The sequence below is a fragment of the Desulfosporosinus sp. Sb-LF genome, from assembly GCF_004766055.1.
Lineage (GTDB): Bacteria > Bacillota > Desulfitobacteriia > Desulfitobacteriales > Desulfitobacteriaceae > Desulfosporosinus.
This window is the reverse complement of record NZ_SPQR01000017.1, coordinates 1-57,671: the sequence shown is the minus strand read 5'-3', so window position 1 is coordinate 57,671 and position 57,671 is coordinate 1. Positions and strand designations below refer to the sequence as shown.

The 57,671-nt window shown below is 40.7% G+C and carries 53 protein-coding genes, 1 tRNA gene and 2 pseudogenes (1 of these 56 running past the window's edge); 41 read left to right on the top strand and 15 right to left on the bottom strand.

Annotation, left to right across the window (positions count from 1 at the left end; translation table 11 throughout):
* From E4K68_RS18300 to E4K68_RS18280, 5 genes are all read left to right on the top strand, one after another.
* Window positions 1-1,097, top strand: partial view of a penicillin-binding transpeptidase domain-containing protein gene (locus tag E4K68_RS18300; RefSeq protein WP_135380352.1) — the 3' portion only. The gene continues 925 nt to the left of window position 1, outside the view; the window shows 1,097 of its 2,022 coding nt (coding positions 926-2,022); its start codon lies beyond the left edge, outside the window; the stop codon is at window positions 1,095-1,097.
* Between the two features lie 102 nt (window positions 1,098-1,199).
* On the top strand, window positions 1,200-2,603 hold the full coding sequence (pepV, locus tag E4K68_RS18295) for a dipeptidase PepV (protein WP_135380351.1): 1,404 nt from the start codon (window positions 1,200-1,202) through the stop codon (window positions 2,601-2,603).
* 53 nt (window positions 2,604-2,656) lie between these two features.
* Window positions 2,657-2,732: transfer RNA gene (locus tag E4K68_RS18290), tRNA-Lys, on the top strand.
* A gap of 84 nt (window positions 2,733-2,816) precedes the next feature.
* Window positions 2,817-3,251, top strand: a complete 435-nt coding sequence (locus tag E4K68_RS18285; protein WP_135380350.1) for a CBS domain-containing protein — start codon at window positions 2,817-2,819, stop codon at window positions 3,249-3,251.
* Window positions 3,252-3,342: 91 nt separating this feature from the next.
* Complete coding sequence (locus E4K68_RS18280; protein ID WP_135380349.1) at window positions 3,343-3,927, top strand: 4Fe-4S dicluster domain-containing protein; 585 nt, start codon at window positions 3,343-3,345, stop codon at window positions 3,925-3,927.
* A 6-nt stretch (window positions 3,928-3,933) separates the two neighbouring features.
* Here E4K68_RS18280 and E4K68_RS18275 read toward each other — a convergent pair whose 3' ends face one another.
* Complete coding sequence (locus E4K68_RS18275; RefSeq protein WP_243450444.1) at window positions 3,934-4,653, bottom strand: Crp/Fnr family transcriptional regulator; 720 nt, start codon at window positions 4,651-4,653, stop codon at window positions 3,934-3,936.
* Window positions 4,654-5,372: 719 nt separating this feature from the next.
* Between E4K68_RS18275 and E4K68_RS18270 the strand changes: the two genes are divergently transcribed.
* From E4K68_RS18270 to pyk, 10 genes are all read left to right on the top strand, one after another.
* Window positions 5,373-7,100: a sigma 54-interacting transcriptional regulator gene (locus tag E4K68_RS18270; RefSeq protein ID WP_135380348.1), complete on the top strand. Its 1,728-nt coding sequence runs from the start codon at window positions 5,373-5,375 to the stop codon at window positions 7,098-7,100.
* Between the two features lie 359 nt (window positions 7,101-7,459).
* Window positions 7,460-8,305, top strand: coding sequence for a 3-hydroxybutyryl-CoA dehydrogenase (locus E4K68_RS18265; protein ID WP_135380347.1), 846 nt, complete (start codon window positions 7,460-7,462; stop codon window positions 8,303-8,305).
* A gap of 103 nt (window positions 8,306-8,408) precedes the next feature.
* Window positions 8,409-9,191 (top strand): short-chain-enoyl-CoA hydratase, encoded by a 783-nt coding sequence (locus E4K68_RS18260; RefSeq protein ID WP_135380346.1) that lies wholly within the window; start codon window positions 8,409-8,411, stop codon window positions 9,189-9,191.
* Between the two features lie 110 nt (window positions 9,192-9,301).
* Window positions 9,302-10,444 (top strand): acyl-CoA dehydrogenase, encoded by a 1,143-nt coding sequence (locus E4K68_RS18255; protein WP_135380345.1) that lies wholly within the window; start codon window positions 9,302-9,304, stop codon window positions 10,442-10,444.
* 565 nt (window positions 10,445-11,009) lie between these two features.
* Entirely contained in the window at window positions 11,010-11,783 is a 774-nt protein-coding gene (locus E4K68_RS18250) for an electron transfer flavoprotein subunit beta/FixA family protein (RefSeq protein WP_135380344.1), read from the top strand.
* Between the two features lie 14 nt (window positions 11,784-11,797).
* Window positions 11,798-12,787 (top strand): electron transfer flavoprotein subunit alpha/FixB family protein, encoded by a 990-nt coding sequence (locus E4K68_RS18245; RefSeq protein WP_135380343.1) that lies wholly within the window; start codon window positions 11,798-11,800, stop codon window positions 12,785-12,787.
* A gap of 348 nt (window positions 12,788-13,135) precedes the next feature.
* Window positions 13,136-14,314, top strand: coding sequence for an acetyl-CoA C-acetyltransferase (locus tag E4K68_RS18240; protein WP_135380342.1), 1,179 nt, complete (start codon window positions 13,136-13,138; stop codon window positions 14,312-14,314).
* Window positions 14,315-14,499: 185 nt separating this feature from the next.
* Window positions 14,500-15,645, top strand: coding sequence for a PRK06851 family protein (locus E4K68_RS18235; RefSeq protein ID WP_135380341.1), 1,146 nt, complete (start codon window positions 14,500-14,502; stop codon window positions 15,643-15,645).
* Between the two features lie 217 nt (window positions 15,646-15,862).
* Window positions 15,863-16,873 carry a type I glyceraldehyde-3-phosphate dehydrogenase gene (gene gap / locus E4K68_RS18230; protein WP_135380340.1) on the top strand — a complete coding sequence of 337 codons (1,011 nt, stop codon included), beginning with the start codon at window positions 15,863-15,865 and terminating at the stop codon, window positions 16,871-16,873.
* Window positions 16,874-16,890: 17 nt separating this feature from the next.
* Window positions 16,891-18,624: a pyruvate kinase gene (pyk, locus tag E4K68_RS18225; protein WP_135380339.1), complete on the top strand. Its 1,734-nt coding sequence runs from the start codon at window positions 16,891-16,893 to the stop codon at window positions 18,622-18,624.
* 227 nt (window positions 18,625-18,851) lie between these two features.
* On the opposite strand, the gene E4K68_RS18220 is transcribed toward pyk, so the two are convergent.
* Window positions 18,852-19,139, bottom strand: a complete 288-nt coding sequence (locus E4K68_RS18220; RefSeq protein WP_135380338.1) for a hypothetical protein — start codon at window positions 19,137-19,139, stop codon at window positions 18,852-18,854.
* Between the two features lie 201 nt (window positions 19,140-19,340).
* On the opposite strand from E4K68_RS18220, the gene E4K68_RS18215 reads away from it, so the two are divergent.
* On the top strand, window positions 19,341-19,994 hold the full coding sequence (locus tag E4K68_RS18215) for an MBL fold metallo-hydrolase (RefSeq protein ID WP_135380337.1): 654 nt from the start codon (window positions 19,341-19,343) through the stop codon (window positions 19,992-19,994).
* Window positions 19,995-20,002: 8 nt separating this feature from the next.
* Here E4K68_RS18215 and E4K68_RS18210 read toward each other — a convergent pair whose 3' ends face one another.
* Entirely contained in the window at window positions 20,003-20,197 is a 195-nt protein-coding gene (locus E4K68_RS18210) for a DUF896 domain-containing protein (protein WP_135380336.1), read from the bottom strand.
* A 151-nt stretch (window positions 20,198-20,348) separates the two neighbouring features.
* On the opposite strand from E4K68_RS18210, the gene E4K68_RS18205 reads away from it, so the two are divergent.
* The 21 genes from E4K68_RS18205 to E4K68_RS18110 all read left to right on the top strand — a co-directional run bounded on the left by E4K68_RS18205 (window position 20,349) and on the right by E4K68_RS18110 (window position 45,583).
* A complete protein-coding gene (locus E4K68_RS18205; protein WP_135380335.1) occupies window positions 20,349-21,803 on the top strand; it encodes a peptidoglycan DD-metalloendopeptidase family protein in 1,455 nt (484 codons plus the stop codon).
* A 164-nt stretch (window positions 21,804-21,967) separates the two neighbouring features.
* A complete protein-coding gene (locus E4K68_RS18200; RefSeq protein WP_135380334.1) occupies window positions 21,968-22,387 on the top strand; it encodes a thioesterase family protein in 420 nt (139 codons plus the stop codon).
* Window positions 22,388-22,469: 82 nt separating this feature from the next.
* Entirely contained in the window at window positions 22,470-22,592 is a 123-nt protein-coding gene (locus E4K68_RS21530) for a hypothetical protein (RefSeq protein ID WP_282433011.1), read from the top strand.
* 157 nt (window positions 22,593-22,749) lie between these two features.
* The gene (locus tag E4K68_RS18195) at window positions 22,750-23,595 is read left to right on the top strand and encodes a DegV family protein (protein WP_135380333.1); all 846 of its coding nucleotides are present in this window, start codon (window positions 22,750-22,752) and stop codon (window positions 23,593-23,595) included.
* A gap of 27 nt (window positions 23,596-23,622) precedes the next feature.
* Window positions 23,623-24,879 (top strand): D-alanyl-D-alanine carboxypeptidase family protein, encoded by a 1,257-nt coding sequence (locus tag E4K68_RS18190; protein ID WP_243450443.1) that lies wholly within the window; start codon window positions 23,623-23,625, stop codon window positions 24,877-24,879.
* The gene (ytvI, locus tag E4K68_RS18185; RefSeq protein ID WP_135380332.1) at window positions 24,879-25,928 is read left to right on the top strand and encodes a sporulation integral membrane protein YtvI; all 1,050 of its coding nucleotides are present in this window, start codon (window positions 24,879-24,881) and stop codon (window positions 25,926-25,928) included. The genes E4K68_RS18190 and ytvI overlap by 1 nt, the downstream gene beginning before the upstream one ends.
* Before the next feature lie 127 nt (window positions 25,929-26,055).
* Window positions 26,056-27,384, top strand: a complete 1,329-nt coding sequence (gene miaB, locus E4K68_RS18180; protein WP_135380331.1) for a tRNA (N6-isopentenyl adenosine(37)-C2)-methylthiotransferase MiaB — start codon at window positions 26,056-26,058, stop codon at window positions 27,382-27,384.
* Window positions 27,385-27,464: 80 nt separating this feature from the next.
* Window positions 27,465-27,881: a YlbF family regulator gene (locus E4K68_RS18175; protein ID WP_135380330.1), complete on the top strand. Its 417-nt coding sequence runs from the start codon at window positions 27,465-27,467 to the stop codon at window positions 27,879-27,881.
* A 130-nt stretch (window positions 27,882-28,011) separates the two neighbouring features.
* Window positions 28,012-30,561, top strand: coding sequence for a DNA mismatch repair protein MutS (gene mutS, locus E4K68_RS18170; protein WP_135380329.1), 2,550 nt, complete (start codon window positions 28,012-28,014; stop codon window positions 30,559-30,561).
* A 38-nt stretch (window positions 30,562-30,599) separates the two neighbouring features.
* Window positions 30,600-32,267 (top strand): hydantoinase/oxoprolinase family protein, encoded by a 1,668-nt coding sequence (locus E4K68_RS18165; RefSeq protein WP_135380328.1) that lies wholly within the window; start codon window positions 30,600-30,602, stop codon window positions 32,265-32,267.
* Window positions 32,264-33,598, top strand: coding sequence for a histone deacetylase (locus E4K68_RS18160; protein ID WP_135380327.1), 1,335 nt, complete (start codon window positions 32,264-32,266; stop codon window positions 33,596-33,598). Before E4K68_RS18165 ends, E4K68_RS18160 begins: the two co-directional genes overlap by 4 nt.
* Entirely contained in the window at window positions 33,571-35,499 is a 1,929-nt protein-coding gene (gene mutL / locus E4K68_RS18155) for a DNA mismatch repair endonuclease MutL (RefSeq protein WP_135380326.1), read from the top strand. Before E4K68_RS18160 ends, mutL begins: the two co-directional genes overlap by 28 nt.
* An 88-nt stretch (window positions 35,500-35,587) precedes the next feature.
* A complete protein-coding gene (locus E4K68_RS18150; protein WP_135380325.1) occupies window positions 35,588-36,388 on the top strand; it encodes a class I SAM-dependent methyltransferase in 801 nt (266 codons plus the stop codon).
* A gap of 14 nt (window positions 36,389-36,402) precedes the next feature.
* Window positions 36,403-37,344 (top strand): tRNA (adenosine(37)-N6)-dimethylallyltransferase MiaA, encoded by a 942-nt coding sequence (gene miaA / locus E4K68_RS18145; protein WP_135380324.1) that lies wholly within the window; start codon window positions 36,403-36,405, stop codon window positions 37,342-37,344.
* 34 nt (window positions 37,345-37,378) lie between these two features.
* Entirely contained in the window at window positions 37,379-37,624 is a 246-nt protein-coding gene (hfq, locus tag E4K68_RS18140) for an RNA chaperone Hfq (RefSeq protein ID WP_135380323.1), read from the top strand.
* A gap of 222 nt (window positions 37,625-37,846) precedes the next feature.
* On the top strand, window positions 37,847-39,670 hold the full coding sequence (gene typA / locus E4K68_RS18135) for a translational GTPase TypA (protein ID WP_135380322.1): 1,824 nt from the start codon (window positions 37,847-37,849) through the stop codon (window positions 39,668-39,670).
* 72 nt (window positions 39,671-39,742) lie between these two features.
* A complete protein-coding gene (locus E4K68_RS18130) occupies window positions 39,743-40,711 on the top strand; it encodes an AAA family ATPase (RefSeq protein ID WP_135380321.1) in 969 nt (322 codons plus the stop codon).
* Window positions 40,712-40,765: 54 nt separating this feature from the next.
* Window positions 40,766-42,379, top strand: coding sequence for a GTPase HflX (gene hflX / locus E4K68_RS18125; RefSeq protein WP_199241826.1), 1,614 nt, complete (start codon window positions 40,766-40,768; stop codon window positions 42,377-42,379).
* Between the two features lie 39 nt (window positions 42,380-42,418).
* A complete protein-coding gene (locus E4K68_RS18120) occupies window positions 42,419-43,684 on the top strand; it encodes a methionine gamma-lyase family protein (protein WP_135380320.1) in 1,266 nt (421 codons plus the stop codon).
* Window positions 43,685-43,794: 110 nt separating this feature from the next.
* The gene (gene lepB, locus E4K68_RS18115; RefSeq protein WP_135380319.1) at window positions 43,795-44,340 is read left to right on the top strand and encodes a signal peptidase I; all 546 of its coding nucleotides are present in this window, start codon (window positions 43,795-43,797) and stop codon (window positions 44,338-44,340) included.
* Window positions 44,341-44,479: 139 nt separating this feature from the next.
* On the top strand, window positions 44,480-45,583 hold the full coding sequence (locus tag E4K68_RS18110) for a D-alanine--D-alanine ligase (protein ID WP_243450442.1): 1,104 nt from the start codon (window positions 44,480-44,482) through the stop codon (window positions 45,581-45,583).
* Between the two features lie 129 nt (window positions 45,584-45,712).
* Here E4K68_RS18110 and lexA read toward each other — a convergent pair whose 3' ends face one another.
* Window positions 45,713-46,327 (bottom strand): transcriptional repressor LexA, encoded by a 615-nt coding sequence (lexA, locus tag E4K68_RS18105; RefSeq protein WP_135380317.1) that lies wholly within the window; start codon window positions 46,325-46,327, stop codon window positions 45,713-45,715.
* A gap of 108 nt (window positions 46,328-46,435) precedes the next feature.
* Here lexA and E4K68_RS18100 point away from each other — a divergent pair, with 108 nt between their 5' ends.
* The 3 genes from E4K68_RS18100 to E4K68_RS18090 all read left to right on the top strand — a co-directional run bounded on the left by E4K68_RS18100 (window position 46,436) and on the right by E4K68_RS18090 (window position 48,561).
* Window positions 46,436-47,239 carry a M23 family metallopeptidase gene (locus E4K68_RS18100; RefSeq protein WP_135380316.1) on the top strand — a complete coding sequence of 268 codons (804 nt, stop codon included), beginning with the start codon at window positions 46,436-46,438 and terminating at the stop codon, window positions 47,237-47,239.
* Between the two features lie 116 nt (window positions 47,240-47,355).
* Window positions 47,356-48,336 (top strand): serine hydrolase, encoded by a 981-nt coding sequence (locus E4K68_RS18095; protein WP_135380315.1) that lies wholly within the window; start codon window positions 47,356-47,358, stop codon window positions 48,334-48,336.
* 30 nt (window positions 48,337-48,366) lie between these two features.
* Window positions 48,367-48,561 carry a hypothetical protein gene (locus E4K68_RS18090; protein ID WP_135380314.1) on the top strand — a complete coding sequence of 65 codons (195 nt, stop codon included), beginning with the start codon at window positions 48,367-48,369 and terminating at the stop codon, window positions 48,559-48,561.
* A gap of 758 nt (window positions 48,562-49,319) precedes the next feature.
* Here the strand turns inward: E4K68_RS18090 and E4K68_RS18085 are convergent.
* The 6 genes from E4K68_RS18085 to E4K68_RS20750 all read right to left on the bottom strand — a co-directional run bounded on the left by E4K68_RS18085 (window position 49,320) and on the right by E4K68_RS20750 (window position 55,213).
* On the bottom strand, window positions 49,320-51,893 hold the full coding sequence (locus E4K68_RS18085; protein WP_135380313.1) for a Spaf_1101 family AAA-like ATPase: 2,574 nt from the start codon (window positions 51,891-51,893) through the stop codon (window positions 49,320-49,322).
* A 299-nt stretch (window positions 51,894-52,192) separates the two neighbouring features.
* Window positions 52,193-52,513 (bottom strand): ATP-binding protein, encoded by a 321-nt coding sequence (locus tag E4K68_RS21235; RefSeq protein ID WP_282433010.1) that lies wholly within the window; start codon window positions 52,511-52,513, stop codon window positions 52,193-52,195.
* Window positions 52,470-52,616, bottom strand: coding sequence for an ATP-binding protein (locus tag E4K68_RS21525; protein ID WP_282433009.1), 147 nt, complete (start codon window positions 52,614-52,616; stop codon window positions 52,470-52,472). Before E4K68_RS21525 ends, E4K68_RS21235 begins: the two co-directional genes overlap by 44 nt.
* Window positions 52,617-53,031: 415 nt before the next feature.
* Window positions 53,032-53,775 (bottom strand): transposase, encoded by a 744-nt coding sequence (locus E4K68_RS18075; protein ID WP_243450441.1) that lies wholly within the window; start codon window positions 53,773-53,775, stop codon window positions 53,032-53,034.
* Window positions 53,776-53,806: 31 nt separating this feature from the next.
* Window positions 53,807-54,223: a hypothetical protein gene (locus tag E4K68_RS18070; protein ID WP_135380312.1), complete on the bottom strand. Its 417-nt coding sequence runs from the start codon at window positions 54,221-54,223 to the stop codon at window positions 53,807-53,809.
* A gap of 168 nt (window positions 54,224-54,391) precedes the next feature.
* The gene (locus E4K68_RS20750; protein ID WP_199241825.1) at window positions 54,392-55,213 is read right to left on the bottom strand and encodes a DUF6508 domain-containing protein; all 822 of its coding nucleotides are present in this window, start codon (window positions 55,211-55,213) and stop codon (window positions 54,392-54,394) included.
* Window positions 55,214-55,465: 252 nt separating this feature from the next.
* Between E4K68_RS20750 and E4K68_RS18060 the strand changes: the two genes are divergently transcribed.
* Window positions 55,466-55,714 (top strand): hypothetical protein, encoded by a 249-nt coding sequence (locus E4K68_RS18060; protein ID WP_135380311.1) that lies wholly within the window; start codon window positions 55,466-55,468, stop codon window positions 55,712-55,714.
* Here the strand turns inward: E4K68_RS18060 and E4K68_RS18055 are convergent.
* From E4K68_RS18055 to E4K68_RS20845, 5 genes and pseudogenes are all read right to left on the bottom strand, one after another.
* A complete protein-coding gene (locus E4K68_RS18055; protein ID WP_135380310.1) occupies window positions 55,709-56,176 on the bottom strand; it encodes a DinB family protein in 468 nt (155 codons plus the stop codon). The two genes, E4K68_RS18060 and E4K68_RS18055, sit on opposite strands and share 6 nt — an antisense overlap.
* A gap of 72 nt (window positions 56,177-56,248) precedes the next feature.
* Window positions 56,249-56,425, bottom strand: a pseudogene (locus tag E4K68_RS18050) (PC4/YdbC family ssDNA-binding protein); the annotation flags it as partial.
* Window positions 56,426-56,576: 151 nt separating this feature from the next.
* On the bottom strand, window positions 56,577-56,963 hold the full coding sequence (locus E4K68_RS21230; protein ID WP_243450440.1) for a transposase: 387 nt from the start codon (window positions 56,961-56,963) through the stop codon (window positions 56,577-56,579).
* Window positions 56,964-57,022: 59 nt separating this feature from the next.
* Complete coding sequence (locus tag E4K68_RS21225; RefSeq protein WP_243450439.1) at window positions 57,023-57,229, bottom strand: hypothetical protein; 207 nt, start codon at window positions 57,227-57,229, stop codon at window positions 57,023-57,025.
* 193 nt (window positions 57,230-57,422) lie between these two features.
* Window positions 57,423-57,671: pseudogene (locus tag E4K68_RS20845) on the bottom strand (spermidine/putrescine ABC transporter substrate-binding protein); the annotation flags it as partial.

Here is a 57,671-nt window from a genome sequence, read left to right as displayed (position 1 = left end):
TTACTGGTTCAGCCGCTTTGGAAGAAGGGGTAATTCGCCCAGATGATACGTTCCCCGATCCTGGCTACCTACGAATTCCGCCACGAATAATTACAAACTGGGATTCCGATCAAAAGCCTCACGGTAACCCTACATTTACTCAAGGTATGCAGTTGTCTTCCAATGTCGTATTGGCCCAAGTTGGAATGAAGTTAGGTAAAAATTCTTTCTATTCTTATTTAAAAGCTTTTGGTTTCGGCTCTAAAACAGGAATTGATATTTCCGGTGAAGAAAGTGGATTGCTCATTCCACAAGACAAAGTGCGAGATATTGATTTGGCAACTATGTCTTTTGGTCAAGCTAATTCGGTCACACCGATCCAATTAATATCTGCCATTTCTGCGGTTGCCAATGGAGGGACACTTTATCGCCCTTATATTGTCGATAAAATTACGACGCCAGATGGCCAACTCATTCAACAACAAAAACCGACTCCTATACGTCAAGTAGTCTCAAAAGCAACCGCTTCGCAAATGACTAAAGTCCTCGAACAAGTTGTTTCTGATGGAACGGGACATCTTGCCGCAATTCCTGGTATAAATGTGGCAGGTAAAACCGGAACTGCTCAAAAAGTAGATCCTAAAACTGGGCAATATTCTACAACAGACTTTATTGCTTCATTTGCAGCTTTTGCCCCCGCAGAAGATCCTAAAATTGCTGTGCTGATAATTATCGATTCGCCTAAAACACCGGAAGGGCATCAAGGTGGGTCGTTGGGGGGACCAAGGGCTAAAGCCATAATTGAAGGAGCTTTGCAATACTACGGCCTTCCTGTGGCTAAGGATACCCAAAGCACAGTTTCCATTGCTCCTAGCGATTCTGCTGTAAGACCATCACCAAAATCGGTAGTCCCAGAACGTACACCAGTGGGGGGGGAAGTTGTTATTCCGGACTTGACGGGCATGACTATGCGCCAGGTTGGTGACACGCTGACGAAATCGGAATTACACTTTAACTTTACGGGTAGTGGATTGGTGAATCAACAATTACCACAGGCTGGAAAAGTTGTGACAAAGGGAACAAGTATCGATGTTAAGTTTTCTCCATTAACTCCGTAACAGCTCACGTATAATTTTATTTTATCTCTAATGCAACTTCATTTCTTAATATGGGTATGCTTGGATGAGTTGTAAATATTAAATCACGAAGGAATGATAAAAATGCGTCTTGACCAACAGATTGATTTGATGAAAGAAGACATAATTGCTGCCACCCAAGCATGTATTCAGATTAAGAGTGTCAAGGATATTAAAGATGTCGCCGCGGGTGCTCCTTTTGGACATGGAATCAGTGAGGCCTTAGAGTGGACTTTAGGTTTGGGAGAGAAATTTGGATTTACCGTTAAAAATGTTGATGGGTATGCTGGTCATATTGAAATGGGCACGGGGGATCTTCTGGGAATTCTGGGCCATATTGATGTTGTACCGGAAGGAGATGGATGGTCGGTGCCCCCTTATAGTGCGACCATTAAAGACGGCAAAATCTTCGGTCGGGGTGCATTAGATGACAAAGGGCCATCGTTAGCGGCTCTTTTTGCTATGAAAGCAATTAAGGATGCCAATATCACCTTAAACATGCGAGTGCGTCTGATTATAGGTACGGATGAAGAATCAGGGTGGGCAGATATGGATTACTATTTCAATAAGGAAGAAGTTCCTCAAATAGGGTTTGCCCCAGATGCCGAGTTTCCGGTGATTCATGCAGAAAAGGGAATTCTTCACCTTGAATTAAGTCAAGCCCAGGCGACCCCTTTTCCTCATATTGTCCGAGTTCAGGGCGGAGAACGGGCCAATATCGTCCCAGATGTTTGTGAAGTTACTCTAAAGGGGATAGCTTATGATGTTGTTAACCAAAAATTGAGTGACTTCTCTTTTCCAGAAGGGGTTAGCGGCCTTCTCAATTGGCAAGATAATGAACAGGAATCGAAGCTTATCTTTAGGGGAGTGGGGGCACATGGTAGTCTCCCTCAAGACGGAAAAAACGCAATTATTTATGCTTTGCAGTTTCTGCGAACTTTACCTCTTAATGCGGAAGAACAAAACACTCTCGAATTTATTTTGACACACCCTGGCAATGGATTTCATGGCGAAGGTTTTGGCATCGCTCTAAGCGATGAACCCTCTGGTAAGCTTTCGCTCAACCTGGGTATTTTAGAGTTGTCATCAGATACGGTCCGCTTAGTCATTGATATTCGTTACCCAGTTACGTATCAACGGGATGACGTTTTTCAACCAATCGAAGAAATAGCACAATGTAAACACTTTAGGCTTAATGTATTAAACCATCAGGGAGCACATCACGTTCCAAAAGAAAGTGCGTTAGTTCAATCGCTGCTCAAAGCCTATACAGATGTAACTGGTCTTGAGCCATTTGCTTTTGCTATAGGCGGTGGAACTTATGCTAAAGCTCTCCCCCAAGGCGTTGCCTTTGGACCTACTTTTCCAGGTGAACCTGAAGTGATTCACTGTGCTGATGAATACATTCCAATCGACAACCTACTCTTAACAACTAAAATATATGCCCAAGCTATTCTTAATTTGGCAGCTGACCTAGAAAGTAGATAATGAAGAGCTTGACCATTCTATCATTTAGGAGTATAATACGTTTTGTTGTTATTGCGCCACTAGCTCAGCTGGTAGAGCATCCGACTCTTAATCGGCAGGTCCCTGGTTCGATCCCTGGGTGGCGCACCAATCGAAACTTTTCCCGCAATTTATTGCGGGATTTTGTTTTTGTTTTGAAACGGTGTAGAAATATGCAAATGGAGCGTAATCATAATGAATGTAGCCTTTTTTCTCATACCAAAAAAAGACATTGTATACTTGAAGGAAACAGCAACAATGCGCCAGGCCCTAGAGAGGATGGAGTATCACAGTTACTCTGCAGTCCCCCTTATTAATGGCGAGGGAAAATATGTTGGAACGATCACTGAAGGAGATTTACTTTGGAAACTTAAAAATACACCTGGATTGACGTTCTTTAATACCCAGGACATTTTTCTTAACGAGGTGGAACAGCATGTTCAGAATTTGCCAGTCACGATCGATGCTCAAATGGAGGACTTAATTTCAAGAGCAGTGGAACAAAATTTTGTCCCAGTGGTTGATGATCAACAGATTTTTATAGGAATTGTTCGCCGGAGAGAAATGATCGAATACTACTCTAAACAATCTGAAAACAATCTTGCGCGCATTAATAGCACAACCAAATAAAACTGTGATTCAATCCACACTATAAAACTGAAACTTTTGCTATACTACCCCAGATGATCAAAAAACAATTAATCTTTGGGGGGAATCAATTATGCAACAAAAAGGATTTGAGATTGAGCATTGCCGCCCAAATTGTCCGAAAGCAGCCCGTCACTGGCACGATTTATCTGAAGAACTGACTTTGAATTTAAATGAGTTAAATTTACGTCAAACGCTTGAAAAAAAGTTTACTCCTGTTCACCATCACCATCTGCCTAAGGTATGTTTGGCTGGATGTCCCAACGGATGTTCACATCCTAATATTAAGGATTTCGGTATTTCCGGATATGTGTTCCCTCGAATTACTGATTCTCCGTGTTCAGGGTGCGGAGCCTGTGTCCGATCTTGTTTAGAAAGGGCCATAACTATGAAACCAAATGGGATAATTATCGACAATACACGGTGCCTGTCTTGTGGAGATTGTCAAAGCATCTGTCCTTCTGGGACACTGACCTCTGGAGAAAGCGGTTGGACATTGCGCTATGGCGGTCGAGTAGGTCGACACCCTAAATTTGGCAAGTCCGCAGGTCAAGTTTCAACAGATCAGCAAGTTGTAGCGTGGATTATAGATACTATGCTACGCTTTATTAAAGAAGGGCATCCACAAGAAAGGTTAACTCACTTCCTTGAACGATAAATAATTCTAGTCTATAGTAGAGCGCGAACGAGCTGCACGATCGTGAATCCAACGACTCAGATTTTCAAGACTGATAATCGTAATATTCTTCTTATCTATTGCAATAATTTTTACTCCTTTTAACTCGCTCAAAATACGGCTTACTGATTCGCGAGCAAGACTGCACATTCCTGCAAGTTCTGTTGCGGATAGGGGAATAGTAATAATAATTCCGTCAGGTGATGGCTGTCCATGCACATGGGCTAATGCAAAAAGTTTAGCACCTAAGCGCAAACGCGCATCGCCAATCGAAAGGTTCCTGATTTGACGGTAAGAACGGCGCAAGTCCAAAGCGAGTTCCTGATAAAAGACCCACAGCACGGTAGGATTATTTTCTATAAAACGCATAAAGATCTGCCGATCAAGTGCCAAAACTCCTGTCTCTTCGATGCATAACGCCGCATGCGGATAGGGTTTACCGTCTAAAACTACTTCTGGAAAAAAAACTGGCGGATTAAGTACGCGAATAATCTTTTCTGAAAACTCACCCATTAGATACAACCTAATTCTTCCAGCGATGAGGAAATAGACCGTACTCGCTTCGTCACCTGAGAAATACAGGTATTGCTTGGGAGCATAGTGGCGAATTCGGCCATGCGCTAGGCAGAAATCAACGAATTCAGGTGGCATTCTTCCAGAAAATAGTTTATGTGCTAAAATCTCACGAATTTGTTGCTCTTTTGACACGTTAATCCTCCTGCTTTTAAATGGTTGTTAGATAATTGTCTGCACAACATGTATTTCTAATTCGTTGCCTAGTCGTGAATATCCTTCAATGCTCATTATCTGACCTAGAAATCCAAAAAATTAACCTTTCTTTTAAGAAACTGAACACCATTATCGAAATATAGCATATTGAATTTCTTTATGGAGAAACTATTCTCGGGTTCGCTTGGACATTCTGACTTGAAAGGAAGGTTAGATATGGGCGCTCATAAGAAAGTTTCGAGACCTAAATCCCCTGTTACTGTTCGAGATCCGCACTACACTGAGTTTGACACGCAAAAAGAGCGAAATATTCAGAGACCGTAACCGTTACCTCGTAAAAACTTTAAAAGAAAGAGTGTGCAATAGCACACTCTTTCTTTTATGAGGAAAGTAATATTCGTATTATTCAAGTTCTTGAGTGCGCAGGTTCCTTTGGCTACATTTGAATAACATTGTACGTGAGAGAAGAGGAAGTTCTTAAAGTAATCTGTGGAACTAAGCGGTAGCTAGCCTTTACTCCTTCATGAAGCACCTTAACTTGTCCTTGCGGTTTATATAAATATAGTTTCCAAGCACGCGTTGAGAAAAGAATTCTTACTAGTCGAATAAGAAGCCGTGAAGTCGTAAGTTCAAGAAGGAATTTTTCCTTTTTAGTCGAACAGTTTAGGATAATGTAAAAATAGCTGGGGGTCTAGCAAATGTTACTGGATGGACAAACCATTTCGATCACCCTTGATGAGATTCTAGACAATGCTAATAACGCTATTATTGCAGTTGATCCTAAAGGTCGTATTATTTACGCTAATCGTGCCGTTTATAATATATTGAAAATTCCTGTTAAGGATCTTATAGGAGAATCTGCAATGACCCATTTTCCAGAAACTGAATTACTCGGAATTTTTGAAAATGGAATTGCAGAATTGAGTAAACAGATGACGCTTAATAATTGCGTTTTATTAAGTAGTCAAACACCAATCTATGTAAATGGTAAATTAGTTGGAGCCGTGTCCGTATTTCAGGACATTACCATCCTTCAAAATTTCTTTGACAGCATTGTTTTAGAGCATGAGAAAACGAAGCAACTGAAATGTATCCTCGAAATTGTCCTCAATACAGCCTATGATGGGTTAATTGTGGTTAATAAAAAAGGAATTGTTACTATGACCAATCAATCCTTTGCAAATTTCTTTCACAAATCCCCGGGGGATTTGATCGGTAAACCTATAACTGAAATCTATGAAAACCCAAAATTTACAGATGTTCTTGAAACGGGCCTTTCAGTTCACGGGTATCTTCATGACTTAAATGGACATGAAATTATCGCAAGCAGAATCCCGATTATTCAAGATGGACAAATTGTGGGTGCCTTAGGGAAAGTCGTTTTCAAGGATCCTAATGAACTTTATGCATTAGCTAAAAAAGTAGATTCGTTGCGCTCGGAACTTGACTACTACAAAAAAAACATGTTACAGAAGAATATATCGGCATCAGAACTCTTAAGGGGAAAAAACCCTTTAATGAACTCATTAGTTCAAACAACGCTACGTGTTGCTAAGTCAGGATCTACTGTTCTCATTAGGGGAGAAAGTGGGACTGGAAAGGAATTATTTGCTCAACTTCTTCATACAGAAAGTACTCGTTGGCAAGGTCCCTTTATTAAAGTGAACTGTGCTGCGGTACCTGAAAACTTACTTGAGTCCGAATTGTTCGGGTATGAAGACGGGGCATTTACTGGTGCCCGCAAAGGAGGGCAAATTGGCAAATTCGAGTTGGCGGATGGAGGAACCCTGTTTCTTGATGAAATCGGGGATATGGAAATGGCCATGCAAGTAAAATTACTGCGTGTCATCCAAGAATGGGAAATAGAACGTTTAGGAAGCAGCAAGCCTCGTAAAGTGGATGTACGACTCGTTGCTGCTACCAATCGTGATCTTGAAGCTATGATTCGCGATAAACAATTTCGTGAGGACCTTTATTATCGCTTAAACGTAGTGACCTTGAATATCCCGCCTTTAAGAGAAAGGCGGGATGACATTGAAGCTTTAATTGGAACATTCTTGAAGAAATTTAATCTTCAGTTTGCACAATATGTGACAGGAGTATCCGTAGAGACGAAAAACGTCCTTATGAAACATTGTTGGCCTGGTAACATCCGTGAGCTTGAAAATATTATTGAAAGGGCCTTCAACATGGTAGATGGCTCAGAAATTCAGCTAAAACACTTACCAAACTATTTACAAATATTGTCTGGGAGCGAAACGCGTACTTTTGCCACAGGGTCATTGGAACATATTCTTAATGAAGTAGAAAAAGAGGCTCTTATATATGCCCTTGATATATCAAAAGGGAATAAAGTGGAGGCGGCTAAAACCCTTGGTTTATCTAGGGCAGGTTTATATAAGAAACTTAAAAAGCATCATTTATAACAATCTATATACAAAGCTATTGTATAATACAAATTAAGGAAAGATTGGTATTTTATAAAATTAATTTGTGTGTCAACAAACGTATACATGCGTCCATTTGTTGACACACAAATTAATTCGGGATGTAAGACAAATAGAGGTCCGTATCTAAAAATTGTGTCTACTTTCGTGGACATCCTATAGATCTATGTTTTTCAGGATCAATCATGGAAAAAGCTTGTACCGACTGGTATTGACGATAAACGGAAGATTCCGAATCTACTGAATTATCACTGGCACAGGAATTGCAAGATAATAGTCAATAGATTACAAATTCCGAAAACGGGGTTGTAATTCCATAAAAATAAGGAGGAGTAAGCGTGAAGACAATCATGGTCATTGGAGCTGGACAGATGGGTGGCGGAATCGCCCAGGTTGCTGCCCAAGCGGGCTACTCTGTCATTTTAAATGACATAAAAGAGGAATTTGTATCTCGTGGCCTCGGAATTATTGAAAAGAATCTCAGTCGTAGTGTCGAAAAAGGGAAGCTTGAAGCAAGTGAAAAAGGGGCTATCTTAGGGCGAATTACTAAATCAACTTCTCTTCAAGATGCTGTATCTGCTGATTTGGTTATTGAAGCGGCAGTAGAAAATATGGCTATTAAAGCCCAAGTTTTCTCACAATTAGACGTCATATGTCCACAACATACGATTCTGTCGACAAATACTTCTTCGTTACCAATTACTGAGATCGGTGCTTTTACAAAACGACCGGATAGAGTGATCGGGATGCACTTTATGAATCCCGTTCCTGTAATGAAGCTCGTTGAGGTTATTCGTGGTCTGGCCACTAGTGATGAAGTGTATAAGACTATCGAAACTCTCAGTCAAAAAATGGGCAAAACACCTGTCGAAGTTAATGATGCCCCTGGATTTGTTGCTAATCGGGTTTTAATTCCTATGCTCAACGAGGCAGTTTATACGCTCAACGAGGGGATTGCAACAGTTGAGGCGATTGATAATGTTATGAAATTGGGTATGAATCATCCAATGGGTCCTTTAGCATTAGCTGATTTAATCGGTCTAGACACCGTTTTATCTATCATGGAGGTTCTTCATGAGGGACTCGGCGATAAGTATCGCCCATGTCCGTTGCTCCGCAAATATGTAAAAGCGGGTTGGCTTGGACGAAAATCCGGTCGTGGTTTTTATAAATACGAAGCATAAATCTAGTCACACGAAATAAGTATGATACAAGCTTAAATAGGCGCCCCCTCCCCAAGAAGTATCACACTCATTGAAGAGATTCGTTAAACGAGGAGGACCAATCGTGGAGTATACAAACCTTCTACTTGAAAAGAGCGGCGCTATCGCTGTACTGACTATCAATCGTCCTAAAGCATTAAATGCATTGAATAGTGATACTTTGGCTGAACTGTCCATAGTGCTCGATGAGCTAGGCAGGGATTCCAATGTTAAAGTAGTTATTATCACAGGAAGTGGTGAGAAGGCTTTTATAGCTGGTGCAGATATTTCTCAGATGAAAGATTTCAACTCTTTGGAAGGGCGACGTTTTGGGCAATTAGGGCAAGCAACCTTCCGGAAGCTTGAGCTTTTGCCTCAACCAGTGATCGCAGCAATCAACGGATTTGCCTTGGGCGGTGGATGTGAGTTAGCCATGTCATGTGATATACGTTTAGCAAGTGAAAATGCAAAGTTTGGCCAACCTGAAGTAACTCTTGGGCTAACGGCTGGATTTGGAGGAACTCAACGTTTACCTCGTATAGTAGGTACAGGTCTTGCTAGCGAGTTGCTTTTTACTGGAGACATAATTGATGCCCAGGAAGCTTATCGTATTGGATTAGTGAATCGTGTCTATGCAATAGACAACCTTATGGAAGAAGCTCACAAGCTTGCAAAAAAAATCGCAGGACGGGCACCAGCTGCAGTCCAACTAAGTAAGAGCGCTATCCAGCGTGGTATTAATATGGACCTTGACAGCGCGCAGGCCTACGAATCTGAGGTTTTCGGACTAACTTTTAGTACGCAAGATCAAACAGAGGGCTGTACTGCTTTCGTTGAAAAGCGTAAACCGGTTTTTGAAGGCCGATAATATCTATTCTTAGAACCCCAACCTCGAAATCTAATTCGAATATTGGATCTCGGTGGAAAGGTATAGAAGTAATGTTGAAGTGAAGTTAAAAAAGAGAGGGTGTATTTAGAATGATTTTTGATTTAACAGAAGACCACATCATGATGCGTAAAATGGTTCGCGATTTTGCTGAGAATGAGTGTGCTGCAGGAGCGGAAGAACGCGATGAACACGAAGAATTTTCAGTAGATATATGGAAAAAATGCGGTGAGCTGGGCCTCGCTGGGGTTACCTTCCCTGAAGAGTATGGCGGTGTAGGAGCTGACTACATCTCTTATGCTATCACTGTAGAGGAACTGTCTCGTGTTGACGCATCCGTCGGCGTTACCATTTCTGCGCATGCTAGTTTATGTGCTAATCCTATTGCTATGTTTGGCACAGAAGAGCAAAAGAAGAAATACTTAACTCCACTGGCTACTGGCGAAAAACTCGGTGCTTTCGGCCTGACAGAGGCTATGGCTGGTTCAGATGCTTCAGGGACACGTACAACTGCTGTACGTGATGGAAATGAATACGTTTTAAATGGCAGTAAATGCTTCATCACTAACGGCTATTACGCTGACACATATATAGTAACTGCTCAAATGGATAAGACCAAAGGAAATAAAGGAATAGCCGCCTTCATTCTGGAAAAAGGAACGCCTGGATTCTCCTTCGGTAAAAAAGAGAAAAAGATGGGGATCCGTTCTTCGGCAACCTATGAATTAGTTTTTGAAGATTGCCGTATTCCTGCGGAAAACCTGCTTGGTCAAGAAGGGCAAGGTTTTAAAGTTGCAATGCAAACACTCGATTTTGGTAGAATCGGTATTGCTTCACAAGCATTGGGGATTGCCCAAGGCGCTTATGAACAAGCCCTAAAATACACCAAGGAAAGAGTTCAGTTTGGTAAACCTATTTCTGCATTACAAAACACTCAATTTAAGCTAGCAGACATGGCGACACAAATTGAAGCAGCTCGTCTCCTCGTCTATCAAGCCGCTTATTTGGCATCACAGCATAAGCCCGTAGGAAAGGCATCCGCAATGGCTAAATTATTTGCTTCCGAGACTGCAATGGCTGTAACCACAATGGCAGTTCAACTTCACGGTGGATATGGTTATACACGCGATTACCCGGTTGAGCGCATGATGCGGGATGCCAAAATTACTGAAATTTATGAAGGAACCAGTGAGATCCAACGCGTTGTCATTGCGGCTAACATTCTCAAAGGATAGTACATTATTGAAATCACCGTATAATTGATTCTTAGCGAAGCACCATTTTTCAAAAGGTGCTTCGCTAAAGTAAATTGGTGATAGAAAATTATTATTGAACGATTTCGCAATATGATATATTAATTAGAGTCATATTGACTTATTAGGCCCTCAGTGCTAGTCTTACTTCGTGGAGAAGATTAGTTTTGAATACCTTGTGCATTTTGTTACGTTTAGATTAATGAGTATTGCTCGGAATTTGAAAGAGTTTTGATGTAATATTTTTTATGCGTATGAAGATGTTATAAGGTTGGTTCGAGGAAACCTCTGAATTAATGCGGTAATCCCGAACGTCTATTCTAAACTAAAAGGAAGACCTTCCAAGGCATCCGCAATAGTAAATTTTCGCTTCCGAGACTGTAATGTGGGTAACCCATTCAGGCCGTTTGGATCCACGGCATCGGTTAATCCACCGTTACCCAGTAGAGCGCGTAAATGCGGAATGCGAAAATTACTGAAAGTACTATGGCAACAATGAAAATCAATGCGTTGTAATCAGTAGTCACATTCTTAAGGGGGAAATAGCGTGAATATTGTCGTCTATATCAAACAAACTTTTGATACTGAGGCTAAAATCGTACTTGATGGTAGTGGTAAGATCGATGCCACTGGGGTAAATTTGATTATTAACCCTTACGACGAATATGCCATTGAAGAGGGAATCCGTCTCAAAACAAAATTTGGCGGTGAAGTAACCGTTGTCACTATGGGTGGCGCGCGGGGCCAAGAAGCACTCCGTACCTCCTTGGCCATGGGTGCTGACAAAGCCGTTTTAGTCAGTGATCCTGCCCTGGAAAACACAGATGAATGGACCAACGCAGAGATTCTAGCTAAAGCGATCTCACCAATTCCTTACGACATCATTTTAGTAGGTCGTATCGCAGTCGATGATGGTGCAAGTCAACTTGCAGTACGTTTAGCAGAAGTATTAAATATACCGTCTGTAAGCAGTGTCATTAAACTTGATGTTACCGATACTTTAGTAGCGGCCACTCGTGAAATCGACGGAGGCACAGAGTTAATTGAGGTAAACTTACCTGTAGTCATCACTGCTCAAAAAGGGCTCAACGACCCTCGTTATCCAACCGTCGCGGGAATTATGAAAGCGAAGAAGAAAGAATTAAAAACCTTTACCCTTGCAGATCTTGGGTTTAGCGCTGGAGATATTGCTAGAAAAATGGATGTACAAAAGATTAGTTTACCGAGTCCTCGCCAAGGGGGTCGTTTGATTCCTGGTGATGCTGCACAAGCTGCTCAAGAATTGGCACGACTCTTGCGTGAAGAAGCTAAGGTTCTGTAAAGGGAGGAATTAACATGGCAAAAGGAATTTGGGTTATTGTCGAACAACGGAATTCACAGATTCGTAAAGTTTCATTAGAACTTCTCAGTCAAGGGCGAAAAATTGCCGATGAAACTGGCGAGTCCCTCGTCGCAGTAGTACTTGGTAGTAGTGTTGAAGGACTTGCTACAAATGTTGCCGCTTATGGAGCGGACAAGGTCATCCTCGTTGATGATGAGAAATTAACCGAATATACAACTGGCGCTTATACCTCTGTGCTTAACAAGCTTATCCGTAAAGAAGAGCCTCAAGCCGTTTTACTGGGAAACACGGCAGTCGGAAAAGATCTTGCACCACGTCTAGCCCATCGTTTGGGAGTCGGACTAGCTTCAGATTGCACAGGAATGGAAACTGATGCGAATAGCTTCTTAACATTTATTCGCCCTATATATGCAGGCAAAGCGTTTGAACATCTCGCTTCTAATGTTCGTCCGATTATGGCGACGATTCGCCCCAATACATTCCCTGTAACTGCTCCTGATGCATCACGTCAGGCAGAAATCATCAAAGAGACGGCCGATATCGATGCCGCGGATTTACGTGCAATACTTAAAGAAGTTGCCATTGCCGCTTCTAAACGCCCAGAGCTAACAGAATCAAACATTATCATCTCAGGCGGGCGCGGGATGAAAGGACCTGAAAATTACGGTATTCTTGAACAACTAGCGGATGTGATCGGCGCTGCTGTTGGAGCTTCACGTGCAGCCGTTGATGCGGGATGGATAGAACAGAAGTTCCAAGTAGGACAAACTGGGAAAACAGTTGCACCAACACTATATATCGCTTGTGGTATTTCTGGAGCTATTCAACACCTTGCGGGCATGGGATCCTCGAAGTTCATTGTTGCTGTGAACAAAGACCCTGAAGCTAATATTTTTACAGTGGCTGATTACGGTATCGTGGGTGACCTTTTTGAAGTAGTTCCCATTTTGACCGAAGAATTCAAGAAACTGGTTAAGGAATAATCATATATCAATTAGCGAAGCGCCTCTGAGGTGCTTCGCTAATTAGGTATGTAGTAATAGATCTTGTAAGTTTAAGCATATTGGTTATAAGATGTATAGTTGAGATAATTGTGCTTAGGTTTTAGTTCTAATTATACGTCGAATTGTCTGAGTATTGCCTATTTAACATCAAAACATGTTGTGACAGTTGATATCAAAACTCGGTGCATAGTCCAGGATCAGGGTCTTAATGCTAAGACAAATGGTTCTCGAAGCTGCAAAATTATGATATTAAGTTACTAGCATAGAGAACTCCGTTATTGTTCAATCCAAGAGATTATTGAGTTTAATTGAAGGAGATGACTATTAATGAGAGAAGTTGTTATTGTGAGTGCGGTCCGCACACCCGTTGGTTCTTTTTGTGGTACGTTAGGGCAAATACCAGCTGCCGATTTGGGTGGATTGGCCATTAAAGAAGCGATACAAAGAGCGGGGATTACCCCGGAGCAAGTTGATGAGGTTATTATGGGTAACGTACTACAGAGTGCGCTAGGACAGAATCCTGCTCGACAAGCGTCTCTTAAAGCCGGAATTCCTGAGGATATTCCTTCCTGGACACTTAATAAGGTATGCGGATCCGGAATTAAGACCATCGTTTGTGCCGCTCAGGCTATTATAGCTGGAGACGCCGATATTGTTGTAGCGGGCGGGATGGAGAGTATGTCCCTTGCGCCCTATGCGCTTCCTAAAGCACGTACAGGGTATCGGATGGGCAATGGTACACTTATCGATACCATGATTAACGACGGATTAACAGATGCCATGAATAACATTCACATGGGCTTAACGGCTGAAAACATTGCAGTTCAGTTTGGTATTTCCCGCGAAGAACAAGACCATTATGCGGTGTCCAGTCAAAATCGTGCAGAAGTGGCCATTAAAGCCGGAAAGTTTGTTGAGGAAATTGTACCAGTGTCCATTCCGCAACGCAAAGGAGATCCCGTTGTTGTCTCAGAGGACGAATTCCCACGTTTTGGCGCAACTTATGAAGCAGTTGCAAAGTTACGAGGTGCTTTTAAAAAGGATGGAACCGTCACTGCCGCAAATGCTTCGGGGATTAATGACGGTGCTGCCGCTGTCGTCGTCATGGCGAAAGAGAAAGCTGAAGAACTTGGCTTAACCCCTCTTTGTACCATTAAATCATGGGCTTCAGCAGGCGTAGATCCAAAGATTATGGGAACAGGCCCCATCCCAGCAAGCCGAAAAGCGTTGCAAAAAGCCGGGTTGAAAATCGAAGATATAGACCTCGTGGAGGCCAACGAAGCGTTTGCTTCACAAACTTTGATATGTGCTAGAGATTTACAACTTGATATGGAGAAGACGAATGTGAACGGCGGTGCGATTGCCTTGGGTCATCCAGTTGGTGCTTCTGGAACGCGTATTTTTGTGACTTTGTTACACGAAATGAAACGTAAGGATGTACATCGTGGGTTGGCTACTCTATGTATCGGCGGGGGACAAGGAATCGCCATTGTTGTAGAACGCTAATAAATTTATATCGAACGATTATCAAAAAATTCACACAAAATAAGACCAACTGATGATTAATCAGTTGGTCTTATTTTGTGATTCAGGACACTAAATAGTTTGAGATTATTTTTAAATATTGGAACGAAATCCTCTCTCTATGAATAAGATGACTTGCAGACGCAAAGCAGAAAGGAGATTTTAACATGTCAAATGTACATACAAAGAAGATGTTTCCCGGTGCTGTAACTTCCCAAGGCTTTTTTTCGTACTATCATCACATGATCCAGCAAAACGCTAAACACATTTTCGTTATAAAAGGGGGCCCGGGTGTAGGGAAATCGACGTTTATGAAAAAAATTGGGCAATCAATGTTAGATCGAGGTTACGATATCGAATATCACTGCTGTTCTTCAGATAATGGTTCTATTGACGGGGTTGTTATTCCTGAATTGAAAATTGCTTTATTAGATGGAACTGCTCCACACATCGTGGATCCAAAGAACCCCGGTGCAGTCGATGAAATCATTAACCTCGGCGAATATTGGGATGAAGCCTTGATAAAACAGTCTCATGATGAAATTCTGGCCTGCAATTTAAAAGTCAGTAGCTATTTTCAAAGAGCCTATTTCGCTCTACAAGAAGCAAAGGTTGCGCTAAGTGAATGGAAATATTATACAAGTAATTATCAAGATTGGAACCAGATAAATCAAATGACTTTGAGTATTGAAAGAGATATCTTTAAAATTACCACGCCCAATGCTTGTGCGAATGAACGTCATTTGTTCGCATGGGGTCATACTCCTCAAGGAAAAACTGAGTTTATAGATACACTACTATACGATACGAATACACTATACACGCTTGAAGGACAACCGGGGACGGGTAAATCAACATTTCTTTCGAAGATCGCTGACCGTGCACTAACATACGGTTTAGATGTTGAGTATTATCATAATACATTGGATCCCAAGCAACTTGACCTAATCATCCTTCCCGATCTCCGAATCGCATTGGTCATTAATTGCGAGCCCTATAACTATATCACAAAGTTTAGCCATGAAATTATTGCTTTGAATTTTGATAAGAGCCTTAATGCAAGTCAACTGATGATAGACTGTGGTGATGAGATCAGGGACTGCCGGGTTAGGGTTAATCAACATATTGGTCGTGCTCTTGGGCATTCCAAAAAAGCGAAACAAACCCATGACCTCATGGAAACGTATTATATACCAGCTATGAATTTCAAATCAATTGAAGAGAAATACAATTCGGTGTTCGAAAGAATTCTAGCCTTTGCTGAAGAAACTGCTATTGCTGCCGCGGCTAGCAGTTCCTCGACGAAAGTATAATTATATTCTTGTCCTCCTTGGGGTAAATGAACTTTAGTGTAAAAAACTTGAAGAGCAATGCTTTGCAAGTTTTTTATTCTTTTGGGGAACTATAATTATTAATTAAGTGAAAAAATGTGGATGTAAACATAATATTAGCAGGAATTTGTTCAATTGAACAGAATAGTGTTTACATAGGCAAATTTTAGTTTGGATAATTAAGAGGAGGTTTAACCATATGAGTTTAAGAGTAGCAATAAATGGTTTTGGAAGAATTGGTCGGCTTACGCTTCGTGCAGCCCTAAATCAATCGGTTCCTTTCGAAGTTGTTGCCATCAACGATTTGGGAAGTCCTGATTTATTAGCACATTTGTTCAAATATGATTCAATCCATGGAATCCTTCCAAATTCTGTGGAGATTGATGGAAAAACGATGATCATCGACGGAAAACGAATTGAAATCTTCGCAGAAAAAAGTCCTTTAGATTTGCCCTGGAGCAAACATAATGTGGATATCGTCATCGAGTCGACAGGTCATTTCACAAAGCGAGATGCTGCTGCACAACATCTTACTGCAGGGGCAAAAAAAGTCGTCATTTCTGCTCCAGCCAAAAATGAAGATATCACGATTGTTATGGGGGTCAACGACGATAAATATGATCCAGCAAAACATCATGTAATTTCAAATGCTTCTTGTACAACTAATTGTCTTGCTCCCGTGGCTAAAGTTTTGCTTGAAACTTTTGGAATTGAACAAGGGATGATGACAACTACACATTCAGTAACGAATGACCAACGTATTTTGGACCTGGAACATAAAGATTGGCGTAGAGCTAGAGCTGCCTATCAATCGATGATTCCGACTACTACGGGCGCAGCAAAAGCGGTTACGTTAGTCATACCAGAATTGGAAGGCAGAATGAATGGGCTCGCTGTTCGGGTTCCAACACCCAATGTTTCGCTGATTGATTTTGTTGCCAATTTATCTAAGCCTACTACCAAAGAAGAAGTAAATGCCACCTTACGCCAGGCTGCAGATGGTAAATTTAAGCGATACCTCGAATATACGGAACTACCACTTGTTTCCCGTGATTTCAACGGTAATCCTGCAAGTTCCATAGTTGATGGATTATCAACTATGATGATTGGAGATCGGATGGTTAAAGTATTGGCTTGGTACGATAATGAATCCGGCTATTCAAATCGTATCGTTGATTTAGTTACAATGATTGTAAATAAAGGCTTATAGGCTGGAGGGAAGGCACAATGCGAAGGACTAAAATTGTTTGTACAATTGGCCCAGCAAGTGAGTCCAAAGAAAAGGTTCAATCTCTTCTAGCTGCAGGAATGGATGTTGCTCGCCTAAATTTTTCACATGGAACCCATGAAGAACATGGTCGTAGAATTGCTGTATTGAAAGAGGAAGCCACAAAAATAGGGAAACATTTAGGTATTCTTCTCGACACCAAAGGGCCGGAAGTGCGCACTGGTATGGTTCCTAAAGAGGGGATTACTCTTGAAATCGGAGCTGCCTTTTCTTTGAATACGAATCTCGACATTGGTAATACACAACAGGTTGGAATTACTTATGTTAACCTGTGGCAAGAAGTTGACCCAGGTACCCATATTCTCATTGATGATGGTCAAATCGATTTAGAGGTTACCTCTGTAGAGTGCGAAATTATTCGAACCATTGTTCGAAACGGTGGAGTTCTTAAGTCACAAAAGGGGGTAAACGTCCCTGGTGCCCCTATCGACCTTCCAGCCGTAACGGAAAAGGATATTGAGGATATTCGTTTTGGTATTTCACAAGGAATTGATTTTATTGCCGCTTCTTTTACTCGTAAGGCCTTAGATGTTTTGGCTGTACGAAGGGTCGTTGAAGAAATGGGTGCGGATATCCAAATCATAGCCAAGATCGAAAGTCAAGAAGGATTGACTAACTTAGACGCTATTCTAGAAGTCGCTGATGGTCTTATGGTTGCTCGCGGAGACCTTGGAGTAGAAATTCCTGTTGAAGAAGTTCCAGTCAGTCAGAAAGAAATGATTCGTAAATGCAATTTATTGGGTAAACCAGTTATTGTCGCGACACAAATGTTAGATTCTATGATTCGACAACCTCGGCCCACGAGAGCAGAGGCAAGTGATGTTGCTAACGCAATTTTGGATGGAACGGATGCCATTATGTTATCTGGTGAAACTGCTGCGGGTCTCTTTCCAGTTGAAGCTGTTCAAATGATGGCTAAAATTTCTACGAGAACTGAGCAAACCTGTCTGGACAAACAAGCTACTAGACATCCTCAACTTAACATTGCAGAAGCAATCAGTTTTGCGAGTTATACTATTGCTAAAGACCTCGACGCTGCAGCAATTATTACGCCAACTCATTCGGGCTTGACGGCACGTATGATTTCTAAATATCGGCCCAATGCCCTGATCATTGCAGCAACCCCATTTGCCTTAACAGCAAGGAAATTATCCCTGCAATGGGGTGTTCAACCTCTTGTAGTCCCTCAGAGCTCGGAAACCGATCAAATGTTGTCAATTTCTGTGAATACCGCCTTAAATCAGAATTATATTCAAGCCGGTGATGTCGTGGTAATCACTGCAGGAGTTCCAATTGGTAAAGTCGGTTCCACGAATATGATCAAAGTCCAAATTATGGGAAATATATTAGCTAGAGGAATCGGAGTCGGTCGAAAGTCATACTCTGGATTCGCACGTAAAATCCAGCTACCGGAGAAGGACTTTTTTAATGATGGGGATATTCTGATCTCTGAGAGGACCGATGCTAACTTTGTTCCATTGATTGCACGGGCCGGAGCGTTAGTTGTAGAAGAGGGCGGTTTAACATCACACGCTGCCATTGTTGCCTTACACTATGGAATACCGACGATCGTTGGTGCTCAAAGTGCTATTTCAAACGTAATTAATGGTCAGACTGTGACAGTCGATGCCCTGACAGGCCTGCTGTATGAGGGTTCTGTTAGTATTCTTTAACGTAAGCGAGAGGTGAATGAATTCAATCCCTATTTGCTCTTTGGGATAGTGCTTATACTTTTATTACAGACTACTACGGTTACGGAATACATTAGGAAAGGCAGAAGAACCATGGACAAATAAAAAGGAGAGGCTTGTTAGAAAGTTGCTTTCTAAATGCAAATATAAAACGCGTACAGTAAGACAATGATCTACTGCACGCGTTTTTGCATTTTATTAATTAAAGGCTATTTGGGAAGATTTAGTGTGTCTTTAGTATTTCTTTTCAATCCTTGAATATCATGAGCGGAATTGCCCGTGTTAGTCATTTGATCATCAATCGTATCCTTGTCAATTGTACTTTGCGAACGGCCATTTAATACATCGATTAATCCTGCTGCTTGAAGTTCACTAGCAATTTCAAAAAGTGAATCACGTTTATTCTTAGGTAAACGATTTACAAATCGATTAATTTTGACAGGTGGGACAAGATTCCGGATTTTGGCTCCTCCGTACTTCAAAATGCGTTCTGGCAAAGATATTCTCCTCCTTTATAATAAATATAAGTAACAATTACCTGCATTTATTATTTGCCTGATTGCCGAAACAAATACATTCAGAGAGAAAAGAGCTATTGCAAAGAATGGTAAGATATGCTAGCCTATTAGCGAACTTAAGGTACTTTTATTCCTTGTAAAAATTATACTAATTAGTTAGTGGATGGAGGAAATATTCCTGTGTTAGTTACTGATGGCATACATATGGTAGAAGGGGTAAAGGGAGCACACGTTTACCTTGTGACCGGTTCACAATTATTTCTAATTGACACTGGCTTGCCTGGTCAAGAACATCGAATTTGTGATTATCTAAGGGCTAATGGAATTGAACCTTGCGCACTTGATGGTATTGTAATAACTCATTATGACGTGGATCATGTTGGAAGCATTGTAGCAATGCAGCAACTCGCTAAATGTCCCATTTATGCACATACTATCGAGATACCTTATGTACTTGGTCAAAAAAAACGCATTGGTATTAAACGTTGGTTACCACTAGCTACTAGACCTTACGGAAAGTTAATTTCTCCAACAAATCTTCGATCATTAGTAAACGCGGAACTATTTAAGGATTGGGAAATCATTCATACTCCTGGTCATACTCCTGGGCACATTGTGCTTTATCGTAACGGTGTCGCAATCGTTGGCGACCTCTTTCAGGGGGGAGAGATACGTTTAGCTCCAAGTTATTTCACTTGGGATATAGATAAATTGAAGGAATCCGCCCAAGCAGTAATTGAACGTCCACTACGATGGATTTTGCCTGGACATGGTCCTGCAACCCCTGCATCGAGTCATTGGCTTGACAAACTACAAAATTCGATAAAAAAGTAGAAATCGTTTTAGTGTAAAGGGGTATTCTTGGAAATCTGTACTTTATTTAGGGTATCTTTCACTTGTCCCCGAATAAAAGATAGATATTCCTGACGCAATGATTCTTGTTCATCGCGTTCCCACTCTTCGAGTCCAACTGTCTTTTGCTTTCTCGCAAGTTCATTAATACGTTCGATCATTACATTAATGGGTGAAGTTTTCATTCTTAATTCTCCTTTTGTCTAATTCTGTAAACAGATTAATTTTTTTACCACATTATAGCATATTGACAAAAACAATGACAGATTTATTCCTATACTGGCGAATGAATGCTATAATAAACGAAAAACGTCTATCAGACGAATGGGGGCTAGGATGAAAAAAATTGAAAAGTCATTCGTTTTAATTAAAGAATTTTTTCTTAATTGGAAATCATGGGTACCAAAGTACTTCCGTGCAATATCTTGGCGATCACCTAAATTGATCGTTGGAACGGTAACCGTTGTTTTGGTCGTTAGCAGTGCAACCACATACCTTTATAGTACAGCTTCGGCAGCTTATATTACCATCAATGGACATAGGGCTGGTATAGTGGCAAATGTAGATAAAGGCCAACATATTGTTGACACCATTCTTGCAAAACGTGGACAAGCTATAGGTACGGTTGCTAAAACTCACGACAATATTAAATTTGAACGAGTTCGAGTTAAAAAGGCAGCACTTTTGGGGGAATTTTCAACCGAAAATGAGCTTCAAAAAAATCTTACCTCCTATATCGATGGGTATGCATTAGAGGTCGAAGGAACACAGGTCGTGATCTTACCAAACCAAGAAGATGTTCAAAAACTTCTTAAAACATATCAAGATTTCTATACGAATCCGAGTGAAAGCAATAAATTGACATCTGTCGAGTTTACTGAATCCATTTCCACTAAGCAAGTCGAAGCTCAACCTGACCAGGTAAAACTGCTTGATCAAGCCTTTAAAATGTTAAAAGACGGGAAGATGGCGACAACTGAATATATAGCCCAAGCGAATGACTCATGGTGGCTGATTGCTCGCAAAAATAACATGAAGACAAAAGAAGTCCTAGCTGGTAACCCGGGAATGACTGAGGATAGTAAGATTCTGACAGGACAGAAGGTGAAAATAGTCTCTGCTAGCCCTTACTTGACTGTCGTCAGTAAAGGAATCTTAACGCAATCGGAAATTATCGCCTTTGATGTGGTGACAAATACAGATGCAAAGCTTTCTAGAGGAGAAACTGTGGTAAAAGAACAAGGAAGCGATGGTTCCAAACTTGTTACATACTCCTATGTTCGAAAGAATGGGGATGATGTCACTAAACAAGTTGTGGACGAGAAGGTAACTAAGTCACCTGTTCCACAGGTAATTGCCAAAGGACCAAAAACGCCAGTAAATGTGGCCTACATAGTTTCTGGGTCCAGAGGATCTGGGAGCACTTCAAAGATTGCCTGGCCCGTTAGAGGACCGATTAATTCTTATTTTGGTTCACGTTGGGGTAGTTTTCACACGGGATTAGACATCGGAGCTGATGTAGGAGAACCTTATTCTGCCGCTGCTTCGGGAACGATCGTTGCAGCTGGATGGGGTGGAGGTTACGGTAATATGATACTCATTGACCATGGAAATGGCGTAATGACACGTTATGGGCATGCTTCACGACTACTAGTATCTGTTGGGCAACACGTGAGCCAAGGCCAGACCATTGGATTGGTCGGCACGACAGGCAACTCGACGGGTCCTCATCTACATTTTGAAGTCATCCTCAATGGTGATACAGTCAATCCTCTGAACTACCTTCGTTAAGAATCCAGAGTATCAGTGGTGCTCTAATTTAAAGTCTACAGTTGTAATTTTATTAGTGTAGCAGATTGGGAATTAATGTGATTTCCTTGGAACATATGGGGTTAAGATTACTAGTAAATTATAAACTACATATAAGATTCTGGATGATTTGAGGAGGGTCATTGATGGGATTATCTTCTAAAACACGTTTGCGTGTTCGTTATGCTGAAACCGATCAAATGGGTATTGTTTATCATTCGAATTATCTTATTTGGTTCGAGGTGGGAAGGTCAGAACTCTTTCGGGAAATAGGCCTTCCCTATACGAAGTTCGAAGAACAAGGTTTAGGCTTGGCAGTCGTAGAAGCTAGCTGCCGTTACCGTAAGCCAACTCATTATGATGATGAACTTGTGATTGTTACCGAAATAGATAAAATATCATCGCGTTCTGTTAGTTTTTCTTATCTCGTCTATCGTGATGAAACCCTGTTAGCAGAAGGGAAAACAGTGCATGTGTTTATTAATAAAGAAGGTCGTATGGCTGACGTACATAGATACCCAATTTGGTCACTTTTGCAACCCGTTAGTAGTGATCTAATCCCTTAGTCGGAGAAGGTATAATAAATCTATTGTATTCCTTCTTTTGTTATGGTATTATGTATACATAATACAGATGGGGAGGGATTCTATGTTTCTTGTAACGTGGATCGAAGGAGAAGAAGTTAATTATCGGCTCGTAAAGAAGCAGGAACTTTCGTCACTGATGGCTACCCTTGGGCAACATGCAATCATTCAGAAATTCGCATCTTAATGAAACGGTCATTTCTAGATCGTATGCTCGTTAGATTTTCTAAAATATATAAAATGCTTATCGAAGATGATGAGCATTTTTTTTATACGTTTAGCAGGATTATCCTAGTTTTACCCGAATTATAATTAGGTCGCATTGTCTTGTAGGAGGTGTTTTAATGTCCTTCAAAATTATTGTGGACAGTGCATCCGATATACCCATTCACCTTGCAACCACCGCAGGTATAGTCACTGTTCCTATGGCTGTTAACATAAATGGGAAGACCTATTTAGAAGGGTTTGAATTAACAACTAAAGATTTCTATGCCCAATTTAAAAACTTTAGAGAATTGCCGAAAACATCACAACCCAATCCGAAAATTCTTTTGGAACATTATGAGAGAATCTTGTCCGAGGGGCATGAAGTAGTGGCGATTCATCTTTCTTCCAAGTTAAGTTCGACGTTTTCGACGGCTCAACTGTTACGTGAAATGACCTCTGCTCCAGATCGGGTGTATATTATTGATAGCTTGGGAGCATCATTTGGATATGGTTTGCTTGCGCTGAATGCGCAGGAAATCCTAAAAAATAAGGCATCTTGGGCTGAAGTGGAACCCAAACTATTTGAAATTCGCAAAAACATGCGTTATGTTTTTGCGCTAGATACACTAGAACATCTCGTAAAGGGTGGAAGAGTGAGCAAAACAACAGGATTTTTTGGTGGACTACTCGATATTAAACCCGTCTTGCATATTACCCCAGATGGTAAAATTGAACCTTTTGCCAAAGTTCGATCCCGACGAGCAGCAATTCGCAAATTAGTAGAAGTAATGGCTCGAGAAATAGCTCATCCCGAACAGCAAATTTTGGGGATTTCTCATTCTGCATGTTTAGATGATGCCCAGATTTTAGTAGATGAAATTCGACAACGCTTCACGGTAAAGGATATCTGGATTAGTGAAATTGGGTGTGTCGTCGGAAGTCATACTGGACCTGGAACACTTGCACTATTTTATCAGGTATGAACACGACAGAATAAGAGGTGTACTTCATTGAAATTCATCACTGCTTTTCTTCTTGCAATTTTCATGATGGTTAGTGTTACTTCTACTGCGTTCGCTGAAGACGCTACTCTTGTAAAATTACCTCAAGTTCACGGAGAAGGTGCCTATTTGATCGATGTAAAGTCGGGGCAAACTCTTTTTATGAAAAATCCTGATAAGCCACTGGCTCCTGCAAGTACCACAAAAATTATGACGGGGCTTTTGGCTATTGAACGTGGTAATTTGAATGAAACTGTTACAGCAAGTACAACAATGCTTAATAATAAACTTGTATATGGTACGCAAATTTATCTAGCGCCCGGTGAAAAGTTGCTATTAAAGGATCTTCTCTATGCATTACTATTAAACTCTGCCAACGATGCCGCAGTCGATATTGCGGAATATATAGGAAGTGATTTGCCAAACTTCGTTGATATGATGAATCAACGTGCTTTGGAAATTGGAGCGACAGAGACCCATTTTCAAAATCCAAGTGGCTTAACAGAGTCTGGGCATGTCACAACAGCACATGATCTCGCGCTAATAGCCAGGGTCGCTTATCAGAATCCTGTTTTTGCACAGTACGTACGTACGAAATCTCAGGCCATATCTCGATCAAAAGCCGATCTTCCGATACAAATGGTTAATGAAAATAAATTGTTATGGAGAGACTCTGCAGTAGATGGTATTAAGACTGGTTATACAGCAGCTGCGCAGAACTGTCTTGTCGCATCGGTAACAAAGGATGGCCGCCAGCTTATTGGCGTGATCCTTAAATCCCCAGGTCGTGAAATCTACACAGACATGCAGGATATGTTTGAATATGGTTTTACTCAATATAAGCAAACGATATTAAAACCTACAGGCTCTGTCATTTCCACAGCGATGGTGAATAACGAACCAATGAATCTCATCATCGATCGTCCAATTTATATAACGACGAAACTCAATGAACAAAGTCCTACACTGGATTTACGCGTAATACCTACTTACACCAGTGCTCTTACTTCAGTAGAAGAAGGACAAGTTCTTGCCAATGTCGAGGTTTTGAATAAAGGCACACTGTTAAACACGTTACCCTTAAAATCCTCACGATCAATTTCTGCGCCAACCAAGCAAGTAAAAACACATTCATATCTGCCCTGGGTTATTGGAATAATTATTATGGGTATCATTTTACCACTCTTCATTTGGAACAAAAGATATTCTGATTTCCAAAGATGCAAGCAAAGACGGTTTACCCGAAGAAGGGAGTCATCCAATTAGTGAATCAAGTAACCAAAACATTTATGAATCGAAGTTTAAAGTTCATAGCCTTCTGGGTTATAACAGGAGGGCTTATTTATCTTATTGGACACTTTATCCATTTATTCTTGCCCTTTATTCTGGCATTTATCTTGACCGTAACTATTAGTCCTTTAAGGAACTTTCTGGCTCAAAAGGTTCGCCTCCCACATGTAGCTGCAGTTTTAACGGCCATGATTATTGAAATCGGAGGATTAGGCGTTATTATAACGCTACTGATTATACGATTAGTTCGAGAAGTTCAGGATATTTATATACACTGGCCCTATTATAATCAATTATTACAACACTTTTTTATGCATTGGATCACCAAAGTGGAAGTTTATTATTTAAAACTTCCTGGAAATAATCTTGACGCACTTAATAATACTGTGAAAGAATTCATCAATAATATTCCTGCCGTACTTGCAAGTGTTTTATCGTTAGCCGCTAAGATCCCCGAAATCATTATTGTGATTGTAATTGCCCTAGTTGCAACGTTTTTTATGTCGATAGCCTCAAAACGATACCTCAGTGAATTTTCGCATATTTTTCCTCTGGAATGGCGTGAGGACCTCAGCGAATTAGGTCGTGATTTTTCTCGAGCCTTTGCAGGTTTTGTTCGGGCAGAATTTATAGTTTTTCTGATTACACTGTTTCTGTCCATAATGGGATTAATTATTTTCCATGCCAAATATGCGATTGCAGTAGGAACTATCACTGGAATTTTTGGAATACTCCCAGTTTTAGGGGTAGGTATTATTCTTTTTCCTTGGGCTATTTTAGCCTTTTTAAGCGGTCATACTCTGTTTGCTGTAGAACTATTACTACTTACAACGGTTATCACTATTTTGAGGCACATCATTGAGCCTAAAATTCTTGGAGATAATGTAGGACTTGATCCGCTTTTCGTTCTCGTGAGTATGTACATTGGCCTGGCCTCAACTGGTGTAATCGGATTAATCTTAGGGCCTTTTGTGCTTATTGCTTATCAAGCTTTAAAAAAGGCTGGGGTGTTCCGTAATCTTTAAAGGGTTTCATTACAAGAAAACCACAGCATTGCAAATCGCCAATGGGCTTTTGTTTTGGCTTTTCATCATTGTTTACATTATAATGAGTTTAGAAATATTAAGGTCACGATTTAGGAGCTGACTTTTGGTGGAAAAGAACAAGAAAGTTGTTACACTAGCTTATGGTTGCCAGATGTCTGAACGGGATGCAGAAACATTGACAGACATCACCAGACAAAAAGGCTACACAAGTTCAGATGAACTTGAAAATGCAGACTTAGTTATCATTAACACTTGTTGCGTAAGAGAAAGCGCAGAAAATAAGATAATGGGTAAAATCGGTGAACTTAAGAAACTGAAAGAAAGAAATCCAAACCTTAAAATTGCTATTAGTGGCTGCATGGTTCAACAACCAGGTGCTTTAGAACGACTGCAGAAACGTGCACCTCACGTAGATATTTGGGCTGGAACGCATAATTTACACAACTTTTCAGCTCTTCTTCAGCAAGTCGATCAGGGAGGAAAAGCTGCAGAAGTTTGGCAAGAACCTAATATAACCGAAGAATCTACCCCTCTTGCCGAGAAGGGAAAGTTGAAAGCGAACGTTAATATCATGTACGGTTGCGATAATTTCTGCTCTTATTGCATTGTTCCACATGTGCGCGGCAGAGAACGCAGCCGTAAGCCCGAAGAAATTATTCAAGAAATAGAAGATCTTGTAAAAAGAGGGTGTCGAGAAGTAACTTTACTCGGACAGAATGTAAACTCTTACGGGAAGGAATTTTCTCCAGCCTATGACTTTGCGGATTTGTTACAAAAGGTAGATCAAATTCCCCTTCTTTTGCGGGTGCGTTTTATTACGTCTCACCCCAAGGATCTATCGGATAAGTTGATCAATACGATTGCTGAGGGGCAGAAGCTTTGTGAGCATTTCCATCTCCCTATTCAATCAGGAAGTAATTTTATTTTACAGCGTATGAATCGGAAATACACTAGGGAATACTATTTGAGTCGAGTTCGGAAAATTCGTGAACTCCTTCCGCACGCTAGCTTAACGACAGATATTATTGTTGGATTTCCCGGTGAATCAGATGAGGATTTTGAGCAAACCCTAGCTATAATGGACACAGTTCATTATGGGCAAGCATTCACCTTTATGTATTCTAAGCGTTCGGGTACGCCTGCAGCTGAAATGAATAGTCAGATTCCTCTTGATGTCAAGAAACGTCGGTTACAAAGGTTAATGAGTGTACAAAACCAAAACAGTTTGAAATGGCGGCAAAGTATGATTGGAAAAATCTACGAGGTGCTCGTCGAGGGGCTCAGTAGAACAAATTCTGAGCGTCTAACAGGACGAACTCGTGGAAACGAACTTGTAGTATTTAGTGGTGATTCGGAGATTATAGGTTCATTAGTTAACGTTCGGATCCATGAAGCAGGATCATGGACTTTAGTCGGTGACATTGAAAATCTTTAAATGTAGAATTTGTTTTAACTTAATATTTAATGCAGGAATTAAGCAGCCTAATGTAGAATGTATTATGCGGAGGTGTAACAATGACAAATGAGATTTTAGAAAATGCCCGATTATTAGCTGATGCCATTGCCCGAAGCCCCGAACTAGCTGAATTACACAGCATGGAAGATGCAATGTCTGCTGACGTTTCAGCCCAATTATTGATTGCAGAATTACAGAAAGCTCAAGAACGCTTTATGGAAATGCAACAAAGCGATCAAGAACTTTCTGAAGCAGATAAAAATGCGGTCGATGAAATCGAAACCAAAGTGGAAGCGAATCCTTCTATTGCAGCCTACATGAATGCCCAAGACAAATTCACGCAAATGTTAGATAGTGTTAACTCTATTTTAGCAGGAGCGATCGCTGGTTCTGATAACGGTTGTTCGTGTTCGGATGACAGTTGTTCTAGCGGTGGGTGTGGTAGTAGTGGTGGCTGTGGTTGTGGCGGACACTAATCCAAGACAACTACAAAAATCAATCATGAAAAGGGGAGGGCTAATTCTGTAGCTCTTCCCTTTTAGGATTATTTAGATAACTTAATTATTCTATTTTGGAAATAATTCTCAAAAGGGGAGGATACTAGGCATGACCACCCCGATGATGCAACAATATCAAGGGATTAAAGCAAAAGCATCCGATGCTATTCTTTTTTATCGGCTTGGCGATTTTTATGAAATGTTTGGGGAAGATGCAGAGGTTGCAGCACCTGTTTTGCAAATTGCATTGACTGGTCGTGATGCTGGGGGAGGGAAACGCATCGCTATGTGCGGCGTCCCTTATCATGCTTTAGATAACTATTTGTCGAAGTTGGTCAATGCAGGCCATAAGGTCGCGATTTGTGAACAAGTGGAAGATGCTAAAAATGCTAAGGGAATTGTGAAACGCGATATTATTCGTATCGTTTCTCCAGGTACACTCATCGAATCTGTCTCTGAACGTACCAACCATTATTTAGCTAGTGTGTACCATGACGAACACTGGGGACTTGCCTTTCTTGATTTATCCACTGGCGAATTTACTATTTTCGAAACCCCAGATATCGCGGTACTCCAGGCGGAACTTTCCAGGATTAATCCAGCCGAGCTTCTATTGCCTCCCGAACTTGTGAAAAAACCTAAGTCCTGGATAGGTTATTATTGTAGCATGCGCGATCGAAAGACCTTTTGCGGTCAGGACTTGCAGAATCGATTTGGAAAGTTAGAGGTATTGCAAGAATTTCCAGTGGCTGCCCAGGCTGCAAACTCTTTATGGACCTATATACTGGAAACAATGCCTGGCGTTGATCCGACTCATATCATCGAGATAAAAACGTTTCGTTCCGAACACTGGATGTTCCTCGATCAGTGGACCCGTCGTAACCTCGAACTCACGGAATCCCTGCGAGATCAAGGAAAAAAAGGAACACTACTTTCTGTACTGGATTTAACACAGACTGCTTTCGGTGGAAGGCTTTTAAAGAACTGGATTGATAAGCCCTTGCTTATGCAAGATGAAATAGAGAGGCGTCTTAACGCTGTCGAAGAACTGACATCTGACTCATTTCTTCGCAAAGACTTGTCTAAGCTTCTTTCCGAAGTATATGATTTGGAGCGCCTAATGGGAAAGGTGTCTTATGGGACTGCAAATGCCAAAGACATATTATCCTTGGCGCAAACTTTGGCTCTACTGCCTGAAATCCGAACACTCCTTTCGTCTAGCTCAGCAGAAACTCTTAGAATCATGGCTCCCCATCTGGAAGGACTCGACACGTTCGCTAATAAACTGCAGAAGGCAATTAATCCTACTCCCGCTCTATCACTGCGAGATGGCAATATTATTCATACTGGATATTCTCAAGAAGTGGATGAATTGCGCTCCATTTCAACTGGTGGTAAAGAATGGGTTGCCAAGCTTGAGAATGCTGAACGCGAACGTTCCGGAATTCGTTCTTTGAAGATAGGATATAACAAAGTTTTTGGTTACTATATTGAAATCACCCATGCGAATGCGCATCTAATTCCTACTGACTACCAACGCAAGCAGACTCTATCTAATGCTGAACGCTTTATTACCCCAGAACTGAAAGAATACGAACAAAAAATCATGGGGGCAGAAGAAAAACTCAAAGAACTAGAGTATGAACTATTCTTGACCCTGCGAGAAGATGTCCGTACTTATTCTGGAGTTGTTTTGCATATAGCGCAGGTACTAGCCGAAATCGATGTCTTTGTCAGTTTAGCAGAAGTCGCTGTTCGTTACCACTATATCCGCCCTCAGATTCAAATAGACGGGCAGATTCTTATTACAGAAGGTCGACATCCTGTTGTAGAACAAATGCTCGAACCTGGTGTGTTCGTTCCCAATGATACGTCGATCTCAGATAGTCACCAGTTAGCTCTCATCACAGGGCCTAATATGGCAGGTAAATCAACCTATATGCGACAGGTGGCCTTAATTGTTCTCATGGCACATATAGGGTCCTTTGTACCTGCTAAGAAGGCAACCATCACTCTGGTCGACCGAATTTTTACTCGTGTGGGTGCTTCCGATGATTTATCTGCTGGACAAAGTACTTTTATGGTTGAGATGCAAGAGGTAGCACACATTCTGAAATACGCTACAGGGAAGAGCCTAATCATTTTAGATGAAATCGGACGGGGGACTGCAACATTTGATGGACTTAGTATTGCATGGGCAGTCACAGAATATCTAGTTCAGCATCCTGAGTTCAATCCTAAGACCCTTTTTGCTACGCATTATCATGAGCTGACGCAATTACAAGACGAATTCCCTAGGCTTTTTAACCTTCATGTTGGTGTAAAGGAACGGGGGGACGACATCGTTTTTTTACACAAGATACTACCCGGTCGGGCGGACCGCAGTTATGGTATTCAAGTAGCGCGCCTAGCTGGTCTTCCCCAAGAACTTCTTCAACGAGCTAAAATCCTACTCTTGGAATTAGAATCTTCCGAACCAGTGCATTCTGCGGAAAATCCGGCTAAGGTTGTTTCTCAATTGGCACTCTTTGATGTTCCGCATACTCACCCGATTTTGCAAGAAATTACTCAACTAGTCCTAGAGGACATGACTGCGCGTCAAGCCCTTCAATATCTATTTGATTTGCAAGAGCGTATTCAGGCTATAGAATCTATATAGTTCCAAAAGTCCAAAAGCCCAGAAGGAGGGGAGTAACCATGCCTAATCAAGTAGGGATCGATGTGGGCGGTACTTATACTGACGCCGTGTTTATTCAGAATGGAAAAATCCAAAATACAGCAAAAGTACCCACTCGGGCTGAAAATTTGGTAGAAACCCTATTAGATGCTTTTGATGCGTTAAAAATTACAAATGTACCTTCGATCAACAACGTTACTGTGAGTACCACATTAGTAACCAATGCAATTCTTCAAGACCGAATTTCTCCTGTGTCATTACTTCTTTTTTCTGGAAATGGGATGAGTATTGATGCACTACCATGGCCACTCAGTTATCTTGAACTCTCCGGGGAAATAGATTTCAGGGGGAGAGAGATTGAACCTCCTGATCTCAGAGAATGGGAAAAACTTCAGACATCAGATTTTAGTGAGAATCTGGTTCATGTCGCTATAGTCGGTAAATTCTCCCACAGAAACTGTCTTCATGAGGAACAACTTGCTGCCTACCTGAGGAATCTTTATCCTTCTATACATGTAGCTTTGGGACATGAGTGGGGGCAAGCAAATTTTTTCCGACGTAGCATGACGACGTATCTTAATTTAGGTGTTTCAGATATGTATACTAACTTTTCCGAGCAGTTACAAACAGCGTTAAGTGCACGGAAAATACATGCCCCAGTTTCTATTTTAAAGGCGGATGGAGGAACCTTACCACTTGCCAAAATACGGCCCATTGATTCAATTTACTCAGGGCCAGCCGCAAGCGTACTTGCAGGTTTAGCTCAAAGTGATCCTAAGGATTCTTCTATCATAATTGACATTGGTGGAACTACGACAGATTTAGGACTCGTTCTTTCTGGTAACCCGTTACTAAGCACTAAAGGGGCGCAAATTGGACCTTTTTCGACCCTTGTGCGATCACTTTCAGTCCGTTCTATTCCAGTGGGAGGGGACTCCGTCATTCGTGCCACAGATCAGGGTTTTTTTCTCGAAAGTTACCGACTTGGTCCAGCTTATTGCTTAGGTGGCAATGTACCGACTCCGACGGATGCAATGCGTTATCTCGGTCTTATTGACTATGGGAACGAACGGTTGGCTGAAGAAGGCCTTGCTTCAATCTTGCCTACTGAGAGGCGAACACCAAAGTATTTGCGGGAACTTGCTACAGCTATTATTGACAGGGTGGTCGATCGGATTGCAGATGCTGTTGATTCTCTTAAACATGAGTGGGAGGAAGAGCCAGCTTATAAGGTCTGGGAGGTTCTCCATCCTCATGAAACTAAAGCGTTTTACACGGTGGTCAGTGGTGGAGGTGCTCGTGGTCTTATAACAGCCTTGGGGAAACGCCTAAACAATCCTGTTCAACTAGGACTTTTTTCTGAAGTTTCGAATGCCCTAGGTGCCGCTATGGCCAGACCCACCTTTGATTGCACCCTTCATCTTGATACATATATGAAATATTATCGCGTAGCTGAGACAGGCGAACAAGGGAAATGGACCGGATCTCTTCGACCCCATCGGGAAGTAGAGAACTTTATAAATACCCTTGCTCAGAAGCAAGCTAAACAATATGAGGTTGCGATTTATGACTTGGAAAAAGAGCCCTTTGATTTTTTTCCTATTGTTCAAGATTATAGAACTGTAGGTCAAATTGTTCGTGGGGCCGTTCATTTAAGGCCTGGTGTCATCGGGAGGGTACATGTATGAGACATACTGGAATTTTGTTTTTTCCAGCCTTTGACTGGTCACTTGGTGAATCACATCCTGAACGAGAAGAACGTCTTCTTTATACTCAAGAGCAATTGTTTGAAGAAGGGATTCTTGACTTACCCCGGATAAAACAGTTTTCTCCTCGTATTGCTTCGATACATGAGGGGTTACGAGCCCAAGCCTTATTCCCAACCCCTCAGTTCCATCTAGAAGCGTTAGATGCGCACCTCATTGCAGCTGGGAGTGCTATTTTACTAGGTGAAGCAAGAGTCCGCGGTGACATTGCCAATGGTTTTGTACTAGCACGTCCCCCTGGACATCATTCTGGGGCGACGGTTTGGGGAAATCGGGGGTTCTGTACGCTAAATAACGAAGCAATTCTTGTGAACCACTTAAGGGCTCATTTCGGGATTAAGAAGATCGCAATTGTTGACACCGATGTTCATCATGGTGATGGAACACAAGATATCTTTTATCACGATCCAAATGTTCTTTTCATCTCCCTCCATCAAGATGGGCGAACACTTTATCCTGGGAGTGGTTTTGTTAATGAAAAAGGGGGGCCAAATGCATGGGGTCAGACCTTAAACATTCCGCTTCCGCCCGGAACTGGAGATGAAGGGTACCACTATGTCCTAGAAAACTGGGTGCTTCCGCGTTTGCAAGTCTTTGCACCTGATTTGATTATTAATTCTGCGGGACAAGATAATCATTTTACAGACCCACTGGCCTCAATGAATCTTACTGCGGGCGGATATGGGCGGATCACAGAGCTTCTTCAACCAGATTTAGCAGTTCTAGAAGGTGGATATTCCATCGAGGGAGCATTGCCTTATGTTAACTTGGCAATATTGCTTGCTCTCGCAGGAGAGGACTATTATCATGTTCGTGAACCGCAGAAACTAGATCGTTCCGTACTGACTCTGTCGAGCATTAAACCTTATATTGAAGGATTGAAAAATCAACACCAAACGATTAATCCTCATTGGACAATCCAGAATAAATACTTTTTCCCTAAAGGGGATTGGATATATATTCCTCATTCCGTATATTATGACACGGAGGGGTTCCAAGAAATACGACACGATTACATCCGACAATGTAGTTATTGTGGTGGTACTGTCTATATAGAGAGTAGTCGCTCTTCTTTTCCTGGTAAGTCGATATTAGTTCGTATTCCGTTCATGGCCTGCTCAGAGTGTGAGCAAGCAGGTTACGAACTTTGGGATCATCTTCAACATCAGCGTGAAGATGCCGACTATGGTTTACTACAGAACCAGCTTCACGATAAACAAGATTTATGGCAGAGGAAGGAAGGATTGAGATAGTGACACCGGGGATTCATATCCTGGATTCGCACTCGGCAAACCAAATTGCCGCTGGAGAAGTCGTTGAACGCCCTGCCTCTGTTGTCAAGGAGTTGGTTGAAAACGCCTTAGATGCTGGGGCAAAACACATTGATATAACCATCGAAGGGAATGGTGTTCAGTTAATTCGGGTGCGAGATGATGGTTGTGGGATCGGAGTTTCAGATTTAACTTTAGCAGTGATACGTCATGCAACGAGTAAAATAAGCCGGATTGAGGATCTTGATCATCTAAGAACACTCGGTTTTAGGGGGGAAGCTCTACCGAGTATTGCTTCGGTCTCGCAAATGGAAATATCTTCACGTACTGCGGATGAAGTGGCCGGATTGTGCCTGACAATTGACGGTGGAAAACAAGGGGAATGTAAGGAAGTCGGGTGCCCCGTTGGGACATCTGTGACGGTAAGAAATCTATTCTTTAACACTCCAGCACGATTAAAATTTCTAAAATCCACCGCGACGGAATTTGGTTTAATAAGTGATACTATAGGACGAATCGCACTTGCGCATCCTGACATCGCGTTTTCCTTGACTCATCCACATCAAGTCATTTTGCAAACGTCTGGGCGCGGTGATTTACGTGAGACTATCGGCGCGATTCTCGGTCATACTATCGCTCGACAACTTATTCAGATATGCGTACAGTACGAAGAGTGGAATTTAGAAGGCTTTATCAGTCCACCAGATCTGGTTCGTTCTTCGAAGCAAGCCCAAAGTTTTATGATTAATGGACGTATTATCCGTTCTTCATTTTTAAGCAGAGCACTAGAGGAAGGCTATCATACCTTAGTTCCGGTTAAGCTTCACCCTGTAGCAGTTCTCCATTTGCATGTTCCACCCTCTGATTATGATGTGAATGTACATCCCACAAAAATGAATGTCAGATTTAAAAATGAAAAGGACTTAAGTTCTTTTATTAGTAAGGCAGTCTATCAAGCTCTAATTAATAGTAAACCTTTACCCTCATTTCAAACCAGACAGACGCCTGAATCTTCTCATAAATCAAAGACTTCCTTTTCGCCACAAACTCTTCCAATCGAAGTATCTGCTCTTACGTCGAAATCCAAGGCATCGTTGCAAATCCTCGAGACAATAGCTTCATCCCCAGTAGTGAAAACTCAGTATGAATTGACCTATCAACCCAACGAAACCCTCAATCGACCGAAATTTTTTGAACGTACACATGAAGAGATTAGAATGCCCGAGGGTAATTCCTCGATCCAAATAATGCATGAAACTCAAGAACGTTCTACTACCCAAGTTAATCCGCAAATCCAAGATATTTTACCCCGCATCTGGCCTTTAGCTCAGCTTTTCAACACCTATATCTTAGCGACTGACGGTGAAATACTTCTTGTGATTGACCAACATGCCGCTCATGAACGGATTAACTATGAACGATTGTTAATAGAGTTTAAATTAGCTGAACACCCCAGTCAGGCTCTTCTAATACCAATTCCTATAGAATTAACATTACAAGAAGAACAAGTTCTTTTAGAACATTTATGGGTTCTCACTGAAATGGGATTCATACTGGAGCAGTTTGGTTCACAAACATACTTATTACGCGGCGTCCCAGTTCAAACTGGAACTTTTCAAGCAGACAGATTACTTCGTCAATTTATAGAGGAAATCCTACAAAAGAATACAACACCTACTTTAGATAAATTGTTAGAGGAATGGATTTATCTGTTAGCGTGCAAAGAATCCATAAAAGCGCAAGATTCACTTTCCTTACTGGAAATGGAACAACTGATTGCGAGACTTGGCCAGACCACTAATCCCTATACATGTCCACATGGACGCCCAACAATGGTTAAAATGACTCGTTCGGAATTTGAAAAACGTTTTTATCGCGCATAATCTACAAGTTTGTGTGTAATGTTTTGCGGACAGACTACTTTGGAGAACAGATTGCAATTTGTATAACAAGCAAAAAACCGGAGGCTCTATGTTTGATAAAATTCCCATCCTTCTCAAAACAACTCATTCTGATACAGAACTTTTAAAAAGACTCGAGTGGTTCCTCGAACAACCTGGATGCACCTGGATCTTAACTCAGAGTGGAGAAGAAAAACTACCAGAACTTACAATTTCACGTAGAGGTGTTTGCTTAAGTATTGGTAGTGAAAGACTATCTTTTCATCCGAGCATGGCTCTAATTCGACTAATTAATCTCCAGCGTGGTGGAACTGACCGCTATCTTGAAGCCACTCAGTTAAATGCCGGAGACTCATTAATTGATGCGACTCTGGGTTTAGGAACTGATGCGCTTATTGGGGCTTGGGCTGTAGGAAATATGGGAAGTGTCCTAGCGCTGGAACAATCCCCGGTTTTGGCCGCATTGGTTCGTGATGGTCTGAATCATTTCTCTGAGATCATTCACAATCCGAAAAATGTGGATAAGCAGAACTCCTGGGCTGCCTTGGTGGAAGCTTCTCGGCAAATTCAAGTACATTGGGGAGACCACGGTAAGATCTTAGCCAATATCCCTTCAAATTCTGTTGATGTTGTATACTTTGACCCTATGTTTCGCCATACTCTTGAACAATCCGGCTCAATCCAACCCTTGCACCAATGGTCTGATCATAGTCCCTTACATCACGAAGCAGTTATAGAAGCTTGTCGAATTGCTCGGCACAGAGTTGTGCTCAAAGAGCGCAAAAACAGTACTGAGTTTCGACGTCTGGGGTTTGAAACATTACTCGGAGGTCGGTATAGTCCTATCGATTATGGCGTGATTTTAGTTTAATGGAGGATGGTTTGGTGTATCCACTGATAATAATTATCGGTCCAACAGGCGTTGGCAAGTCTTCCTTGGGGATAGAATTGGCACGAGAAATCGGGGGAGAAATCATTTCAGGAGATTCCGTTCAAGTCTATCAGAAACTTGATATTGGATCGGCAAAGCCAACTGCCGAAGAACTTAAACTTGTTCCACATCACTGTATTGATTTCTTGGATCCCGCAGAGCCTTTTACCGCAGCTCAGTTTAAGTTAACGGCGACTTCATTAATCAGGGAGATTAGGAGTCGTGGGCATTTTCCAATTGTTGTTGGCGGAACAGGATTATATATTCGGTCTTTACTTGATCCTTATGACTTCTCCCAGCATGGCTCTGAGGAAATCCGTTCCAAATGGAAGGAATATGTTGTCTTATACGGCAATTTATCACTACATGAGGAACTGCAAAAACTTGACCCTGAAACAGCTCGTCAATTACATCCTAATGATGTTTTTCGGATTATCAGGGCCCTTGAAGTATTGGAATTAACGGGTGAAACATTATCCAGCCAGCGTCAGTTTCGAGATAACGAATATCAGCCGCTTGATCCATCTATCGTCTATATTGGGCTTACAGCTCCACGTGAAGTAATATACGAACGGATTAATCAACGCTGCGTAGCGATGCTTTCCCAGGGTTTAATAGAAGAAACACTGTCACTTTTAAAGAGTGGTTATGATTCGACCTTAAAGCCGTTACAAAGCATTGGCTATCGCCATGCTCACTGGTACATTAAAGGACTTATAACTCAACCAGAAATGTTACGTTTGCTCCAAAGGGATACACGTCATTTCGCAAAACGTCAACTGACCTGGTTTCGACGTGATCCTCGGGTAAGATGGTACGATATCGAGACCGAACCATACGAAATTCTCAATTCGATTATCGAGACTTGCAGAGCCTACCAAACTCGTGTAGAATAGTAAAGAAGAAAAATAAGGTGATGGAGGGAAATTTATGAATAAATCGCCCATCAATTTACAAGATACCTTTTTGAATCAGGTTCGCAAGGAAAACCTACCTGTGACTATTTATTTGGTTAACGGGTTTCAACTTAAGGGACTTATCAAGGGGTTTGATAATTTTACGGTAGTCATTGAATTTGAAGGAAGACAGCAAATGGTTTATAAACATGCAATTTCAACTGTTATGCCGATACGTCCAATTAACTTAGTGGCCCTGAGTGCAGAGTCGAATAATTAAACAAGTCCAGTCAATAACACCAAAAAAATGATAGTTCTCAGAAAGATATTCCTACTACCATCGATGTTATTTGGGAATATAAGTTAAAACAGTGTTTTCTAGAGTAGAACTAAGTACGATATTTAATCGGACTTAGTTCTTTTACTTGAATTCATAACTTAACTATGATATCTTAAAACTATATGCTTTTATCTTAGTGAAAGAAAGGAACTCAACCCAACTATGGAAACTCGAAATTTAAGAAACATTGCAATTATCGCTCACGTCGATCATGGAAAAACAACGCTTGTTGATGCCATGTTAAAACAGAGTGGAACTTTCCGATCTAACCAACAAGTTGTTGAACGCGTTATGGATTCCAATGATTTAGAGCGTGAACGTGGAATTACCATTCTATCAAAAAACACCGCCGTTCAATGGCAAGGGACAAAAATTAATATTATTGACACCCCAGGGCATGCTGACTTTGGTGGTGAAGTCGAACGTGTCTTACAAATGGTAAATGGGGTACTCCTTATTGTCGATTCTTTTGAGGGGCCGATGCCTCAAACACGTTTTGTACTGCGGAAAGCCTTAGAACTTAAGCTTGTTCCTATTGTCGTAATTAATAAGATTGACCGCCCCGATGCTCGACCAGCTGAAGTGGTAGATGAAGTCTTAGATCTTTTTATCGAACTTGGAGCAGAAGATGATCAGTTGGACTTTCCAGTTGTATATGCTTCCGCGCGTGCAGGAACTGCTGGGCTCTCAGCAGACACACTAGCAGACTCTTTAGTGCCACTCTTCTCTGTAATCTTGGAGCACATTCCTGCCCCTGTCGTTGACCTAGAAGCGCCTTTCCAGATGCTCGTTACCACTCTGGACTATGATGATTATGTTGGCAAAATCGTAGTTGGTCGAATTGTTCGAGGGACGATTCATACGAACGAAAATGTTACCTTAATCAAGCGTGATGAAAGTATTGAACGAACTAAAGTAGGGAAAGTAATGATTTACGACGGACTGAAACGTCAAGACGTTCTCGAAGCATCGGCCGGAGAAATTGTTGCACTTACAGGATTAAGCAGTGCTAATATCGGAGAGACTGTAGCTTGTGCACTATCTCCTGAGGCATTACCAACCATTGAAGTGGATGAGCCGACCTTGTCCATGAATTTTATGGTTAATAATAGTCCCTTTGCCGGACGCGAGGGGCATTTCGTAACTTCTCGTAAGATACGCGAGCGTCTTTGGAAAGAAGTCGAAACCAATGTCAGCCTAAGGGTAGAAGAAACAGACTCGGCCGATTGTTTTCAAGTATCGGGTAGAGGGGAACTTCACCTATCTATTTTGATTGAAAACATGCGTAGGGAAGGGTTTGAGCTTCAAGTTTCTAAACCCGAAGTTATTTATAAAACGATTGACGGCGTTAAATGCGAACCGATCGAGTTTTTGACCTGTGATCTTCATGAAAATGCACTAGGAGCCATCATGGAACTTCTCGGAAAGCGCAAAGCGGAAATGTCTAATATGACAAACCTTTCCGAAACACAACTTCGCCTGGAATTTAAAATTCCGGCTCGGGGCCTCATCGGCTTCCGTGGGGATTTCTTATCCCAAACACGCGGTGAAGGATTAATGAGTCACGTTTTCCTAGGTTATGAACCTTATAAAGGGGATATTCCCGGCCGAAATCGTGGAGCACTCATAGCCTTTGAAGAGGGAGAAACAAATGCTTACGGCCTTTATTCTGCTCAAGAACGAGGTAACTTGTTTGTCGACCCAGGTCTTCATGTATATGCAGGTATGATTGTTGGAGAGAATAAGCGTGAGCAAGATATTGAAGTTAACGTTTGCAAGAAAAAGCAGCTCACCAATATGCGTACTAGTTCGGCCGATGAAGCGTTACGCCTTGACAAGCCAAGAGAGTTTTCCTTGGAGCAATCACTAGAATTCATTAATGACGATGAGTTGGTCGAAATTACCCCAAAAAGTGTCCGTCTCCGTAAGAAATTCTTAGATCACCAGTCACGCGTACGTTATTCAAAGACCTTAACAGGGAAATAATAACAACCGCTTTCTAGGACACCTTTTGTCCTTACTTGCGTATAGTAGTAAGGATGGGAGGTGCCTGTACTTATGACAATACGTGTAACATTTAGACCGGACAATCACCTACCTCCGGTCATTCAATCTCCCTTACCAAATGAGCCAGCACATATTATTACTACGCAAGAACCGACGGGGATAGGGCGAGTCCGCAAGAGTAATTCTTCCCCCCTTGAAAAAGACAAAGATAAACTTGCGGAAATCCTTGATGAGTTAGAAGCATTCATAGGATTAGTAACTGTTAAACTCCTCATCCGCGAATTGCTTGCTTTTGTAGAAATTCAAAAGCGACGTACTCGAGAAAAACTAATAGCAGAGCCAATGGTTCTTCATATGATCTTTCGGGGGAACCCAGGAACCGGTAAAACAACAGTGGCACGTTTAGTCGGGCGACTGTTTAAAGAATTGGGAGTTCTTCAGAAAGGTCATGTGATTGAATGTGAGCGAGCAGATCTTGTCGGCGAGTATATAGGACATACCGCACAGAAGACAAGAGAACAACTAAAAAAGGCGTTAGGTGGGGTTCTGTTTATTGATGAAGCCTATTCGTTAGCCCGTGGAGGAGAGAAGGATTTTGGCAAAGAAGCTATAGATGCCTTAGTTAAGGCGATGGAGGACAATAAGGAGAATCTCGTGCTCATCTTAGCTGGATATCGTCAAGAAATGGAATGGTTCTTGCAATCCAATCCTGGGCTTCGCTCCCGTTTCCCTATACATATTGACTTTCCAGATTACACGCTTGATGAATTGTTGTCTATCGGGAATTCAATGCTGAAGTCTCGACAATATGAGCTAACTCCAGAGGGGATGGAGGCCCTTCGCTCTCACCTACAAAGTTTGCTTAATAGCCAACCTTATGCTGGAAATGCTCGGCTTGTCCGTAACCTTGTAGAAAAAACTGTGCGAAGACAGGCAGTTCGGCTGTTTCAAAAGTCAAGCTCTAGTCGTGAAGAACTAATACAGATTTTACCTGTAGATATCAATCTGGAAGATTTATAACCTTATTTTTTGGTTATTTTAATAAAAGGAAATCTTAGAATAAGAGGTTATGGTATGGACATAGATATTTCGGGAGATTTGTCTGGGATTCGTGCAAGCCAGATACAAGAACTTAAAAATCTTTCAGAGATAAATACTGAACGTTCAGAACTTATCCATGAGGAGATTCTTGCAGAGCTAATGCGCCTTACGGAACTTTGGAATCGAGAGATTGCCGTATATATAACTCGTCCTGGCACACTTATAGCAGCCTCAGTTGGTCGTCATGCGACTGTAGCCCTTCCGCCAATTAAGGGAAGGTCCCAAGGGAAGCATTTGCGTTGTATTCATACGCACCCTAATGGGGAATTTCGTTTAAGCCCTTTAGATCTGAGTGCATTGGCTTCACTTGAACTCGAAAGCATGGCTTCTATCGGAGTTCGTGATGGAAATTTCACTGGTCTTCAAATAGCCTATCGTTCCGGAGAAAGTGACCCTTTTATTGTTAATTTGGATTCCGATCATTGGAAAACGTTTGACTATCGTGATTCGCTTTCAAACGTTTCGCAGGGTTTGAGTTTGACAATCACAAAGACTGCATCGGGCAAGGAACGTGCATTCCTAATCGCACTGGAAGATAGTGACCAAGGAAGTAATGAAGATTTGACGGAACTGAGAGAATTAGCTCGCTCGGCAGGTGTGGACGTAGTCGGACAACTTGCCCAGCTACGTCGTTATGGTCAGTCCCGTAGCTACCTAGGAAGTGGCAAACTCGAAGAACTAAGTCATCGTTTACAAGAAACTGAAGCCAATGTCGTAATTTGTGATGATGAGCTATCTACAACACAATTACGGACTTTAGAAACTGAAACCGGAGTCAAAGTATTAGATCGTACTGGCTTGATCCTAGATATATTCGCACAGCGGGCTCAGTCACGCGAAGGTAAGCTTCAAGTCGAATTAGCACAGCTCAAACATCTGTTACCTTACTTGACAGGTCAGGGACAAGCTCTTTCCCGCTTGGGTGGAGGAGTTGGATCACGTGGTCCCGGAGAAACGAAACTGGAGCTTGACCGGCGGCGAATGAGGGACCGCATTAACCAGCTGGAGAAAGAATTGAAACTTGTCTTACAGCATCGCGAGGTTCAACGTCGTCAAAGAACGAAAAGTGGCCTACCTACAATAGCTTTAGTGGGTTATACGAATGCTGGTAAAACAACTTTTATGAAAGCAGCGATGGAACAAGCTGGAAGTCAATCCGACATACCAATTGGTGAAAATAAATTATTTGCTACATTAGATCCTATTGTCCGTTCAATTAGAGTTAACTCTTCCTTGGAAGTGCTGTTGAGCGACACTGTTGGTTTTATACGAAAATTACCCACTCAATTACTTCGGGCATTTCTAGCGACGTTAGAAGAAGTCCAACAAGCGGATGTTTTATTACATATTGTTGATGCGAGCCATCCACAAGCATTTCAACATGCGGAGACCGTCCACGAAGTGCTAACGCAATTAAAAAGTAATGATAAACCCACCATTACTTTGCTTAATAAGGTTGATCTAGTCATGGATGAAGTCGATCTAAACATCCTAGCTCAACAGCTTCCTCATCCAATTCAGTTGTCTCTCAAACGCGGGGATTCTTTAAAACCAGTATGGAAACTAATGAGCTCCTTAGTGACTTAACTCTATTTGTGATGTTCCCTTTGTAAGGAGGAAATTTTTTTGTATTCAAATCCCGAATGGCCGAGTTTAATTCGCGAAGCGATAGACAAAGCAGAAGAAACACTTTTACAACGACTTCCTGCATTGCAAAAAACAGCAACTCGAAACCACGAAAAGGTCTTAAATGCCTTTCAGGAAGAACGAGTATCCTCATATCATTTACAGGGAACAACGGGTTATGGCCTGGGTGATTCAGGTCGTGAAGTCCTCGACCGCGTGGTTGCCCGAATTTTGGGTTCCCAAGCCGCCCTTGTGCGTGGTCAGTTTGTTTCAGGTACCCACGCTATCGCTGCTGCGTTATTTGGTGTTTTAAGACCAGGAGATCATGTTATTTCTGTCAGCGGGACCCCTTACGATACGCTGGATGAAGTTATCGGACTACGGGGAAAAGGGCAAGGGAGCCTTATGGATTTTGGCATATCCTATGATGCCATTCCTCTGGATTCCCAGGGTAAACTACAATATGCTCTTTTGAGCGAGACAATAACAAATAAAACTCGAATGCTGATTGTTCAGCGTTCATGTGGATATGCTTGGCGAAACTCTCTAACAATATCCCAGCTTAAGGAACTCGTAGATTTTACACGAACAAACTATCCTCAATTAATCATTTTCGTAGATAATTGCTACGGAGAATTGGTCGAAACGCTGGAACCGGGTGATATCGGCGCGGATTTGATGGCCGGATCGTTAATAAAAAATCTGGGGGGAAGTTTAGCTCCAACTGGCGGATATGTTGCGGGTCGCTCTGATTTGGTTAAACTTGCAGCCCAGCGCTTGACAGCACCAGGAATCGGCGAGCATGTGGGAGCAACCTTGGAATGGCAGCGGCTTTTTTATCAGGGGTTATTCTTTAGCCCGCTAACTGTTTCGGAATCCATAAAAGGTGCGGTATTTTCCGCAGCATTTTGGCGAGCGTTAGGATTCGAAGTACATCCTGAACCCGAGGCACCCAGAACAGACCTAATTCAAGCCGTAAAACTGGGATCGAGGGAAAAGATGATAGCGTTCTGCCAGGGACTTCAAAAAGGCTCGCCAATCGATTCTCATGTTTTACCCATACCGTCTGGAATGCCAGGATATGAAGACGAGGTCATCATGTCTGGTGGAACATTTATTCAAGGAGCAACCAGCGAATTTTCAGCAGATGGGCCTCTTCGGGAACCCTATATTGTCTATCAGCAAGGTGGCATTTCGCATATGTATGTGAAGATAGGTAACATTTTAGCAGCACTGAATTTATGGAAGCAGGGACTTCTAAGCTAAAATATATATCTGTGTTTGGAACTTCTTGAATTTATTTAAATGCTAATCACAGTCTTCCTTTCAAAGATTCACCGTACTGTGGTATTATAAAGGCTAGAAAGGGGTGGATTATGAAAGATTCTGAGTCACCGAAAAGTACAATGCGATTCGTCCTAGAATTAATAGAAATAGTTCTAATTGCATTTGCGCTTTCTTGGGTATTGCGAACGTATGTTATTGAGGCCCGTAAAATACCCACTGGTTCGATGCTTCCGACCATTCAACTCGAAGACCGTGTCATAGTGGATAAGTTATTTTTCAAACATTTCGACCACATTAGTCCTGGAGATATCATTGTCTTCCATCCGCCACCGAGTGCCCATTCGACGGAGGACTTTATAAAACGGGTTGTCGGCTTACCAGGTGATAAAATTGAGATACGCAATCACAAAACTTATGTGAATGGTCAACCACTCTATGAACCCTATGTAGTAGATCAGTCGAAAAATGACTTTGGCCCGATCGTCGTTCCTAATAACTCGGTATTTGTTATGGGAGACAATCGTAATAATAGTGCTGACTCAAGAGAATGGGGATTTTTACCAATAGAAAACATCACTGGGCGAACTCTCTTTCGCTATTGGCCTCTTAATCAAATAGGTGCTCTTGCTCGATAGGTGGGAGCCTTTTTTCTTTTTCAGGCATATACTACTAATAGTGACAGACGTATCTCCATTAAGGGACTTCGCATAACATAACATGGTTTTTAAATTTCAATTACTTAATTTCAATTACTTATTGAGAGGGTGGGGCATTTTGGAAGATCACAAACTTCGAGTGGTTCTTTTATTTGGCGGTCGCTCAGGTGAGCATGAGGTTTCTTTAAATTCAGCCCAGTCTATTTTCAAGGCTATTGATCGTAACCGCTACAGTGTAGAGACGGTAGGAATTAATAAACAAGGCCAATGGTTTTGGGGTGTTCGCCCAGAGGATGCGATAAAAGAAGGATTTTCTTCGGTAGATCAATCTCGCCAAGTTACTTTGGTCCTTGACCTTACACACCCGCGTTTTATGGCTTTAGATGGTAGCGTACTTCCCAATGATGGTCATTTTGATCTTATCTTCCCAGTGCTTCATGGACCCTACGGAGAAGATGGAACTCTTCAGGGCTTACTGGAGATGGCCAATGTCCCATATGTAGGCTCTGGAGTATTAGGATCCTCACTAGGGATGGATAAAGATCGTATGAAAGCGGTCTTCCGAGAGAAAAATTTACCTTTAGCACGCTATGTAACTCTTTTGCGCGTCGACTTTATCGATCGGCCAGAAGATTGCCTTAATGAAATTGAAGCTAATATAGGCTATCCTTGTTTTGTAAAACCAGCCAATTTAGGGTCAAGTGTAGGCATTTCTAAAGCACACGACCGTGAGGAATTAAAAAATGCTTTAGATATTGCGGCATTATATGATCGTAAAATCGTCGTAGAGGAATCTATTAATGGACGAGAAATTGAAGTCGCTGTTTTGGGAAATGATACACCAAAAGCTTCAGTTCCAGGTGAAGTAAAACCTGCACATGAGTTTTACTCTTACGAAGCTAAGTATTCTAATATTGGCTCTAGCTTATTGATTCCTGCTCCAGTCAATGAATCCGTGGCAACACGGATGCAGGAAATGGCTCTCGAAGCCTTCCGCGCTGTTGAAGCGTGTGGACTAAGTCGGGTCGATTTCTTTGTTACCTCACGAAACGAAATATATTTAAATGAGATTAATACTTTACCTGGATTCACTGAAATTTCAATGTACCCTAAGCTTTGGGAGGCTACAGGAATTTCTTATTCAGAGTTAATCGACCAGTTAATATCATTAGGCTTAGAACGTTTTAAAGATAAGCAAACCTGTAAAATTTCATGTAATTAAATTCTCCCTCACAATAAAGGAGAGCTGGTGGATGAACTTCCATCTGCTCTCCTTTATTGTGAGGGAGAATTTAAAACTCGAAGGATAACTGATTTTCTTAGAGCATATCTTTGACTAAGGGTCGTTTTATTAGAAGGTACGGAAGACCCCAATAACTTTTCCCAAAATCGAAACATTTTGGGAATAGATCGGTTCCATGGATGAGTTTTCAGGCTGAAGTCGAATAAGCGTTCTTTCTTTAAAAAAGCGTTTAACTGTTGCTTCTTCACCTATTAAAGCGATGACAATTTCGCCGTTTCGCGCTTCATTTTGTTGACGGACAATAATAAAATCTCCATCTAAAATTCCTGCGTCAATCATACTTTCTCCATGAACCCGCAGCATAAAAACATCATCTTGCCGAACAAGGTCAGCGGATAGAGGAAAGGTGCCTTCAATGTTTTCGACCGCCAAAACAGGTTGTCCGGCGATGACACGGCCTACAATGGGTATATGTACGACTTTCTTCGAAATAGACATGTCACTGGAACTATCCAAAATCTCGATCGCCCGAGGCTTTGTAGGATCACGTCGGATATATCCTTTTTCTTCTAACGTCTGGAGATGGCCATGCACAGTAGAGCTTGATAGCAAACCTACTGCTTCGCCAATTTCCCGAACGGCTGGAGGATATCCTTTTTTTCGTATTTCTTGTTTAATGAACTCTAAGATTTTTGTTTGCCGCTGCGATAAATCCGGGTACATAGTCTCACACCTCCATCTTCACAGAAAATATTGTATCATTCATAGAAACAAACTGCAAACAAATGTTCGTCGTAAAATCAAAAGATTATGGAAAGTGGGGGACGGATAATGAAACTTTTAGTGAACTTTAAACGGGGCTTGGCTCAGATTAGTATTTTGTTGTTTCTTGCGCTGATTTCATGGCAGCTAATTCATCGCCCACCGTCCATTCCTTCAGATGTCTATCAGTATTTATCTTCACTATCTCCAGCACTGGTGAAGCAGTGTACACAAGAACATCGTATATCATCATCCATTTCCTATGAAGATCTTCTGTCAATACGGTCGACATTATCAGAAAAAGATGCGCAAAGGTTAATTGATCAGCTTAATCTCCGTGTTCCTTTTTCAGCATTGAATTGGGGATCAATCCCACCCAATACTGTTAAAACTGTTCAAAGACGTTGTGGAATTCTGAAACAATATACTTACTATTCTCCCAATAAGTATAGATTCCCTGTTAAAGGAATTACTTGGTACGAAGATAGTTTTGGAGCAGATCGAGATGGAGGAAAACGCAGGCATGAAGGGACAGATCTCTTTGGTAAAGAAGGAACTCCTATAGTTAATATTTCTGGAGGCTGTGTTGAACAATTAGGTTGGAACAGGCTGGGTGGAGAACGTGTAGGTGTACGAGGTGATGATGGAAATTATTATTATTATGCTCACCTACAATCAATTTCCCCATTTCTTGTAAAGGGTAGGCGAATTGAAGCTGGAGAAATTGTGGGAAGCATGGGGCATACTGGTGATGCTTTAACAACACCTGACCATCTTCATTTTGGTATTGAACTTCCAAATGGACAATGGATCAACCCCTATCCGTTTCTGGCAGTATGGCAATATTGGGGAGAAGAGGGGCAATCTCAGTAATGATGAGTGAGACTTGCCCTATGCACTTAGATTCGTTATAATTACGTTGTTCGTATTCATACCACTAAGAAGTAGAAGTCAAGACGCGTTCGACTTATAAAAAGAGGGGCTATTCATTGAAACGTTTTCAGAACAGTTTTTTCAGTTTTACCAAGACAAAACTATATCTTTTAGTGATAATTGTTAGTATTTTTGCGCTTATTGGATTACGCAACTTAAACCAGTCTATTGCCAAAGGATTTACTACTATAGCGGCAACTACACCTAACACAACTAGTTCTAAAACACCGTCGGAACCCTCAGCGCCCGATTTATGCTACGTACTTATAGATACACAAACGACGCAGGTCTTGAAAACAAGTAACGCTGATATACAACGTGCTCCGGCCAGTACGACAAAACTTCTTACTGGGCTAGTGGCGTTACAGACGTTGAAAGAGACGGATATTGTGCGCGTTGGAACTGAAGTGAATATTGACGGATCCCGTCTTGGACTCAGGCCTGGAGACGAAATATCTGTCCATGACCTTCTAACAGCTCTATATGTCCACAGTGCCAATGATGCCGCTGCCGCTATAGCAGTGAAAGTTAGTGGTTCAATCCCTGCCTTTGCTGAAGAAATGAACAAATACGCTGCCAAACTAGGGTGTGAACATACACACTTTACAAATCCTCATGGGATGCCTGACTCTAACCACTATACGACTGCGAATGATCTTGGTAAAATTGCTAGTTTATTTCTTAAGAATGAAGAACTTATGAAATATGTTAAACAGGCCAGTGCTCGGGTTCAATGGAAAGATGCACGGGGAATAAACCGTTACGCTGAGGTGCAGAATACGAACAGCCTCCTTGGGCTCTACCCAGGAGACAGTGGTTTGAAAACTGGTACGACCCAAGAAGCAGGGCAGTGCCTTGTATCCTATGTCACAAGGTCAGACGGGGATTTATTACTTGTCTTACTCGGTAGCAAGCAACGCTACAGAGATACTATTAACTTACTTGATGAAGGTTGGGCAGTCCAGCGGTCCAATGCAGCGCTTCGAAGCCTAGCTAAAGACCCAAAAGCCCTTATTATGAGTCCTGGTATTTTTTAATTCTATACATTTAATCTGGAGGGGAAGAACTTGAAAAGCCTTGGTGAACCATGCGTACTAGAAGATCGTTCATGTACTGAATGCGGCGAGTGTGATCTTTGTGACCTTGATCCGACAAAACAATGTGATAATTGCTGCCACTGTATTAAAACCCCTGATGGTGATTTTGCAGAAATCGAGATTGACGATATATTGTTAAATACGGAAGACCCGGACCAACATTGACATAGTTATGCATTGAACTTGAACACGCCTATGAGTTAGGAATTCTATCATGAACTTTTTGGCGTGTTTCAAGTGGCTTAGACAAACTTTTAATACAGCAGGAATTTATTTTAACATGGGTCCGATAATAGATATTATGTAAAGTAGAGTATTTGATACCGTGGGGGAGTACCCATATAATAGCCCAATCGATAGATTTTTAACCGAATCCATCGATTGGGCTATTATATGGGTACGTCTTCGCATTGAATGTTGACAGGAACGAATGTTGATTTTCTTTATAACTTCTGCCAGTAACCTGTAATCAGTTACCGTTTTTCTGTGTGACTCGTTTTGCTACTGTACTAAGGTTAAAGGTTTAGTTTTTGTCCATGTAAAATCAGCCTCTAGAATCCTCTGTAATGCATTGAGGATTCTAGTTCAGTATAGAATCCATCTGATCCACAGAATCCATGGTGATTGGCCTAAGTATGTGCGTAAGATCATCTTACTAATTTAACTAACAAGACATTACTAAAGCACCTGAATTGGGTTGTAGATCGATTAGACTGAGTGAGTTTAATCTGGTTCAGACGATGATTAACCTTTTTACGTAGAGACACTTCTGTAGTCGTTTCAACTATGCGCTAAATGCCTATTTAACGCATAGTAGGGCTTCTGCTTTTATTTCATCCTTAAAATATCTAGCGTATGTAAAATATCTAATTCTGCAAAAGCAGCATCATGGGGTTACCCCCAAACTTTCAGATAATTACCTACTAATTATCCAAATTATCTTCATCCTTTAAAATATCACTATACGTAAATCTTTTATGGTTAAAAGAGTCAATTCCGCCTTCGAGTAAGTTGATGATATACTTTACTATTATAGGTTCTGTAGGATATCCCGTTTTTTCTACCCACCCTTTTACTCCATCTGATTCCATAACAATTACTTGCTCAGCCTTTGCATTAGTTACTATCGTAGCACTGTGAGTAGCAAGAATAACTTGTCGTTTTGACTTTAAATCCCTTAAATCTCGAACCAGATTTTTAAAAATATATCGATTATCAAGGTTATCTTCAGGCTGATCGATAATCAAGGGAGTATTGTCCCCTGAATATTCTCCATAGCTAAGAATAAACGAAAGCATCGCAACGACCTTTTGGCCAAGTGACAGATTCTTAACCCTCCTGTAGTCTGTTTTTCGGCTATCAGCTTGCTCTTTATTGTTTACGTTAAATTCTAACTCGAAATATTCTATGCTAGTTATATAGGATTGCAGAGATTCCTTTAGAATCTTTAAATTAGCTTGATTGAGAATATCACTTTTTATATCCTCAAATACTTTAATTATGTTTTCAGGTTTTATAGATACGACTTCTCGTTCAACTAGATTTTGATCCATTTCCTCACAAAAATTCGTTATTGGTATTATTAGATTTAATTCTTCAAATTTATCATAATAAAATAGCTTTAGAAATTCCACAAAACCGATATTACTAAGAATTCCATCTATGTAACCCAATAAGTCAATATTTCTAATATTATAATTCATATAATACTGCTGCGGTTTACCAGAAATTTGATTAAATAAATTCTCGGCAATAATATTATGTGAAGAGTATTTATCTTGGTTATAAACAATTCTTAATTGCCCATGTTGTTTCTCATTATATTCTTCAATAATATTATGTACTTGTACATTTCTTTTCATTAATAAGTCATCAATTGATGAAAATAGATTACTCAACGTTCTTATACTTCTAACTTTGCCCACATCTGGAGAGGTGGCAACAATTTGATTTTTGAATAATAGATCATTTATAAATTTATTGATATCGTCAGAGCCTGCGGTTTGGACTAATTCATTAACAGAAAATCCAATATTAAAAAATTTGTTCAAATAATCACGTCTGTTTACTTTCTCTAATTGAAGTTCTGAATTTTGATTTACTAGGCGATAAACTTCAATATAATGTATGATGGCATAATCTGCAATTCTGTCCTTATAAAAGAAATATCGGCGTCCATAGCTTTGTTTATATGTTTGCCTTTCAAAGGATTTTAATATGTCATCATCCGAATATTCTTTTTCTGGTGCGGAAAATACAATAATATAATCATTATCATGGTAACGGTATAAAACCATTGCATTTGTATGTTTACATATTAATTCCAAGGTTTCCTTACTACGACATTTCATCCCCAAGACAAATTCGAGTATATTTATGATTGTGCTCTTTCCCGTACCTCTACCTCCAATGAAACAATTTAGAGATTCGGAGAAAGATATACTAAATATATTATCAACACTTTTATCTGAATTAGGTTTTATTGATAAGAAACCGCCTTCTTTAGAGATCACTGATATACCTTTAATATATTTTGTTGGTTTCTGTGGTTTGTCCAGCTCGACTGAAGTAGGATAATCTCGAAATGCTTTTTTTATCATTTTAAAGTTGCATTTTTGTCCTTTAATCCAAAAGGTTTTATCTTTTATGGTATCTATAGAGTGTGAGTCAGAATCAATTACAAAGCATATCCCACCTTCTCTATATTTCGAAATTCTTCCTTCAATGTCCGCAGCCTTATGGCGATCTGACAGTCCAATAACTTTAAAACACTCTAAATTAAATAGTCTTCTTCTATAGCTATCACTCAAATACGAATCCTTAAAAATATTTGATGTATCAAGATGTGCAAGGTACCCCACCCCACCCATGTCATTAATTTGCGAAAGAACATCAATACTAGTTAGATATGTGCCATCTTCTTTGGACATTACATGATCTGATATCCAATTGTTTATTGTGTCTTCTGTAATGCCTTTTGAATTTAAGTTGAAAATTCCTACAATATGATTTTTATCGCCACAAGATATTTCCATGCCGAGTAAAACTGTAGGATAAATAACGTTTCTGTCCTTACAGTAATTGTCAACTGCAATGCAGAGTTTTTTATAGCCACTAATAGTATTATGGTCAGAAATTATAACCAATTTAATATCATTCTTACAAAGATTCTGAGCAATTAGGAGGTATGTTAAGTATTCTTTGACAGAAGAAAAGACACTATTATCGTATTCTATTTCTTTGTGCGAGGAGAAAATAGCTATGGTAAATAGGCCCTCATCCAAAGCTATTTTATACATCACAGAATCGGATAGATTCTTATAATAATCTCTATCATCTTTTTTAGCGACATATAAGCAATAATCATATGAAGCTGGTGTATGAAGGTGAAATAGGCACTTGTGAAAAGTTCCAAATTTACCTTTCTTTATATCTATGATACTTTTATACATTTTTTGAATTAAAAAATTAGGTGATATAATATTTGAATTCCCCAAATTAGCTACCCTCTACTTCTTCCTGTTATTAATATATCAACTAGCACTACGTAGGTTCACTTTGATCTACTGAGGGGGATTTCAAAACGCCTTGGTAGTTAGAAGATGATAAACAGGATAATAAACCTCGCATCGCGACAGATCAAAGGTCAGGTTGTAAGCGGTCAAGTAAAATGATCGTTTTTTGGCCACAAATTGATCGGTTTTTAACCGCCTTCATCTCAAAATCATGAGGGCTAGATCATAAAATAGATTTTCGGTTTTTAAGTCGGTAGCCTTCCCCAGTCATATTAAAAATCTCACACTTGTAGACCAATCGATCTAGGGATTGCCGTCGTTATTACTTCATCCCCTAAGAAACCACTCCATTCACTAAACCCCTTGTTGGATGTAATGATAAGCGAAGTTTTTTCATGCATCGCTGCAATGAATGTGAAAAACAGATTGGATTCGGTCTTACTAACAGGCAGGAATCCTACTTCATCAATAATAATCAGGTCTGCCTTATACAGGTATTTAAGCCTTCGCCTTGACGATGTGGTGATTTCGGCTGTTTTGAGTATTTTGAACAATTCATCAAGGCAAAGAAATGATACCGTGTAGCCTTTGTGAAGAGCCATGTAGTAGGGCTGTGGCCAAATGAGATTTACCCACACTGGGCGGTCCCAAAAACATAATGTTATAAGCTTGTTCGATCCAAGTGAAATCGGATAACCTAAGCATTTGCTCTTTTGTGATACTCTGCTGAAAACCAAAGTCAAATCCTTGAGTGTCTTCATTTGTGGCATTCCAGATCGCTTGATCCGACTTTCAGCAGCCTTTTGACCTTTAAGACGGATCTGCTCGGAGAGGAAAAGATCAATGCTTTCCAAGGGACTATGTTCCCCTTGGAAAAGACTCAGAAAATCTACTTTATCAAGATGGAGCTTTGTCATCATCGTTTCAATCGATTCAACGGTTTTTGTCCTCATGATACCTCACCTACCCAGCAATTTAGCCTCTGTAAAAATTCTTCCGTATCAAATCCTATATTTATATGACTTTTCGAATTGTCCTCTACATTTGTCTAATTCTCTTTAAAAAAGAATACACCTTCCCCTACCCCAAAATTATAGATCCTAATTAAATTGGCTAATTTCTATGAGCTGCTAAAAACCAATTCAGCTTTATACTTCATCAGATATAGCCCTTTTAATAAAAGCCTTACCATTTCTCGTTGAGTTGTAAAATGGTTTCTCAGTCGTCTAACTAGAAATATTTGCATAATATTTGATGCGATAAAGATCAAATATAGCACAGCTTCTACGGCATTCTTTCCATGTACGAAGCAATGCTCTAAGCCACATTCACGTTTCAAGTTATTGAAAATCGAGTTCTCAATATCCCAGCGTGCTCTTATTATTTTAAACGATGTTTTCAGCGCCATATCCATACAAGTCGTTACGATCATAATCTGTGTGCGCTGCTTTTTCTTATGTTTAATTGCAAATTTTACAAAATTCAACGGTTGCTCCACGTTGTCCATTGTGAACGTTGACTGGTAAACTTCTACTTTCTCAAATCCTTTTTCATCTACCCAAACCTCAACAGCCTCCGTCTTATTGACCGTCTTTTTTGCTAAACGCAAACTCTTATTGTTATTGTTTTTTGCTCGGACAATTGCATCAATACCTAAATTTTTGCAGTGGTTAATCCAGATGGAATTACAGGCCAGGGCATCATAAACTACAACATCAATCAGTTTTCTATGACTCTTCACGACGCTTGAAATCAGCCTTTTCCCTACGCTCAACTCCCCTTCATCCTTTGAAATGGGATCTTGTCCGGGCTTGTACATCTCAAAGCCAATAACCAATTTGGGACCCATCCCTACCGTTGACATGACAGCGCCACTATGGAAACAATGAGTCGTTTTACCGTTTGGTATTTTTCAAGCATTCTGAACAGCTTTTCCTATTGCTCCCGAAGAATTTTGTTCCATCGATTGCAACCACCATATATCCGTCTATGGTTCCGTTTTCAAAAGTCTTATTCTCAACTGCCGTTTTTATTATGTGATGATTGATTTGTTTTAGTCCGTTGATATCCATGACTTTAAGTGTATCTCTGATGGCATCAATCTGCGGCAGCTTTGTTCCTCGGGGAAATAGTTGACTAAACTCATGATTTTTGATCATCAAACTTAGTTCATTAAAGCTTTTTACTCTAAGCAAAAAACCAAAAAGCACAGGCAGAATTACTTGACCTGTGCTATAAGTTGGGTTAACTCTTCCGTCAGTCAGTTTATTTAAACCACGTTCGAGATGATAAACATTCTTAATATATCTCACTAATTTTACAAAGTAATTTTTCGCATTTCATCCTCTCTCTCCCTCTGATTTTAGCAGAATGAAAGGTCTGACAAAAGCATTTAAAAACTCCGAATTTGATACACTTTTGAAATCGGTAGAAATACAAGCGAAATCAATGGGTTGACAGTGGTAGAGGCTAAAGTGCTGCTATTCTATGAGTTCTTTCAACCTGTATAAGATATTGAGGAAGGTTTTATTTTCAAGTGCTCCCGCCCAAAATCCATCGCAGAAGTGTTCTCCTCGAACGTTAAAAGTAAATATTACCCGTAACAGATTATAGTCTGCAGACTTAATCAAATCATTTAAATTCAGTTTTTTATCAAGATATGGTTGAATTAATTCCAAATAGTTCGGTTCACTTAAGCTCGACTTGTAAAAATCGTCTATGAAATTGATAAACCCTTCATTGTAATGATAGCACGGCAACTGAATTACGTTATTATGCATTCCCCCTTCATCTACGTCGTAAAACTTGGTATTATTCTCAAAATAATTGATGTGACTTACCAATCTCCTGCAATCTTCATCTGCCAACAATTTCATCACGTACTTAGTGAATCGGTATGGCTCCATTGCATCTTTTGCTTTCCCGGAAAAAGAAATACCCCATTCTGGTTCTGAAACTTGTCCTGGTTTATCATAATCCTTACCCTTGAATGGATAAATGTCTTTCCCCCACTCAGTAGCTGGGATTATGTACATTATTCTTTCATTGTTTTCATGAGGAATATATTGTACCACCATATAGAGATCAGGATCTTCAATATTGAATTTCCTCTTAGGAATAAAAACGTAGCTACCAAGTTGTGAGATTGCTCTTACTTTGATCTTCATTCTTTTACTACTACTCAAAACTGCAAGAAAATCAACTTGAGCGGCGGGCAAAGCATCTTCAATCTTAAACCCCCGGTCTTGGAAAGACTTTTCAGCTAAAGATATTGCATATTTATTTAACTCATGTTTATTCATATTTGCCTCCAGCTTTATCTAATAATTTAACTTTACCACAAGCACAGGACAAAAATATGTTACTTCATATTAGCCAATGTGTAACTGCCTCACGTATAGTTTAATTCACCTACTAAAAACTCCTTACAGACAACTATATTCCACATTGACGGCGAAACATGGCGAAAAAGTGAATGATGGAAAAAATACCCCTACACTTCAATAGTGTAGGGGATAGTTGCTCTGTATTAGAGCCTTTATGCGCACGATTTTATGAACGATTATAGATTCAACCCACCCAGAAAATCACTTAACTACACCAGAGCTTCTTTACCAAGCCGGTTCATTCTTCCCCTATCTGGGAATGATCCGGGCGAGGGGATATGGGATGTTTTACTTTGGGGTCTGTTTGTGACGTTTGGACGACAAAATCTCAAGGCCCGAGTTGAACATGTCAAAGAGATGAATTTGAATCACTTTACTATAGGACTTCGCGTAACTCGCAACGAAAATGCACTATAAGCCAAACCTCTTCAACATTTTAATTGTTTGAACATGCATACCTTCATGATACATAGAAAATGTAAGGAATTCGCCTGGAGTCTTTAAGGTTAATCCCGAAGGCATAGCGTATGGCTTTTCAACGACTTCGTCCAGGCGGTTGCTTAGCTTTTCTTCGATTCGACTAGTTTGATCTTCCAATAATTTAATCAGCTCGGGTAATGTTGGCGGTTGTACCTTCCACTCAGAGGGTTTAGAGTCACGCCCAAAAAGCTCTGTAAATCCTTCTGGCATTAGCATTGGTTCTTTTATGAAGCCAAAAGCAAAGCGTTCTTGTACTACATAAACATGGCCCAGATTCCAACGGATGTTATTATTAAAACCTTCAGGTACTGAATCCACCTGCCTTTCACTGAGTTCTTTCACCGCATTAATCGTGTTATTACGTATAACTTTTAGTTGGTCAAATAGAAATTCTCTCAATGTTTACGCCTCCATTATTATAATAATTGAACACAAATTATAGGGCGAGTCTTTGTACATCGGGGTCAGCCTTTACAAACTCATCCCGCCCAAAAAATCTCTCGATTTCAACAATTCCTCTTTGGTAAGAGTTACACCTTTCCCCATCTTCGTATGATCCGGCGACCATTCACGAATGTCATACTTTGGGGCTGCATCATTCCAACTAACAAGGTTTAGTTCTTTCGACCAGCCTTTTGTTGATTCGGATCAGCAATTTAGCCTCTGCATGAATTTCACAGCCTCTTATTGTTAATTCCAATTATTGTACGAATTATCCTCCCATTTGTCTTATTTTCATTAAGAATGGCTATACCTTCCCCTACCCCAAAATTATAGATCCTAATTAAATTGGCAATTTCTACGAGCTGCTAAAAACCAATTCGGCTTTATACTTCATCAGAAATAGCTCTTTTAATAAAAGCCTTACCATTTCTCGTTGAGTTGTAAAGTGTTTTTTCAATCGCCTAAATAGAAATAATTGCATTATATTAGAAGCAATAAATATCAGATAAAGCACAGCTTCTACTGCTTTCCCTCCATGCACAAAGCAATGCTCTAAGCCACATTCGCGTTTCAAGTTATTAAAAATTGAGTTTTCAATATCCCAACGTGCTCTCATTATTTTAAACGATGTCTTCAGTGCCATCTCCATACAAGTCGTTATCATCATAATCTGTGTGCGTTGCTTGTTAGTATGTTTAATGGCAAATTTCACAAAACGCAGCAGTTGCTCCACGTTGTCCATAATAAAAGTTGACTCGTAAACCTCGACTTTCTCAAATCCCTTCTCACACTCCCAAACCTCTATGGCCTGCGTCTTATTGACCGTCTTTCTTCTAACCGCAAACTATTATTGTTATTGTTTTTTGCTCGGACAATTGCATCGATACCTAAATTCTGGCAGTGGTTAATCCAAATGGAATTACAGGCCAGTGCCTCATAAACTACAACATCCATCAAGTTTCTATGACTCTTCGCGACGTCTGCAATCAGTCTTTTCCCAACGTTCAACTCGCCTTCATCCTTTGAAACTGAATCTTGTCCGGGCTTGTACCAGCACCTTAGCCTTTGTATGATTCTCTCAGACCCTTATTGTTAATTTCAATTATTTTGCGAATTATCCTCCCTTTTGCCTAATTTTCCTTAAAAATGGATACACCTCCCCCTACCCCAGAATTAGTCTTCTTATTTAACTGTATAATCTCTATGCGCTGTTCAAAACCAATTCGGCTTTATACTTCAGCAGATATAGTCCTTTTAATAAAAGCCTTACCATTTCTCTTTGAGTTGAAAATTGCTTTTTCAGTCGTCTTAATAAAAATAATTGCATGATATTGGATGCAATAAATATCAAATAAAGCACTGCTTCCACTGCCTTCCCGCCGTGCACGAAGCAATGTTCTAAGCCACATTCATTTTTCAAGTTATTAAAGATTGAGTTCTCTATATCCCA

Excerpts from the sequence above, each read along its gene's own strand:
- E4K68_RS18235 (WP_135380341.1), top strand. The coding sequence starts at position 14,500 with ATGTCAAATGTACATACAAAGAAGATGTTTCCCGGTGCTGTAACTTCC.
- E4K68_RS18175 (WP_135380330.1), top strand. The coding sequence starts at position 27,465 with ATGACAAATGAGATTTTAGAAAATGCCCGATTATTAGCTGATGCCATT.
- E4K68_RS18280 (WP_135380349.1), top strand. The coding sequence starts at position 3,343 with ATGCAACAAAAAGGATTTGAGATTGAGCATTGCCGCCCAAATTGTCCG.
- E4K68_RS21530 (WP_282433011.1), top strand. The coding sequence starts at position 22,470 with ATGTTTCTTGTAACGTGGATCGAAGGAGAAGAAGTTAATTATCGGCTC.
- E4K68_RS18100 (WP_135380316.1), top strand. The coding sequence starts at position 46,436 with ATGAAACTTTTAGTGAACTTTAAACGGGGCTTGGCTCAGATTAGTATT.
- E4K68_RS18210 (WP_135380336.1), bottom strand. The coding sequence starts at position 20,197 with ATGAAAACTTCACCCATTAATGTAATGATCGAACGTATTAATGAACTT.
- mutL (WP_135380326.1), top strand. The coding sequence starts at position 33,571 with ATGGCAGAGGAAGGAAGGATTGAGATAGTGACACCGGGGATTCATATC.
- E4K68_RS18060 (WP_135380311.1), top strand. The coding sequence starts at position 55,466 with ATGAACGATTATAGATTCAACCCACCCAGAAAATCACTTAACTACACC.
- lexA (WP_135380317.1), bottom strand. The coding sequence starts at position 46,327 with ATGTACCCGGATTTATCGCAGCGGCAAACAAAAATCTTAGAGTTCATT.
- E4K68_RS18195 (WP_135380333.1), top strand. The coding sequence starts at position 22,750 with ATGTCCTTCAAAATTATTGTGGACAGTGCATCCGATATACCCATTCAC.
- E4K68_RS20750 (WP_199241825.1), bottom strand. The coding sequence starts at position 55,213 with ATGAATAAACATGAGTTAAATAAATATGCAATATCTTTAGCTGAAAAG.
- pyk (WP_135380339.1), top strand. The coding sequence starts at position 16,891 with ATGCGAAGGACTAAAATTGTTTGTACAATTGGCCCAGCAAGTGAGTCC.
- hflX (WP_199241826.1), top strand. The coding sequence starts at position 40,766 with ATGGACATAGATATTTCGGGAGATTTGTCTGGGATTCGTGCAAGCCAG.
- lepB (WP_135380319.1), top strand. The coding sequence starts at position 43,795 with ATGAAAGATTCTGAGTCACCGAAAAGTACAATGCGATTCGTCCTAGAA.
- E4K68_RS21525 (WP_282433009.1), bottom strand. The coding sequence starts at position 52,616 with ATGCTTAGGTTATCCGATTTCACTTGGATCGAACAAGCTTATAACATT.
- mutS (WP_135380329.1), top strand. The coding sequence starts at position 28,012 with ATGACCACCCCGATGATGCAACAATATCAAGGGATTAAAGCAAAAGCA.
- E4K68_RS18160 (WP_135380327.1), top strand. The coding sequence starts at position 32,264 with ATGAGACATACTGGAATTTTGTTTTTTCCAGCCTTTGACTGGTCACTT.
- E4K68_RS18205 (WP_135380335.1), top strand. The coding sequence starts at position 20,349 with ATGAAAAAAATTGAAAAGTCATTCGTTTTAATTAAAGAATTTTTTCTT.
- E4K68_RS18200 (WP_135380334.1), top strand. The coding sequence starts at position 21,968 with ATGGGATTATCTTCTAAAACACGTTTGCGTGTTCGTTATGCTGAAACC.
- E4K68_RS18285 (WP_135380350.1), top strand. The coding sequence starts at position 2,817 with ATGAATGTAGCCTTTTTTCTCATACCAAAAAAAGACATTGTATACTTG.
- hfq (WP_135380323.1), top strand. The coding sequence starts at position 37,379 with ATGAATAAATCGCCCATCAATTTACAAGATACCTTTTTGAATCAGGTT.
- E4K68_RS18130 (WP_135380321.1), top strand. The coding sequence starts at position 39,743 with ATGACAATACGTGTAACATTTAGACCGGACAATCACCTACCTCCGGTC.
- gap (WP_135380340.1), top strand. The coding sequence starts at position 15,863 with ATGAGTTTAAGAGTAGCAATAAATGGTTTTGGAAGAATTGGTCGGCTT.
- E4K68_RS18245 (WP_135380343.1), top strand. The coding sequence starts at position 11,798 with ATGGCAAAAGGAATTTGGGTTATTGTCGAACAACGGAATTCACAGATT.
- E4K68_RS18255 (WP_135380345.1), top strand. The coding sequence starts at position 9,302 with ATGATTTTTGATTTAACAGAAGACCACATCATGATGCGTAAAATGGTT.
- E4K68_RS18270 (WP_135380348.1), top strand. The coding sequence starts at position 5,373 with ATGTTACTGGATGGACAAACCATTTCGATCACCCTTGATGAGATTCTA.
- E4K68_RS18150 (WP_135380325.1), top strand. The coding sequence starts at position 35,588 with ATGTTTGATAAAATTCCCATCCTTCTCAAAACAACTCATTCTGATACA.
- typA (WP_135380322.1), top strand. The coding sequence starts at position 37,847 with ATGGAAACTCGAAATTTAAGAAACATTGCAATTATCGCTCACGTCGAT.
- E4K68_RS21230 (WP_243450440.1), bottom strand. The coding sequence starts at position 56,963 with ATGGACAACGTGGAGCAACTGCTGCGTTTTGTGAAATTTGCCATTAAA.
- E4K68_RS18075 (WP_243450441.1), bottom strand. The coding sequence starts at position 53,775 with ATGTCAACGGTAGGGATGGGTCCCAAATTGGTTATTGGCTTTGAGATG.
- E4K68_RS18165 (WP_135380328.1), top strand. The coding sequence starts at position 30,600 with ATGCCTAATCAAGTAGGGATCGATGTGGGCGGTACTTATACTGACGCC.
- E4K68_RS21235 (WP_282433010.1), bottom strand. The coding sequence starts at position 52,513 with ATGGCTCTTCACAAAGGCTACACGGTATCATTTCTTTGCCTTGATGAA.
- pepV (WP_135380351.1), top strand. The coding sequence starts at position 1,200 with ATGCGTCTTGACCAACAGATTGATTTGATGAAAGAAGACATAATTGCT.
- E4K68_RS18240 (WP_135380342.1), top strand. The coding sequence starts at position 13,136 with ATGAGAGAAGTTGTTATTGTGAGTGCGGTCCGCACACCCGTTGGTTCT.